This is a genomic window from Flammeovirga sp. SJP92, from assembly GCF_001583495.1.
Classification (GTDB): domain Bacteria; phylum Bacteroidota; class Bacteroidia; order Cytophagales; family Flammeovirgaceae; genus Flammeovirga.
This window is the reverse complement of the sequence record NZ_LQAQ01000093.1, coordinates 57,672-115,342: the sequence shown is the minus strand read 5'-3', so window position 1 is coordinate 115,342 and position 57,671 is coordinate 57,672. Positions and strand designations below refer to the sequence as shown.

Below are 57,671 nucleotides of genomic sequence, written 5' to 3'. Positions count from 1 at the left end.
GCCGCCTTCTTCCTGATCAATTCAAATAAAAACATAGCCGAAATCTGCTACGAATGCGGTTTCAATAACCTGTCAAATTTCAACCGTCAGTTCAAAAAATTCAAAGGCCTAACCCCTTCCGATTTTAGAAAGTCATTGGCAGATTTACAGACGGCGTAGTTGGCTTTTTTTAGAAATCAGGAGATTTCTGATGATTCATAGGACACGAATGACGCTGTCGCTTAACATTCGCGCCATTGAGGGAGTACATTCCCCTAGCGCAAATGTTAAGCGACAGCGTCATTTGTGCTTCAAAGATCACAAGAAGTCTCCGACTTCTAACGAAAAACATTCGTCATATTATATAGAATTCGTTTCGCAAAAACTGCAATAAGGCTATCTTTACACCCTTATTGCTTTTGAATAGCAGGATTGTGTAGAAAGACTTATAATTTTGATAAAATGCACCAACTGATCCATACCAGTGACCGATCATCATTTGCGTATTACACCGTAAAAAATAGAATAGCTTCTATTGTAGAAAAATTGATAGCACATTATCAGTTGACTTCAGATTCAAAATTATCCGTATTTAAGCAGACGATTCCTGATGCACCACTGCCATTAATTCAAGAATTGGAAACGGAAAATGTTCTCCAAAATCAATTTATCAAGGAAATCAACGAAGCGATTACCCAAGAGCAATATCGATGGGATAATGCCCCATTTATTGTAGTAGAAAGCTATTTCTATCACAAGTTATTAGAACTGACAAAACAGGACGGTATTGAAGAAGATTACTTCTCATTTATTAAAAATGACTTTAATGCCAAGACTTTTGAGAATCTGCAGAAATGTTATGCTGAATATCAAAAGTTGTCCACACATACTGTTGATAACTTTGGTGTATTGTTGAAATTGGATCTTTTAGGGAATAAAGCGGACTTAAGTCAAAGTTCAGATACTTATTCACAAACTTCAGTTAGTAGTATTTTGATTGATCATTCAGCTGAAGTATTTGAAAAAATAGAAAACAGTCGTCAGGTTGATATTATTTTGGATAATGCAGGAGAAGAACTTTTTGCAGATCTGATTTTATCGCATTACCTACTGACTAAAACGGATGTAAAAGAAGTAGTATTACATTTTAAAATAATGCCTTACTTCGTCTCAGATGCTTTGATTTCAGACTTCAATTATTTGATGCATTCCTTAAAACAACAAGAAGGTTTAAAAGACTTTGCAGAAGAAATTGAGGCACTCATTCAAAGCAATCAGCTTACCTTGAAAAGCCACGAATATTGGTCGAGTTCCAATGACTATAAAAACATTCCAGCCCAGTTAAACCAAACTTTAAGTCAATCCGATTTATTGATTTTCAAAGGGGATTTAAATTACAGAAAATTAGTAGGGGATTATGACTACGAATGTACCATTAAAACCAATACTTTAGTCAACTACCTTCCAACCGACTGCTTGATGCTTCGCGTATTAAAATCAGAAGTGATGGTAGGTTTGGAAGCCTCCCAAATTCCTTCAGAAAGTGATCATAGCTGGAAGTATAATGGGGAATATAGTTTGATGGAATTAGTGGAAAGTAATTAGAAATCAGGAGATTTCTGATGATCCTTAGGACACGAATGACGCTGTCGCTTAACATTCGCGCCATTGAGAGCAGTACGTTTCCCTAGCGCAAATGTTAAGCGATAGCGTCATTTGTGCTTTAAAAATCACAAGAAGTCTCCGACTTCTAAAAAAAGAGAATATATACTTTGCATTGATTTCATATTTTAGTATCATCGTAATACAGATTACAACGATTCATAAACTAACTAAAATATGAGCAGAAAATATAAGTTTAACGATCAGACGAAATGTTATTTTGTAACGCTTACTGTTACTGAATGGGTGGATGTCTTCACAAGAAAAGAATACATTGATATCATAATAGATAGCTTAACATTTTGTCAAAAAAATAAAGGGTTACAGATACATTCATATGTCATAATGACCAATCATCTTCACCTAATTATTTCCACCAAAGAGGGGGGCGAGAAATTAGAGTTTGTCCTAAGAGATTTTAAAAAGTATACATCACAAAATATTAGAAAAGCGATTGAGCAAAATCCAAAAGAAAGCAGGAAAAAATGGATGTTATGGCTATTTAAATCTTCAGCCAATCCTGCAAAGCAAAACTTCCAATTTTGGCAACACTATAATTTTCCAATTCAATTAAGCAGTCCAAAACTATTGGATCAGAAGATGAATTATATACACAATAATCCAGTTCGAAGTGGTGTAGTAAATGAACCAGAAGAATATATGTACAGCAGTGCCCGTCACTACAGTGGAAAGAAATACACTGTTCTCGAAATTGATTTTATATAAATATGGTTTTTAGAAATCAGGCGATTTCTGATGATCTACAGGACACGAATGACGCTGCCGCTTAACATTCGCGCCATTGTTCACTACCAAACATCTAGCTGAAAATCTGAAAGTGAATAAGGGTCAAAATTAATTTACATCAAAAAAGAGGCACTGTTTTCAAAACAGCACCTCTTCCTTTTTTATTGTTTCACAAACCTCACGAAGCTTGTTGAATTGTCTTTATAATATACTTTTAAGATATAAATACCTTTGTTGTATCTTGAAACATCAATTGCATCTAATGGCCCAAGGTTCTCTATGGTTTGCTGAACAATACCTGAAGAAGAAATAAGTTGTACTTTAACTACTTCTTCCACTTGAAGGTTCTTTATTCTAATTGTATGAGGGGCAGGGTTAGGATACACGCTGATTTCAGTAAGGGATTCTACTGGTTCCTCAAAATGCTGTGATGTTCTGCCGTTTGATCTGCCTAAACTGACTGTGATATATTGGGTGTATTCACTTGCTCCGAACCTGTTTCTACTTCTAATTCTCACATATTGAGTGCTTCTGTAAGGCATGTCTTCTACATAATAATAGTAGCTGTTTGTACTGCCATCTAATACCCAATTACGGCCATTCCACCTTTGGATGTCGTAGTATTCTGCATTGTCAACAGTTGACCAATAAATACCAAAATAAGTAGAATTTACATTGTAAGCTTTTAAGTTTCGTGGAACTGAAGGGATAGATCCAGACTGTTCTAATTTTACAGAAATATAATCACTGTAACTACTAGAACCTGTTTTGTTAGTGGCACGTACTCTTACGTACTGCGTACTTCCACTTACCAAATCATTGATGACAACAGAAGTATCGGCACTGCTTGAAATAAGTTGCCATGTGCTGTTTCTCCAAATTTGAAGATCATACATTGTAGCATTGTCTACAACATTCCAAACAATAGTCATGGAGTTGTTTGTTACCGTGGTCGCAGTTAGGTTTGAAGGTGTATTAGGGATTGAAACGACTTCATCTAAAAGCGGAACTACCAAAATACTCGACCATTCACTTGTACCATCATTGTTTACAGCACGCACTCTCACTTGTTGAACGCTTCCTGCTTTCATATTTGTGAGAAGGTAAGAATTGCTAGCGGTTGAACCTTGTAAAACCCAAGTGCTGTCTTTTAAAATTTGAATTTCATATTGGGCACTGTCCACCAATGACCAAGTGATATCAAATGAAGAGGAAGTAATATTGTTGGCTTTTAAATTTGTTGGAGTATCCGGCAAATTAATGACCGTCTCTTTTAATTGTACCACTAGAGGTGTTGACCAATCACTTTCGCCGTCATTATTGATGGACTTTACTCTAACGGATTGTGTACTTCCTGAATCTAAATTTGCTAGTAAATAAGTATTGGATGAACTATATCCTTCAAGGATCCAAAGACTATCCACAAATCGATCAATTTGGTAAGCGGTAGCTAGTTTTGCTTTCGTCCATTGAAGTTCAAAAGCAGTTTCAGTAATATTGACTGCCACTAAATCAGTTGGAGTATCTGGAAGTTGTACCGTTTGTTGTAAATCGACAGAAAGAGAATCCGACCAGTCACTTGACCCGAATTTATTCACCGCTTTTACTCTTACCGTTTGCTTGCTTCCAGGAACACGATTTTCCACTGTAAATTTATTAAAGGCAGTGCTATCAAGATCAAACCATACCCCAGAATCAAGAATTTGGATAGTATAGGATTCTGCATTTACGACTGCTTTCCATTCAAAAGTAAATGAAGTAGTGTCAACTTCAGTGGCTATTAAGTCTGTAGGAACAGCAGGAGGGAAATTTTCAACTTTTAGTAAATTGACAGCAAGAGAATCCGACCAGTCACTCGACCCGAATTTATTCACCGCTTTCACTCTTACCGTTTCCTTACCTCCTGGAATATAACTTACTATTTTGTAATTATTGTTGACCGTGCTATCAAGATCAATCCATATTCCTAAATCAAGAATTTGGATAATATAGGAGTCCGCATTTACGACTGCTTTCCATTGAAAAGTAAATGAAGTAGTATCAATTTCAGTAGCTATTAAGTCTGTAGGAACAGCAGGAGGGAAATTTTCAATTTTTAATAAATCCACAGAGAGAGAATCCGACCAGTCACTCGACCCGAAGTTATTCACTGCTTTTACTCTTACCGTTTGCTTGCTTCCAGGAGTGCGATTCTCCACTTTGTAATTATTGATGACACTACTATCAAGATCAACCCATATTCCAGAATCAAGAACTTGGATAGTATAAAAGTCTGCATTTACTATTGCATTCCATTTAAAAGTAAATGAAGTAGTGTCAACTTCAGTGGCTATTAAGTCTGTGGGAACAGCAGGTATGAAGTCTTTAATTTGAAGTAAGTCAACTGACAATGAAGAAGACCATTCACTTGTACCAAAACTATTTACGGCCTTTACTCTTACTTTTTGATTACTTCCTGCAAGTAGGTTTTCCACTTTATAACTATTATTGGCTGTACTACCTAAGTCTGTCCAAATACCGCTTTTTAAAATTTGGATAATATAGGATTCCGCATTTACGACTGATTTCCATTGAAAAGTAAATGAAGTAGTATCAATTCCAGAGGCCATTAAATTGGTAGGAATGTTAGGAATAGAGTCTTCAATTTGAAGTAAATCAACGAATAATGAATTGGACCAGTCGCTTGTGCCGTCTGCATTGACAGCTCTAACTCTAACTTCCTGAACACTGCCACTATCTAGGTTATTAAAAGAGAAAGTAGGTAGTACAGCAGTGCCGGCATCAATCCAGTTTGTACTTTCCATACGTTGAATTTCATAAGAATCGGCATCTTTACTATTGGCCCATGATAAATCAAATGCATCAAAAAAGATATTAGAAGCACTTAATGCGGTAGGTTTTTCTGGTAAAATTTTAGTGTCGTCTTGCACTGGATCTACTTCCGCTCCAAACCAAACCACGGCAAAGCTTTCGTAAATACCAATCCCTACAGAATTCCATTTTATATTTTTCCAAGACCCTTGGTTCACGATCACCGTGTTGTGTCCCGAACTTCCTTTCCAAGCTTGCAAAGCTCCTTCGGCAGTGGCTTTGTAATTACCACTTCCACCAAAAGAAATTTCATAGCCATAGCCAGGGTAAGGCGTCATTTCTGAAGGCTTGTCCCACATACACTGAGGTTCGATGTAACAACAGCCTGACCAATCTTCACCTTTGTCAGACCAGGAGTGCATATTACAGCTTCCTCCAAATTCAAAGTTGGTTTCCAGGTCCCAAACGTGCCTTTGGGCTACATAAGTGAGAGATTTGGACAATGGAATATCCGGCAAACCATTTTCGTTGCGGTATTCATTGATTAATTGATAAAGTTTTTGTTCTTCTGCCGTAAGTTGGACTTTTTTAATTTCGCTGACAGTTGCTCCTTTTAGCGTTGGACATAGCAAAAACAGATTGCACCACATGAGCAGTGTAACAATCTTAGATAGATTTTTCATTAGTTATGGTTTTGATGAAAGAAAGAAGTTTATTTAAGACTTACATTTAATTTTTGGGGAAGTTTATAGCTGTTTTAGATCCCCGGTTCATTTTAAATTGTTCTAGTGAATAAGAACTAAATTATTTAAAGTACATTGAAGACAGTGTTTAGCCTGCTCTAGATCATAGATTGGTATTTATTTTTCATTCATAAAATAAAGGTGACAGGAAGGTTGGCCAGCGTGATCTACCTGTCCAAAAAATGTTAGTACTTAGCTGGCATTGAATACGCTGTAAACTAAATTGTCGTCAACTTTCTATCGACATTTCTACAAGCTTTTTATGATCTACTTTCAAACTACCTTCTTCTTCATTTTTGTCTTAACACAAAAACGAAGCAAAAAAGTCAAGGCTTTGAATGCAAAAGCTAAATTCCATTCCTCTCGCCTAAATGATTTTAAACTCGCTAAAGCTCAAACAAGAAAATCATTTTTAACGGCTCAATCCATGAAATTCTTCACGCTTTTCCCTTCAAGGCTGGGGGAGCACTACCCAATGAATAGAGTAGAAAGCTTACTGGCGCGAATGTTAAGCGTTAGCGTCATTCGTGTCCTTCAGATCATCAGAAATCTCCTGATTTCTAAATAATGTAAATGATGAAAATATAGTTTACAATGCATTGAAGAGTTACAAAAGATCTTAATAGTGAAATAACCTGGCGGTGAAATTAATTGGGAGTGAGCGAATAGCATAGTTTTGTGAGGATTAGTGGAACGATTAATGAATTTACCCCCACAAAAGAATAAAAAAAATCTCATATTGGTTAAATTAAATGAATTTTTATTCACTTTTTTGTTATCGATGAGATGTGAATATTGGTTCTAGGTAAATTAAAAAACACCTGCCATCACGTAGATGACAGGTGTTGATATTAAAGGAATTTCCTGATGGAAAGAATCATTCCCAAATGTATTCCCTCATGGAAACTACAAAACACCAAAGCATCTTCAAGGTTAGAAATTGTAAATCCCGTTTTGGTTTGTCTTTCATTGTAATGCTCAAAAATTCCTTCCTCCAAGTCTTTTTCAAGTTGGTCCAAAGTACTAAAAAGTAAACCTTTGATTTCGTCTACCTCATCTTGTGTGGCATTGCCATCAGGGACAGTTCCATTCGTGTATTTATCGACCATGTCTTTCGTTACATGAATAGGCAGGTCAGAAGAACGGTAAATCAGCCCTTGTTGAGCCACGATAATGTGACCAATATTCCAGATGATATTGTTTCTGAACCCTTCCGGAATTTTGTTTAATTGTTCCAGAGAATATCCATCAATAAACTTAGAGAGGATGTGGTGGTTTGTTCTTAAGTTCTTTAAAATAGCTTGTTCCATAGTTCTTTCATTTAAAATGGTAATAGATGAGATAATTTAATACCTCATAGTTAGCAAATTGAAATTAAAAAAGAGAAAGATTTATTGAATAAGTTGATGCATTGTAAACTTACAATCGATCATTCTACATGATTTTTATGATCCACTGGCGCGAATGTTAAGCGTCAGCGTCATTCGTGCCTTACAGATCAACAGAAATCTCCTGATTTCTAAAACCACTATTCAATATCTCACCCATGAAAACCAAAATAATTTTCTCACTAAAAATGCACCCTAATTTCAAGGATAAATTTACTACTGAACCCATCGTAATTCATTGATATTTACCTATGAAGTGAATAAAAACAAACAACACCACAAGTATGAAAAAATATGGATTAATGCTATTGCTCTTCTTTAGTATTTCAATGCAACTATTGGCGCAAAACCCAATTATTACCAACATCTACACCGCTGACCCTACAGCAAGGGTGTACAACGGCAAACTGTATATTTATCCTTCGCATGATGTGCCTTGGAATCCGGAATGGGAGAAACTAGGAGCCGTCAAAGAAGGACATGGTCATGTGATGACGGACTACCACGCTTTTTCTACTACCGACTTGGTCAACTACACGGATCATGGGGTGATTGTCGCCCAAAAAGACGTGCCTTGGGGCAACAAAGTAGGGTACGGCATGTGGGCACCTTGTATTACAAGTAAAGAAGGAAAGTACTATTATTACTTCCCCAATACACCCGCAGATAAAAGTGGTTTCCGTCAGATTGGGCTTGCAACAGCCACACAACCGGAAGGTCCTTTTACCATTGAACCCAATTATATTGAAGGGTTGAAAGGTATCGATCCCAATCCGTTTATTGATGATGATGGACAAGCGTATATGTATTGGGGAGGAGGAAAAGGAAATTCTCTAAAAGTGGTGAAACTCACCGCTGATATGAAAGCCATAGAAGGAGAAACGATGTCGATTGAAAACCTTCCGCAAGAGTACAAAGAAGGTCCGTTTGTATTCAAAAGAAATGGACTGTATTACCTGACGTTCCCACACAATAAGGACACAAAAAACAGTACGGAAGAGATTGGTTATGCCATAGGAAAACACCCGTTAGGGCCTTTTGAATATAAAGGAACAATCATGGACCGTTTTGAGGATTGCTGGACGAACCATCATTCTATTGTAGAGTACAAAAAACAATGGTATATGTTTTACCACCACAACGACATCTCAAAAGTTGGAAACCTAAGATCGGTGGCTGTAGACAGTTTATTTTTTGAGGCAGACGGTTCCATCCGAAAAGTCATTCCTACATTGAGAGGGGTAGGGCTTACTTCCGCTTCGGACACCATACAAATAGATCGTTATTCTCATATCCATAATGCTGAAATTGGTTTTGTGCATCAAGCAGGAATTCCCGAATGGAAAATTACCAAAGCCAAAAAAGACAGCTGGGTACAATACAATTCGGTCCACTTTGACATCAAACCAAAGTTCGTAAAATTAAAGCTGAAACATACAGGTCAAAAAGGATGGATAGAGATCAGAGAAAACTCCAAAAATGGTCCCTTAATCGCCAAAGCATTTGTAGATACCACTACTGATAAATGGCAAACCGTCAAAGCCAAATTGGACCACAAACCTAAAGGCACCCTCAACCTTGTATGCGTTTTCGAATCAGATGCTGAGATGGAATTGGATTGGGTGTTGTTTTCTAAAAAGTAACCCCTAGTATAAGTGTTAAACGACAGTGTTATTTGTGCTTGAAAAGACATCAAAAGTCTCTGACTTCTATTGATATAGATTGTATTTTAAAGTACCCACATTCAAGAGGGATTGAGTGTGGGTTGTTTTTATAACTTTAATAAGTAATCAATTTTTTCAATCAGAAGTCCTTTGATTACATGAATATCTTTTTCATTAAAATTTTCAGGGAAATGAGTAATGCTTCTGAATACCTTATCAATATTATCTAGTATTTCATGTTTAAGGACATCATATAAGCTTATTTTGTTGATATTATTTTTATTGAAGTCATATAAACTAATGCTTAAACAACTATCTAGAAAAATTTCAAAACCACCCTCTTCATCAAAATTCCAATCTCCTTCTAATAATTGTTTACACTCTTTAAGCAAAGTATTTTTTAGTTTTATACCATCAAAATCTTTAAATAGCTTCCCAAAATACATTAGTAAGAAAATTCGACCATCAATATTATTAATAATTAAATCAGCTATTTCTTTTATTTCATCTAAAGAAGGAGAGCTCTTTTCTTCATTAACTCTGCTTGTATCCTTATTTTCCCATTGTTCTACTGAATTTATCCAACCTTCTAATAGTTGTTTCCATTGAGTCCAATTTTTACATTCAATGGTTTTTGGTATCAATTCTTCTTCCAAATCTTTAATGATTTCTCCTTCCGACCACCCCTTATTCATTAATGCCTTAACATAATTATTCAAAAGAATAGAAGCTCTTCTTTTGTCGAAATAGTTAAACCTATTTTCACCAATTCCTCTGATATAGGCAAGTTTTATTTCAACTTCTCCTCTATTTTTTAATACACAAATACCTCCTATTTTATTAAAGGCGTTTTGCACGCTTTCAGATGTGATTTCACCTTCGTCATTTTCTTGAATGTATTTGTTAATTGCAATGTCAATTGCTTCTATAATATCCTCAATAGTAAATTTTCTTGTTAATTTTTCAAGGCTTTTAAAAGCTATTTCATTGAGAGAATGAGGTTGAATAAAAGTATTGAAGTAATCAGTAAGCATTTGTACTTTTTCAGAATCGAATTCATTGAGAGATTTTTTCCATTCAAACATTAAAGTTAATTGTTCCCTCCTTTCTTCTAAAAGTACTAATTGCTTCCTTTGCTTTTGAACTATAGTGTCATCAGATAACAAACGAGCTTTTTTACCTTGATTACAATCAAAACAACTTGTTATTAAATTTATAATATCGTTAGTACCTCCTTTTGAAACAGGGTCAATATGGTCTACATTTAAAACTACATCAGGTGCAGATTTACCACAATATTGACATTGGAATTTATCTCTTTTAAAGACTTCAAATCTAGTTTTTTTTGTTAATGTAACTCTCTCCATATATTTCAATTAGTTAAAAGCTATTTTTATCATTAGTATTAATTAAATACAGTATACTAAATATTTTATGTGTGAAATTTCTACACAATCATATATAGTATTATTCTCTTTTTATAAAGAGAAGATATTATGTTTGCTCTTTTAAAAATTAGATTTTAATATGAATTTAATAATAACATTAAACAATGTTATTAATTTACATTAACTAATCCTTAGGGATTTAGATCAAACTAGAAAGTTATTTTAAAATTGTTTTTTGAAAATTTTTCATTTTATATATCGCAAGTGTTAAGCTGATAGGCGACACTTGTGATGATACATTGGCGAAGTCTCCCGACTTCGAAATGAATGAAAATGTGATGTTTTTCGAAGTCGGGAGACTTCGCCAATGAGCAGTTCCAAGTGACGCTATCGCTTAACACTTGAAACATGGGTGTTGCAATAGCCTTAAATCTTAATATGATGTTATTAAAACCTCCCCAAAACAACTCACCACAATCTCCCCTTCATTCACAATCCCAGGCATAGCCGTACTCGAATATGCAAACCTAACCCATTCCGGATTTTCGATAGGTGAGACCAGAATGATTTGATCATTTTCGATACGAACGGCTGTAGCAAATTGGGAAGTATTGGCGTTGCCGACTTCAAAATGTTGGATATCTGAAGAGGTGAAATGAAGGCCTTTGCCGTGTTTGAAAGTGATATGAATGTGCCCGTTGTAATCCGTGAAAATGCGGTCAACGGTGGGTGAGAATACTTCTTTGGTGATCAATCCGTAAGTGTCTTTTAGAGCGATATTGGCAAGACGTTGGCCGACGGGCTTTTTGTTGGTGGGGTGGATGTCGTCAAGGTTGGCAAGGTCGGAGATGACGAGCATTTTGGCATTGTCGATGATTTCTGAAGCTCTTCTTTGTTCGTTACGCAGTTGACCGGCGTTGATATGAGAGGCGTATTTGTAGGGTGCAATCTGTACAAAATACAATGGGAGGTGACGGTCAAATTGTTTCCTCCAGGTTTGGGCAAGGAGTTGTAATTTTTCGGCGTACAGTTCAGGATATTCTACATTGGCTTCGCCTTGGTACCAAAGCAGACCGCTGATGGTGAAATCTTTAAACGGAGCGACCATTCCATTGTATAAAAGTCCTTGTTGGACGGGGCCCCAAGGGTTGGGTTTGTGTTTTTGTGAGGAAGCCCAAAGGTCTTGCTCTTGTTGTAAGGCGCCTTTCGGAATCCATGTTTCTATGGGTGTCCCTCCCCAAGAAGTGGTGATAACGCCGACGGGTACCATTAAAGTATCTTTTAGTTTTGTGGCAAAGTAATAGGAAACCGTGCTGACGTAAGGCATGGTTTTAGGCGTCATCGTGAGCCATTCGCCTTTTACTTTTGTGTCTTTTTGGTCAGAGTCATTTCTTTCTGCTTTAAAAATGCGAACAAAAGGCTGATGGGCATTTTTGATTTCTGTACTGTCGTTTTTCAGTCCGGCAGAAGCAGTCCATTCCATATTGGATTGTCCTGAAGCCAACCAAACTTCACCAATTAAAATATCTTTGAGTGTGATCTTATTTTTTCCTTCTAGCGTAATTTGTTGGGGATCAAAACTGCCTTTTGGTGTGGGTAGTTTTAGGGTCCAAAATCCTTCTTTGTTGGATTTGGTTTGTACTTGTGCTCCCCAACTGCTGGTGAGTTGTATGTTGGTATTAGGCTTTTCCCATCCGAAGATATTGACAGAATCGGATTGTTGTAAGATCATTCCATCGGAAAAAAAGGAGGGGAGTTCTAGGGCGTAGGCGCCTTGTAATGTGAGTTGGAGGAGGATAAGGAGTAGGTACTTTTTCATTGGAGTAGTTTGATTTAATGTTTGTTGTTTTTTAGAAGTCGGAGACTTCTTATGATCCTTAAAGCACAAATGACGCTGTCGCTTAACATTTGCGCTAGGGGGGGAACCGCCTCAATGGCGCGAAAGTTAAACGATAGTGTCATTCGTGTTTCGTGCACCATAGTTAAAACTATGGGCAGGTGATACAGCAACCTCATCAAGATTAAAATCTTGAGGGTTGATTACGTAAATAACACTTCAGTGTTATTGGAGTCTGTATCACCTGCCCATGACTTTAGTCGTGGTGCACGAAATATTAGCATCCCTGATTGTGGTTCAGTTGATGTCCCATAGACCCATAATTTCAATTATGGGTGGATAAGGGAGAATATTATTTCACGATCATTCGCTTCGAAATCACTTTACGATCTACTTCCATAACATAAATATATACGCCGGCAGTAAGACCTTCTGCATTAAATATAATGGCATTTTTTCCACTTTTAAAGCGACGTCCAGCCAATTCTTTTACAAGCGTACCAGATTGATGATATACTTTGATAGAAACAAATGAGGCTTGCTTTAATGTGAAGCTAATGTTTGTGATGTCTACAACAGGGTTAGGGTAGTTTTGATCTAAAGAGAAGTGAGCTTGCTCTACGTCAACACTTGTAGGTATTTCTCCTTCGTTTCCGTCACCTTCGTTACCATCGCCTTCATTTCCGTCACCTTCGTTACCATCACCTTCATTACCATCGCCTTCGTTTCCGTCACCTTCGTTACCATCGCCTTCGTTTCCGTCACCTTCATTTCCGTCACCTTCGTTACCATCACCTTCATTTCCGTCACCTTCGTTACCATCACCTTCATTTCCGTCACCTTCATTTCCGTCACCTTCGTTACCATCGCCTTCGTTTCCGTCACCTTCATTTCCGTCACCTTCGTTACCATCGCCTTCATTCCCGTCTCCTTCGTTGCCATCACCTTCATTTCCGTCACCTTCGTTGCCATCACCTTCATTTCCGTCACCTTCGTTTCCGTCACCTTCGTTGCCATCACCTTCATTTCCGTCACCTTCGTTTCCATCACCTTCGTTTCCATCACCTTCATTTCCATCACCTTCGTTCCCATCACCTTCGTTTCCGTCACCTTCATTCCCGTCTCCTTCGTTGCCATCACCCTCATTTTCAAAAGTGATCAGTTCTAACATTTTTGTAGCATATCTTCTACCCAATGTTTCTGCTCCGGCTCTGTCGAAGTGTACATTATCTTCCGATACAGATACACCTTCAGAAGAAATGATATGAGCATTGTCGATGTAGTTTGGAAGTGTGGCGATGATTTGGTTCATCTCTGTATAAGTCACCGTTGATAGCTGTCCAGAAAGTAGAGGCACTTCTTCTGCATTCAACCCAATGTCTGTGATTAAGTCATTGTAGATTTTTGTGACATAGTTAGGCCATTCTGCATTGCCTGCGTTGGCTTCACCTTGATGCAATAAAATGCCTTCAATTGTACCGCTCTTCTGTGCTAGTTTCGCTAAGTTGACCAAATGTTGGTAAGGGTTGTTGCCATAGCCGGCTACTTTTTCCTTAAACCATTCTTCAGGGTTTGTGTTCAAAAAGTTTTGGTATTGGTCTTTGTCGAAAATACGGATGTCTGTGCCACCAATTGCCACATTGATGATACCCACTGTGTGTCCTTCTGGAAGTTCATCTAACATACCTGCACCAAAACCATCTACTACAGAATACTGCGTGTAACATTGGCAAGAAGGAGCGAAAAGGTCGTACCACATTTCCTTCTGACGGTTGAGGTTGTCGCAATCAATAGATTGGAAGACTTTCAAACGGCTGTCAGTTTGGTAATCTAAGCTTGGGTCAATAGGGGCCGAACCTTCCATGTTGGATTGTCCGAAGGCTAAGAAAATATGGAACTTTTCATCAAATTCGATGTCCGCTCCGGCAGGGTTTTCAAGGTTGATTACACCATTAGCGTAGGCTTGATGCTCTGGGTCTGGCAGGGATTGGATTCTAGGAATATAAACTGTATTGCCTTTTAGGGTTACACCGTCTTTACCATTTTCATATCTATAACTTGTGTTTTCTGCAGACAGTGTTGTGATGTAAATATTCTCCTTTGTACCTGCTTCTTCTAAAAATACGTTGGTGCCTTCAGTCGCTAAAGGATCGTTGGTCCAGTGAAGCGTAAATCCATCGGCAGTGATGTTCGTAAAGTAAAGGTTTTGGGGTGCTTTGACTACTTCAGGTTCTGGCTCCGGTTCAGGGAAAGGTACATTTTGTACATCACCATAAACCCCAAAGTTGTCGATCAGCCAAGTTTTGTCGCTTGTGAGGTCGTTAATATTAAAACTCATCACAATTTTGTTGTAAACTGCATCAGTCGGAACATTATTGACATTCAATGGGACCTTGATGGTTTGCCATCCTTCCTGTACTTGAATCTCTTGGTAGGTTTCCGGTTGAGTATCACCTGTGGTAGCATCGTCTTCTTTTTCCAATTTTAAGAACACATTGCCTGTTACAGGAGCATGGATCATAAATTCAATATGCTCAAGACCATCAATCACAATTTGATTTTCTACTTCAAGAATCAACATTCTATTCCACCACTCACCATCTGTAGGTGCATTGGTAATTGAAATAACTTTATCGGATCCATTTTGCTCATTTTTTAATGGATTATCTACAATAGAAGCTACAGCGCCAGAAGCGGAAACTTTTACATCTTCTCCTTCAAAATCTGTCACCTTATTACGCTCCACAATCACAGGGAAAGGTACGTTTTGAATATCACCATACACGGCAAAGTTGTCTACCAGCCAAGTGTTTTCAGCAGTAAGATCGTTGATATTAAAACTCATCACAATTTTACTATAGACAGCACCTTCAGGGACATTATTTAAGTCCAATGCGGTTTTAATCGTTTGCCATCCTTCTTGTACTTGAATCTCTTGGTAAGTTTCCGGTTGCTTATCTCCAGTTGTACCATCGTCTTCTTTTTCAAGTTTAATAAAAACAGATCCAGTGGCAGGAGCATTGACGTTGAATTCAATATGTTCAAACCCGTCAATTACAATTCTGTTTTCTACTTCAATGATTAGCATTCTATCCCACCAATTACCATCAGTTGCAGAGTTGGTAAAAGAGAGTACTTTCTCCGAGTTATTTTGCTCGTTTTTTAAAGGGTTATCAATGATGGATGCAGTGGCGCCGGAAGCATTAAATTTAAAGTCTTCTCCTTCAAAATCCGTCACCTTATTTCGCTCCACAATTACAGGGAAAGGTACGTTTTGAATATCACCATACACTGCAAAGTTGTCTACTAACCAAGTATTTTCAGCAGTAAGGTCATTGATATTAAAACTCATCACAATTTTACTGTAAACTGCCCCCTCAGGAACATTATTCAGGTCCAATGCGGTTTTAATCGTTTGCCATCCTTCTTGTACTTGAATCTCTTGGTAAGTTTCCGGTTGCTTATCTCCGGTAGTCCCATCATCTTCTTTTTCAAGTTTAATAAAAACAGATCCAGTGGCAGGAGCATTGACGTTGAATTCAATATGTTCAAAACCGTCAATTACAATTCTGTTTTCCACTTCAATGATCAGCATTCTATCCCACCAATTACCATCAGTAGCAGAGTTGGTAAAAGACAGTACTTTCTCTGAATTATTTTGCTCGTTTTTTAAAGGGTTATCGATGATAGAAGCAGTGGCACCTGAAGCTGTAAATTTAAAATCTTCCGTTTCAAAATTAGTGACTTCGCTACGAACAATAGGTTTGGGGAAAGGTACGTTTTGAATATCACCATACACCGCAAAGTTGTCTACCAACCAAGTATTTTCAGCAGTAAGATCGTTGATATTAAAACTCATCACAATTTTACTGTAGACTGCCCCTTCAGGAACATTATTCAGGTCCAATTCGGTTTTAATCGTTTGCCATCCTTCTTGTACTTGAATCTCTTGGTAAGTTTCTGGTTGCTTATCTCCGGTAGTCCCATCGTCTTCTTTCTCAAGTTTAATAAAAACAGATCCAGTGGCAGGAGCATTGACGTTGAATTCAATATGTTCAAACCCGTCAATTACAATTCTGTTTTCCACTTCAAGGATCAGCATTCTATCCCACCAATTACCATCAGTTGCAGAGTTAGTAAAAGATAGTACTTTCTCCGAGTTATTTTGATCGTTTTTTAAAGGGTTATCAATGATGGATGCAGTGGCGCCAGAAGCTGTAAATTTAAAATCTTCCGTTTCGAAATTAGTGACTTCATTACGAACGACAGGCTTGGGGAAAGGTACGTTTTGAATATCACCATACACTGCAAAGTTGTCTACCAACCAAGTATTTTCAGCGGTAAGGTCATTGATATTAAAACTCATCACAATTTTACTGTAGACTGCCCCTTCAGGAACATTATTTAAGTCCAATGCGGTTTTAATCGTTTGCCATCCTTCTTGTACTTGAATCTCTTGGTAAGTTTCCGGTTGCTTATCTCCAGTAGTACCATCGTCTTCTTTCTCAAGTTTAATAAAAACAGAGCCAGTGGCAGGTGCATTGACATTGAATTCAATATGTTCAAAACCGTCAATTACAATTCTGTTTTCTACTTCAATGATTAGCATTCTATCCCACCAATTACCATCAGTTGCAGAGTTGGTAAAAGACAGTACTTTCTCCGAGTTATTTTGCTCGTTTTTTAAAGGGTTGTCAATGATGGATGCAGAGGCGCCAGAAGCTGTAAATTTAAAATCTTCCGTTTCGAAATTGGTGACTTCGTTACGAACGACAGGTTTGGGGAAAGGAACATTTTCTACTGTGCCGTAAGTCGCTAAATTATCAATGTACCATACATCTCCACCGTTAAGGTCATTGATGTTGAAGAAGATGACAATTTTATTGTATTTGGCAGTAGAGGGTACGTCCGTTAAATCAAATGAGGCTTTGATCGTTTGCCAACCTTCTGAAACTTGAGCTTCTTGGTAGATACTCGGTTGAGGATCACCGTTGCTGTTTTCTAGCTTGATGGAAATGGTACCTTGAGCGGGTGCTTTCACCATAAACTCAAAATTTTCGAAACCATCGGCTACAATATGATTTTCCACTTCCAATACCAGTAAACGGCCCCACCATTCGGAAGCACTTTCATTGGTAAATTTGATGACATTGTCGGAATTGTTGATGTCGTCTTTGAGCGGGTTAGCGACTAGTTCGGCCGTTCCACCAGATTGAGAAAGCAAGTAATCCGTTGTTTCAAAGTCAGTAATTAAAACGCGGGGAGCCTCTTCTGCCATAGCAAAACTATTGAGCAGGAAAGTGCATAATAGGAGAAGAATAGAAGTATAATTGTTTTTCATTTCAAATTTGGTTGGATTGCATTGGCAATCGTTGTAACAATAGATTTGAGAGTGCGAGTAATGATGAAGAGAGAATAGAGCTTTACTAAAAGAAGTCAGAGACTTCTAAAGATCTTAAAAGCACAAGAGACGCTGACGCTTAACTCTTGCGCTAGTAAGTAAGGAGCCTGGCACGAATGTTAAGCGCTAGCGTCATTCGTGGCCTATGGATCAACAGAAATCTCCTGATTTCTAATGACCACAAAAACGAGCCCTTCTATATTTTTTCCTCATCCAATAAATGAAGCATTTTTTCAGCATAGCGTTGTCCCAATAACCGCACTCCTTCACTAGTAAAATGAGCGTTGTCGTCTTGCGCTTTGCACCCTTCAGAAGAGATAACATGAGCTTGTTTTAATTTGGAAGGCAAAGTTTGTATGACGACATTCATTGTTGCTTCCACACCACCTTGCTGTTCGTCTACTAATTCGCCGACTAATAGCGGGGTCTCCTTATTTAGCGCAAGGTCAGTGATTAAATCAAGGTAAATCTTCTGAACATATTCGGGCCATTTTTCGCGATCCGGAGTGCCATTGTTGGTCTCTCCCTGATGGAGAACTATTCCTTTAATCACCCCTTGTTTTTGTGCTTTCAAAGCAAAGTCCACAAGGTGTTGATAAGGATGGTTCTGATACGCTGAAATTTTGTTTCTAAACCAATGGTCAGGATCGTAAGTATCGAAATACTGTTGGTATTGATCCTTGTCAAAAAGACGAATGTCACAGCCCGCAACAGCCACATTGATAATGCCCACTTTAATACTGTCGGGGAGGGATTTCACTAAAGTATTGACGAAACTATTAGACGGTGATAACCCCACCTTTTCATTGTAATAGCAGTTGGCCAATGGAGGTACGGCTGTGTACCATTCTCCTTTTTTTCTTTTCAGGTTATCACAGTCCATCGTTTGGAAAACGAGGGCTCTGGGATTCACCTGTCGATCTTCTTCTTCAATAGGAGCAAAACCTTCCATATTAGACTGTCCAAAGCAGAGGTAGATATGGAAATTAGGGTCAGATGTCGTCGTGTGTTGTCCCTGTGTCGTGTTTCCCATCAACATGATTGTACAGTTTAATAAAAGAAAAATGCCCGTTTTAATGTCGAAGAAGTTCATTGTGTATTGACGATGATATTGTTTATTATTTAATATGTGGCACCGTATGCCGTAGGGGCGGTCCTATGTGACCGCCCGCAGAACCACCCACGGACCACCACAAAAACCAAAATTTCATGCTCTATAAAGCAACCTTTTTCAGTTTCTTATTAAAGCTCTTAATGATTTTCAAAGTCGCCTTATCTGTTTGGTATACCGAGTACCAACCCTGATACTCATGCGGAGGATCACCGATAAGGTCGTCACCCGTTTTCCAAATAGAATGAGGAGCAGAAGGGCGACCTTCACCACCCCAAGCCCAGAAATTACAACCCACAAAAGTGTTATCTCCTTTCTGAACCGCTGTCACTAATTCATTAAAAATGGTCGCGTAATATTGATTTCTGATGTCCACAGTACTGATATCGCTGTGATCATCTTTATCTCTAGAAATACCAAACTCTTCCAATACAATAGGCTTATTCAGTTTGTTGCCGATGGCGATATGTTGCTGAATGTATTGCTTTGCTTTTGCCACTGCATTATCATAAGTACCTTCCACATTATGAGGATCAAACCACCCCCAGTTTTGTACCCAGATATGGAACGTCATATAATCAATATCTTCCGATAAGTGATCCTTTTCGAAGTCCGTTCCAGAATTTGAGCTTGGCGTATACCCCTCAGAACCTGTTGTCACCATATGGTTTTGGTCCAAGGACTTAATAAACTTAGCCGTAGTATTGATCCAAGTGACCAATTGTGTTCCTTTTAAAATATTTTCAGGCTCATTGGCCAATTGCCAAGACATGATTGTAGGATCATTTTTGTAGGCTTTTTGAGTGATCGAATTGGTTCTGTTGACCACTTTTTTAATTGCATTTTGGAAGAGTTGCTGTGCTTCTGCGTTTTCATAAAAATGACTCGCATACTTTCCATACGTATGCCAATCGCCATTTTCAGCAGGAGGAGGGAATGGAATACTACCCCCTTTCGTCCATTTGATGTATTGAGAAAAACCACCCGACCAAGGCCAGAAGTTGTTCAAGCAAACCACAGCTTTCATCTCTCTTTTCTGCATTTCTACCAATAAGAAATCAAGCCCTTTCAGTAGTTCCTCATTAAACTCTCCGGGAGCAGACTGCACAGTAGGTTGCATGCACCAAGGCGTATCTTTATCACCTTCAGAAAGCGCCATCACACGCAGGTTCTTTACACCGATTTTTTCCAGTCGGTCCAATTCGCGTATCAAACGAGGCTTATCAAAAGCACCTAAGTTCATACCGTACCAAAAGTTGGTGCCGATGTAATGATAGGCTTTTTCATTGATCACAAATTGTCCATTTTTCACTTTTACAAAATCATCTTGAGCATGAATTTGCATCGCAAAAAAAGACAATAAAAGTGTTAGTATTTTCTTCATATAGTTTAGTAATTAAATGGATCGTGTTGTGTTTCGTGAAACGTAAAGCATTTCGTTTCTACAGTGAATCTTTCAATCAGAGTAATGCTTAAATTGAAAAGGTATTGCTCTGTAGAGCCACAATGCCTTGTGGCTCAATAACCACCATAAAAAACACTTTACATTTCACCATTTTAATATCCTTTAGTTCGAAGTCGGGAGACTTCGCCAATAGACAGTTCCAAGTGACGCTTTCGCTTAACACTTGAAACATGTTTTGATATCAGTATTTTTATAGACTACTCAATACAATCACCGCATGTGCAGGAAGCTGAACTAGACCACCCTCTTTCAAATCAAAGTTGATGTCTTCCAATACAGGTCTACCCATATCTTTATTCAGTTTGTATTGCTCGTCAGTGTATTTCAATTGCTTTAAAACAGTAGACTTTTTGACAGGAGCCTTTACAAATACCTCTTGAGGAGTAGCGGAGTTATTGACCATCATAATTGTATAATTATCTCTCAATTTACCCGTTGTCATACGTACCCCTTCAGGCAGGTTGCTGTTCATGTTTAAGATGTCCATTCCTTTCGGGAAGAACTTACATAACCACGACCAAGGGTAATACCAAGGACGGATATTTTCATCTTCAGGTCTGTCAATCAGCTCACTCCCAAGGATGTTCCAGCATCCCCAACGTTTCAGTTGATTGATCTTTCCAAGGTCATCTTTAGTATGCATAGCATCATCCAAATCCCAAGCGATCATACCTTGAGCACCGGCGTTCATCAGTTGAATGACAGCATCTGTCATATCAACACCGTACTGATAAGTATATACAGCCATTTGAGAATCATAAATAGAAGCATAGCCATCTTTCTTTGCCGCTTCCACATTTAACTCTTGCTGTTTTGTACCCCAATCATCCTTCACACCAATCTCACCCACAAAGAAACGCTTCCCTGTTTTCTTTACTTCAGGCATATCTTTAAGCATGTGCATAGATGCTGCCGCTGTACCATTTCTTGTGCTTTCAGTTCCTAAATAAGTATGGATTTCATAAGCACCTATAATAGTATCAATATCAGCGATCGTTTTTGTGACCCAATCTTCACCCGTATATTCAAATCCTTTCTTTGTGTATTGAGGCACAGTTCCCGGTCCCGTGATGGTTAAGTATTGGTCTAACCCTCTTTTCTCAAATTCTTTCTGTAAATCAATCACACCTTGTTTCCATTCTGAGTAATCTCCGTTTGTAGAAGCCCAGTCACCATTCGGTTCATTGATGTGATTATAATATTTGATGCAAGTATATCCTTTCTCTTTAATAAGGTGTTCTACGTACTTTCCAATCATCTCAATCCACTGCGGATCATACGCGTTTTCTAGTCTATTGATTTTAGCATTTTTGGTTTCTAAATCGTGCATATGGAAAGGTGTACCCCATTCGCCAAATACCACATCCACATTTCTAGATTGACAATAGTCGAGTACTTTATATAAAGTTTTCATTTCAGGATTATCCACATCAAAAATCGGATTTCCTTGTTTATCTCTTCCTTTATAGTATCTCCAATTGGCTTGGTCAAGTACCCTCATGGTTTGGGGTTGCATGTAATCCAGTCTTTGGTACAGCGTGTCCCATTTGGCAGGAGTGATGATATCGCCCCATTCAGCATCAGGACCATCTGCGTGAGGATAGGCGGCCCATTGGATTCCATTGCCTATGAAGTTTTGACTTATAAAATTGTCAGTTTCAATTTCAGCATAATATTGATGTTGTTCAGTAGGAGTACAACTCCAAAAAGTACTAGCGATCAGTCCAGAAAAAATAAGTTGTGATAATAGTTTCATTTAGAATATAAGTCGTTGCGATCAAAAAATTTCATTTCAAAAAGATTTACAATGTTATATCTATAGTGTTGTAAAACTTTCACCTGTGCAATATCTTTATCCTATCATAAAAGTTATAATTTACTTCAAAAAAGTATAATACATAAATAGAAATGTATTATATATAATTTATGATTAGTAAATTTGAAAATGGAAAATCTTAATGTGTTTACATGTGTTTGTAATTTTTTATATAATTAAGATATTTATAATGAGTGGTTTACGTGTATTTTTTTTACCTGTTTAGTATTTTTTGATTCTAAAGGACTTTTTTATTGTTAAATGAAATTCTGATACTTTATTATCTAATAGTTGTACTATTATGAATGTGATTTTTTGAAAAGTGTATCGTCGACTATTATTGCTATTGTATTGACGACGAAACGAGAATTTTTTTCAATCTCAGATGAGGGACTCATTCATCTGCTGATAAAACACAATTATTACTAATGAAATGAAAGGCATACTCTATTCAAGACAAAAACTACAAGTAGTTCTGTCTATCATTCTGACATTCTCCTCGCTGACACTTTTTGCACAGGAGAGGGTGATAAAAGGTAATGTGACTTCTGCACAGGAGCCACTGATTGGAGCCAATGTTTTAATCAAAGGAACATCAATAGGAACGTTGACAGATTTTGATGGAAACTTTACATTGACGGTTCCAAATAATGAAACAACTTTGATCTTCTCATATATAGGCTTTTTCACAGAAGAAGTTTACGTTGGCTCAAAATCAATCGTAAATGTTAGTTTAAATGAAGATGCAGAGCAATTAGAAGAAGTAGTGGTAGTGGGTTATGGTACCATGAAAAAGAGCGATATGACAGGTGCTGTGAATAAAGTTCAAATGGATGATATTCCGCAAAGGCCTGCTGCAAACGTAGAACAGTTACTTCAAGGTCAAGCGGCTGGTTTACAAATCACCAACTCATCAGGACAGCCAGGTAGTGATGTTTCTGTGAAGTTAAGAGGTGTAAGTTCTATCCAAGGTGACAGTAGTCCATTATTGGTAGTAGACGGCTTCCCTATGGGCAACGCAGGTAACTTAAAACAAATTAACCCAAGTGACATTAAATCAATTGAAGTATTAAAAGATGCTTCAGCGGCAGCAATTTACGGTTCAAGAGGTGCCAATGGTGTGATTATGATCACGACTAAAAAAGGTACTAGTGGACAAATGAAAATTGATTTTAGTTCAAGAGTTTCTCTGTCAACACCTCCTAACGAGTTTAACGCAATCAGCGATCCTGCACAATATGCTATTATTGAAAATGAAGGAAGAGTAAATGCAGGTTTACAACCTTTCTATGTTGGAGAAACATACCAAGGTACGTATTACCCATCTGTATCAGAAATTGCTAGTGGTGCTTGGGGTACTTCAACAGATTGGCCGGGTATGATTTATAGAAATGCTTTAGCACAAGACCACAATCTTTCGGCAAGTGGTGGTAGTGAAAATACAAAATACTACTTCTCATTAGGATATTTAAATCAAGAAGGTATCAGTCTTAGTGATGATTATACAAGATATAATATCAGGTTCTCTTTAGATCAGAAAATTTTTAGAAACTTGATGGGTGGCTTCAATGTGATTTATAATAACACAAAGAAGAATTCAAACTTTGTAGGTGGTATTAACAGATCTCCAGTATTCCCTGCTTATAACGAAAATGGTTCTTACTTCTTTATCAGTGGTCAAGATTTCTACCATCCTTTGGTATGGGCCAATGAGGTGTTGAATCATAATAAAGGACAGGACTTTATTTCCAATATGTACTTGAGTTTAAAAATTATGGAAGACTTAGAATTGAAGACGACCATGAATATTAAATCAGGAAATGGAATTACTGATTACTATGAGCCAATTGGAATGACTTGGAGCGGTGCAGAATTCAATGGGTTCGGAAATATTTCAAACTATAATGATCTTGATCTTCTGTCTGAAACTTATTTGAATTACTCAAGACGTTTTGGTGAAAAACACCGTATCAATGCAATGGCAGGCTGGAGTGCTCAACGTTATTCTGTAAGAACAAGTGTTTTGACAGGTAAAGGCTTTGTCAATGATAATTTAGAAAATCAGGACCTTAACTCAGCGGAGAATAGAGACATTACTAATTCTTATGAATCAAACCTATTACTATCAGGTATTGGACGTTTGAATTATGTATATGATGACCGTTTCTTAGTAACGGGTACAATCAGAGCGGATGGTTCTTCTAAATTCGGTAAGAATGAAAAATGGGGTTACTTCCCTTCTGTTGCCGTAGGTTGGAATGTACAAAATGAGGCTTTCCTTGAAAATTCAGATGTGGTTTCTCAGTTAAAGTTGAGAGCTTCATGGGGACAAGCAGGTAACCAAGGTTTACCAGCATACAGAATCAATGAAAGATACGGTACAGGCCGTTATCCAAATCCTGCTGCGGATGGTACTTTTGCTACTGGTTTTGGTCCTGCTGTATATTCTTATTCGGCAGATGGAATATACAAAGTTTGGGAAGGTATGGCCAACCAAGATTTAAAGTGGGAAACAACAACAACTTCCAATATTGGTATTGATTTAGGTTTATTCCAATCTAAAGTAATGATCACAGCTGAAGTTTATCATAAATACACTTCTGACCTTTTAAGAAGAGAGCAGATTGCTCCAAGTTCAGGGTATGATATGATGTGGGTGAATGACGGTGAAATCAAAAACACCGGTGTTGAATTGAGTTTAGATTTAGCTTTGATAGAAAGAACAAAGTGGGACTGGAGCGTTAGAGGGATGATCTCTCGCAACAGAAACGAAGTGATAGATATTGGAAACTCAGACAACTTTGTATGGTACGGTGGTACAGTGGAGAAATTTAGAACACCGATCACAGTATTGATGCCAGGACAGCCACTAGGTGTATTCTATGGTTATAAAACGGATGGTATCATTCAGACTTATGAAGAAGGTTTAGAAGCAGGTCTTTCTGGATCAAGAGCACGTCCGGGTGAAATCAAATATGTGGATGTAAATGGTGATGGTGTTGTGGATGCAAATGACAGAACTGTGATTGGAGATCCTAACCCAACATTTATTTACAGCTTCAACAGTAGACTAAGATATAAGAACCTGGACTTTTCAGTATTGTTGACAGGTGTTCACGGAAATCAGGTTTATAATAATACAAAGTTTGACGGTGCGGCAACATTACAACGTTGGACACCAGATAACCCAACCAATGATTATCCTAGCCTGAACAGTTCAAGAGCTTATGAAGCTTCAGATTTCTGGATTGAAGATGGTTCTTTCCTAAGAGTACAAAACATCAACGTAGGATATACTATCAACAGTGAAAATATCAAATGGATGGATAAATTGAGAGTGTATACTTCAATTGATAACCCTATCGTATTCTCCGATTTCCAATACGGTTTTGATCCAGAAGTAGGCGGAGATGGTATTCACTGGGGCAACTACCCTATGCCAACTACTTACTCATTAGGTTTAAACGTATCATTTAAATAGTAGAGTGAAATGAAATTAGCGATCAAAAAAATATTACTTTCGGCTGCAGCAGCATTAGCATTCTCAAGCTGCAGCCTTGAAGAGGACCCATACGGTTTCTTATCCAATGATAATTTTTACAAAACAGCAGCGGATGCCGAGTCTGCGCTAGTATATGCTTATTCTGTTAACTCTGATATTGAGTATTATTCAAGGCACTTTATCATTGCAACAGAAGTACCAACGGAAACATTAACGATCAAGCCTGACGCAGGTGCAGACCAACATGCATTAGACCGTTTGGAAGTGTTGAATAACAATAAGATTGTGGAGGATATGTGGCGTTATCCTTACTTAGCCATCAACAGAACTAATGCTGTAATCCAAAACGTGCCGAATACTCCAGAAATGGATGATACACGCAGAGAGGAAATTGTAGGTGAAGCGAAGTTCTTGAGAGCACTGCACTATTTCAATTTAGTACGCTTTTTTGGAGAGGTAATCATCAGAGAAGAGCAAGTGTCATCAGTAGATCAAGTGAATAAAGGAGTATCTTCTATTGAGGAAGTATATAACTTTATCCTCAAAGATTTGACAGAGGCTGAAGCGGTTCTTTCTACAGAAAGAGTATATGGCAGAGCAAACCAAGTGGCAGTATGGGCACTTTTATCAAAAGTTTATTTACACATGGCTTCTGCAAAAAATACAGGAGTGCAAGGTTATGAATGGGTGAGTAATGCAGATGAGAATTATACATCAGCGGCGAATTACGCAAAGAAAGTGCTCCAAGATCAATCTACATATACTTTTGAGAATGATTTAATGGAAACTTGGAATGTATCCAACAGAGCCACTGCAAGAGAACACATTTTTGTATCTGCTACAGATAGAGGCGGTTTGATTGAAGGGGAGTATACAAAGTTGCCAATGCTCTTTATGCCATGGGCAGAAGGTGCTCCACAAGTTGTATTGCCTAATGGAACAACAATTCCCGGTGGTGGATGGGAACACCTTTGGATTGAAGATGACTTTGCCGCCAATTATGAAGAAAGTGACCGAAGAGGTACGCTGGAAATGATTGTCAATAAGGTTACAATTCCTGAAGGTGGAAATGATGGCGCTGACTTAGAATTAGTTTATCCTGGAGGTGGACTTCAAGCTACTTTCCCAATGAAATATTTAGATCCTGATATGGTTGGGCAACAAGCTACTTGTGATACACCAATCTTAAGATATACAGATATTATGATGGTGTATTGTGAAGCCATAGGACCTAATTCAGAAACTTATGCGTTATTGGATCAAATCAGAGGAAGAGCAGGTTTATCGCCACTTGCTGGTGGTATGGGTATTCAGGAATTCAGAGATTATATCTTAGAAGAAAGAGGTAGAGAGTTGGCATTTGAAGGGAAGCGTTTGTTTGACCTTAGAAGAACCAACAGTATGGAAAAAGTATTGGGAGACCAGTACGGTAAGCCAATGACTTCAGGTATTTATTATTTTGATATTCCATTAATTGAAGTGGATACGAATCCTGAAATCAACTAAAATAACTGTTATTCAGGTGTCCTGCTGATCGTCAAAAATTAGTAGGACACTAATGACGCAATTGCTTAATGTTAGTGCCATTGGAATACTTCTCTCCTAGTTGAGTAGTTCTTTCCTCGGCATTGAAGGGAAAAGCGTTAAGAATTTCATGTATTGAGCCGTAAAGAATGATTTTCTTGTTTGAGCGTAGCGAGTTTAAAATCATTTAGGTGAAAGGAACGGAATTTAGCTTTTGACTTCTAAGCCTTGAATTTTTTGCTTCGTTTTTGTTTCAAGGCAAAAATGAAGAAGGAGGAAGTTTGGAAGTAGTCCCTTTAAAGTTGATAAAAGCGTCATTTAATAGTTTACGATTGACGAAACACATAATCTATTCGACAAAATTTCAAGCTTATGAAAAATATAAAAAACTTCTTTCTAATCGCTTGCTTAATGGGCATGTTGGGCTGTCAGCCTGATAATCCCAATGAGATTTTGACAAGTGAAAGAGCCATCATTTCTTATTTTATTGATGGCCTTCAAATCGGTCCTGCAGAAATAAATAGGACACCCAATGAAAGTGACTTTACCATATACGTGATAGACGGTATGGATCTTACTAGTGTTACTCCTGTGATAGAGGTTTCTTATGGTGCTACTATTTATCCTGCTTCAGGTGAAGCCGTAGATTTATCTTCTGGAACGTTTACGTATCAAGTGACTTCAGAAACAGGTGATGTAAGAGATTGGGTATTGACAGTAGAGTCATTTGATAATAAACTACAGGGTAAGTGGAAAGTAGGTAAGCCTATGGAATTCCATTACTTTATCGGCGAAGGTGAAAGCTGGGGCTGGGAAGGTGTAAAAGACGTAGAGTGGACATTACCTGGAGCTGGTGCGGCTACTGACAATGAACTAGAATTTATGACTGTTGGTGTGGATGAAGTGGGCAATCTTTATGGTACGGGTACTTATTCTGCTGGTGCAGATAGTCAGTTTGAAACATTTGTATTAGAAGGTGCTTGTTTAGGTGCTGACCTTGATTACGCTCCTTATTATGGAAGAATGCCTCAAGGTGAATTTGATTGGGTGTTGAATCTAACCAACAATACAATTGTATTAACCCAAGATGGAGTTACAGAAACCACACTTCCAATTGAATGGGAAGACACTGAAGATTTCTCCATTTTCCAATTGGCTTTTGAACCGCAAGCTTATGAATTAGGATGGCAGGATTGTAATTACAATGAGTTGGAATTAAACTACGGTAAAAAAGTTTGGTATACTATCATTCGTGAAGGTGCGGAACTTCCAGATGAAGAAGAGGAAGAGGATAAAGATCCTGTCATTCCAGAGTACTCGCCAATTTCATTAAATGGTGACTGGGGAATTGAGGACATTGGTTTCTGGCCAGGTGGAGATGCTGGTATCTGCGATGATTATGATAATATCTTACGTTTCAGCAATGAATCATTCGATACATCAACAGGTATTTTATCAGGTGATTTCCAATACTTGGCAGGGGCTGACGGTATCCTTACCAACGGAAACGGTACTGATTGGGTAGTTTTCCCTGAAAGCGGAACATTCGAATTAAAAATCTTACAAAACCCAGATAATACAGAAAGTAGAGAATTCTGGACAATGAAATTTATTGCTACTGACGGTACTGAACTTGAAGTACCAAACGCTGTAGAAGGTAGCGGAGCGGATAATTTCACATTAAAATTTAATGGTGGTTTTGCAGGAAGTGACCAAGAGGCTCACTGGTACAAATTTGTAAGAAACTTTGTAGGGACTAAACCATGTGACGGTGAAACTCCTGTTGACCCAACGCCAGATCCTGATGGTATTTTCCCTGAAGGAAGATGGACTGCCAGAGAAGGAGTGTTATTGAACACTTACTATTGGAACAGTGATGACGATCAAGGACATCAACGTTATAGTGATTCACAAGCAGCGGATAACGATGTAATTACGTTCTCAGAAGTTGAGCAAAATGATCAGGTATACACTGGTAAAATTACGGTTGACTACGGAGCGGATGGAACATTTGATGTAGGTGAGTATACTATCAAATCAGGTACATTTACTTACACTGTAACAGGTGAAGAGTGGGGTGCTCCAGTAGGAAATATGGTGATCAATACAGAAGATGGTGGAACTATCACTTATTCTAAAACAAACCTTTGGAACTCTAAAGGAGATTTTGATTTCCAAATCAAATTTAATGTTGATGGAATCGGAGAGGTTTACTATAGAATTACAGATAAGTAATTTCAATAAAAGGTGAACGAGAGATTAGAGAAGTAAGTCTAGTCTCTCTTAACTAAACATTTCATACTATCGGGCGCTATTCAATGTTTTGGGTAGTGCCTTATTTTTAAAAAACTATTCCAATGAAAAAAATATTTATTTCCTTCTTATTTAATTTGATATTCCATCAACTAATTGCTCAAAATTATCTTTCAACAGAAGTTTACCCTGATAAAAAAGTAGCTTTTCGAATTTATGCTCCTGATGCGAGTCACATTGAATTAAAATCGTATGATAAGTGGGATAAAGTAGATTTTATAAAAGATAGCACTGGCGTTTGGGAAGGCTTTTGGTATAATGTTGAAGATGGAATTTATACTTATTATTTTGAGGTGGATGGAATGAAAGTAGTTGATCCTCAATCACCATTGATGAGAGAAAGTACACCGACTTTTGAGGTGAAAACGAAAGAAAATTTCTACTCTTTAAAGGAAAATGTGAAACATGGGGCATTGTCAAAACGATACTATTATTCGAGTACTTTACAAGAAACAAGAAGACTGCATGTATGGACTCCTTTTGGGTATGAAAAATCAATAGAAGAATTACCTGTTTTATATTTGATTCATGGAGGAGGTGGAAATGACCTTTCTTGGTCTAACGCAGGGTGTACTGGTAACATTTTAGACAACCTACTTGCTGAAGGTAAAATTGAACCGATGGTGGTTGTAATGCCAAATGGAACAATAGAAACAGAACACATATTGGGCAGGGTTCCTATATTCAAAGACGAATTAATCAACGATATTATTCCATTTATTGAGTATACTTATAAAGTAAAAACAACATCTTCTCAACGAGCAATTATTGGACTGTCTATGGGCGGGTTGGAAACTTTAGAAGTGATTATGTATCATCCTGATCAATTTGATTATGTTGGGGTTTTAAGCTCTGGATGGTGGTTAAGTGATACTTGGAAAAAAGCGAGAGGAATTGTGGATGATAAAGCGTTAAGAGAGCGACAAGTTAAAGCAATTTCAAACAGTTTTAATAAGCATAATAAGTTGCTCTATTTTACACAAGGAGGACAAGAAGATCATGCTTATGATAATGGGATGGAGACGCTGGCTCTATTTGATAAAGCAGGTATTTCTTATCAATTTAAATCCACTTCTGGAGGACATACTTATAAAGTTTGGAGAGAAAATTTATTGATGATTGCTCCATTACTTTTCAAAGACCTTGATGATTAAAAATAAATATGGAGCATAATTTTCATCTTCAAAAAAGTATTGATTATCAATGAAATAGTATGTGATTAAAGCACTAAATTCTAAGATCTTGTGACTAGGAACATTGAACCGTATAAATGGTTCATCACTGAAATAAATTATTACTTAAGGATTTGGATGAATGCAGATAATGTAATTGGTACTTTTATGAAGAATGATATTGGTTATAAAAGTGGTCCGTGCAGTGGTTCGTGAGACGCAAAGCATTGCGTCTCTACAGGAGGATACTCCCACTTGATATGGATTGCTAAATTGAAAAGGTATCGTTATGTAGAGCCACAATGCCTTGTGGCTCACGAACCATCATAAAACCACTTTAGGAACTCAATTCTTAAATACCTTATTTACACTGTCAACTAATTTACTTATACTTTTTGTTGTAGAAATCAGGAGATTTCTGATGATCATTAGGACACGAATGACGCTTTCGCTTAACATTCGCGCCAGTGGGTGAAAGAAGCTTGGAAGTAGTACCTCGAAAGGTGACGATAGATTAGTTTACAGCAAATCCCTTCACCAATTCCTTCTTAAATCAACTAGCACATGAAATGTATTACTACTAAGGTTCAATTTTTATTGATGACCTCTCTTCTTCTTGCACTTTGCAATTTAGAAATCAACGCTCACCAAAGAGTATTCCTTTCCGATTGGGAACAAAGCACCTTAAACTTTCAAGCCAGTAACAATGCAAGTTACACCACCGTCAACAATCCCAGTCAAGATGCTGTCAACTCATCATCACAAGTAGGAAAGTTTGTATCTACAGCTTACCAATGGGATTTTCTTTCATTGAACCTTTCAGAAGAAATTGATTTTGAGAACTATCCTGTTTACAAACTCAAAGTCAGAACATCGGCGGTTGGAACCATAATGATGAAGTTTGAAGACGGTCCTTCAGGAAGTTATGTTGCGAGGTATGCCACCCCATCAAACACCAATCAATGGGAAGAGCTAACGTTTGACTTCTCAGGAATAGCCAATGGAAACTATGGAAAAATGATCATCACTTTTGATTATACTTCCACTACTGCTGGAGTTGAATGGTATTTAGATGACTTTGTAAAAGCAAAACAAAACGTTGATACCACTCGCCCAACACAACCACAAAGTTTATCTGTCACCAAAACCTCTTCCAAAAGTGTGTCCCTCCAATGGAACGCTTCCTCTGATAATGTAGGAGTGATAGGTTATGTGATATATAAGAACAATACAGAAGTAGGTCGTTCTAACACCACTTCCTTCGAGGTATCACAACTCAATGCGAATAGCAATTACACTTTTACCGTCAGTGCTTATGATTTGGTGGGGAACGAATCAGGGAAAAGCAACACTGTCAATGCTACAACCCAAAACATGGGTAACGGAAACTTTATCACTTCTGTCAGTTTGCAGAAAACAAGCATGAACCTCTATGATGATTTGGAAGTGGATATTCAATTGAATGCGCGATATTCAGATCCCTACAACCCCAACAACATCAAAACGGATATGGTCTTGATCACTCCTAGCGGAAAAGAGTTGGTAGTCCCTTGTTTTTATTACTCAGGTGTTTCTAGAAATTCCCTTTGGAAAGGAAGATTCACACCCCAGGAAACAGGACAATATCAGCTGGTGGTAGATGTGGAAAAAACGCAAAACTCACAACGTTCCGGTGTTTATACTTTTACAGTCAACAATTCTTACAACGATGGTTTTTTACATACCAATGAGGCCTCTTTTTATAATCTGAAGTTTGATTCAGATCGTAAGTTTAGAGGAATAGGAGAGAACTTCGCATGGGAAGCCCGTTTGGATTTAGGAGATGATCAAACTTTCACCTACGATTATTTCTTTCAGCAGATGAAAAGTAAAAATGCCAACTTCATTAGAACATGGATGTGCCCTTGGAACCTTCCATTGGAATGGAAAAAGACAGACTTTGGAAGATACACCGATGGAAATGAAACCTACAATCTATCTGCCATTGCTCGAATGGATTGGATGTTGGATCAGGCTTCTCAAAATGGAATTTACATCATGCTGACTTTGGATTATCACGGAGCACTATTAGAAGAACCCGACTATTGGGGAGGAAACAATTATTGGTGGGATCATAATTATTACTCAGGTAATGGAGGTCCAATCTCTGATCATAAAGCATTTTTCACGAATGAAAGTGCCAAACAGCTTTACAAAAACAGATTAAGATATATCATTGCAAGATGGGGTTATCATACAAATATTGGAGCCATTGAATTATTCAATGAGGTGGACAACCTGATTCGAGACGAGAACTTTAATGCCAATGACATCGAAGCATGGCACAATGAGATGAGTACTTATTTGAAATCCATTGACCCTTACAATCATATTGTAACCACAAGTATCACGGGGGCGGAGATCAATAATATGTTTCATCAACCCAACTTGGATTTGATCCAAAGTCACCCTTACGGCCCTGTTGAAGGAGTAATTTCAGCCATTCAAACGCTTACCGATCGATACAATAAACCTTATGTAGCAGGAGAATTTGCGGATGATTGGGTAGCTCCCACTTCACAAACGATGGCTGATTACCAAAAGTCATTTCACAGAGGATTATGGACTGCACTATTCCAGCCAACGCCCATTTTACCTATGACATGGTGGTGGGAAGATTTTACTTATGAAGGTTTTAATGATGAATTGACTTCTGTATCAGCTTACTCTGACATAATGCTCAATGCCATGAATGATCAAGAGCAGACATTGACCATCACAGGCAATGATAATATTGATAAAATGGGAGTAAAAGCAGGAGATAAATTGTTCGTTTATTTTTACAATAAATCAACCACAACACGATCTCCGAACATGACCATCAGTGGTGTAGACAATGAACTCTATTATGTAACTTCTTTCAATACCACCACAGGAATAATGCAAAATGAAGCTTCAGTATTGGGAAGTAACCGACAGCTTGTGATTGGCCTTCAAAACTTGCAAGCAGGAAAGGACATCGCTTACATTATTCAAAAAGGGAGCTATTATTTATCACAAAGCAATCAAAGAAAACAGTTTTTAGAGCAGGCTGATCAGCTCAAAATATACCCTAATCCAAGTACAGGGATTATCAACCTGGAAAAGCCAGAAGATTACCATCATTTGACCATTTACACGGCTTTAGGAAGAGAAGTTTTATCGGTTGATTTAGATAGTGCTCGTGAAAAAATATCACTCAGCGATCAAGAAAAAGGAGTGTATTTATTGAAGTTTTTTGATGTTAATGGCAATGCTACAGTGAAGAAAGTTCTTTTGAATAAATAGATCTGCATCAAAAAAAATAGTGGGCTAGTAAAAACGAATTTACTGGCCCGCTATTTCTATTCTTTTGGGAAACTAATTTGATAAACCTTCTTCTCTTTCTCGTTCTCCTATTTTAATTTCATTAAGTATAAGGTGGCTGTATGATGCTTTATCAGGAATGTTTGTTTCTGCAAAAAATTCACTTAAGTAATAGAATCCGTCAGCTTGTTTCTTATAAACTACTCTTTGATCACTAAAAGAAAGTTCTTTCAGCGGATATTTGGTATAAGGCCAGTAATGACTAAGTCTTTCAACATCATGCACCACTGAATATTTTGCTTCAAGAATGGCATAGCTTTCAGCATCAATATATAAAGTCCCGTAAAAAATTTTAGGTTCCAATATAACTGTTGAACGGAAACTTGTTTCCTCAGTAGAGAATTTTAGCACATAAATTTCTTTTCCATCTTTGACGATCACATCCGAGAATTCGAAATCATATTTAGAGGTTTTACTTCTGTTTAAAAAGTTATTATTTCGCACATTGACAATGTCAGAACCATAAAGCCAATTCCCAAAGGCAAACTTATTCATATTTTCAGCATCTAAAACAGTATAAGAGACGGTATCATTTTGTACAGCATCTAAAGGGCAGTAAGAGGCTCTGAGCACCTTTCTAAAACCTGTATATCGCATAGGAAACATCATTTCTGGCTTATATCCGTTTTTATCATATACTTCAAAATCCATTTTATAGAACCTCTGGTCCTTTGTTCCCAAAGGAGTATAAATAAATTCGTTGTAAAATACTTTTGTATGAGGCTCTTGATTGTAGTTATCAGGAATTGCTTTAATTACCTTTTTAAGAATTCCTTTCGCAGTGATAGGTTCAGAAGAAATAGTTAATGTAGTCATTTCATCTACTTTTTGCTCTAAGTAGATTTCTACAACATTGTTAGATGGAGCAATTTTGATTGTTTTATATCCAATAGATGAAATCACAATAGAGTCTTTTTTAGAAGGAATGGCAATAACAAATTGCCCTTTTTCGTTTGATGCGGTACCTCTTTTGGAATCAGTGGTGATAACACTGGCATAGGGGATAATAGCTTTGGTTGTATTGTCATATACAACGCCTTTTTGTTTTTTGAAACTAGCATTGTCCTTGAAAAAAAGACTTGGAATCTCTACTTTTTCTTCTTTTTGGAGCTCAAAAGAGTAGGTGGTCTGTAGTGTGTCATTTTGAATATTTATTTCAGTATTAAAGACACTTTCTCCACAGTTATACAATTTAGCCGTACCATCCCTCATAGCGTCAACAAAGAAGATCCCATCTACTACTTTAGACCAATCTGTAGCAACATCTTGAATATTCTCTTTGTCAACTGTACCGATCATGGAACTGTTGATCACCTCAGAAGTGGAAAGAGGCAAAAAACCAAAAGGACGAGAGGTGGCATAAAACTCATTTTCAATAGTAGGCAGTTCATCGTCACCTTTTACTTTTCCTGTAAAACCTAAAATATAAGCTTGATCTTTCAGCTTCTTTTTAACGTAGCTTCCCATTGGGGAAAATGCATCCAATCCCTCATTTGTTCCTCTTATACTATTCATCAAGTGGCCAGTAGCTCCCCATACAATCATTTTCTTATGAGGATACTTTTCCATAAGGTACAGGGTGTTTTCAGCCATTAAACGGTCTCTGATGTTACTGTCTTTGGCTTTAAACTCCTCCATTGATTTGAAATTTACTTTATTGTAATAATAGTCTTTAGCGGTTTCGGAAATAAAGTAAACTGTTTGAGCTAGATCTTTTTTTTGAGGAACTGAAGACGCAAGGATTCTTTGTTTAAGTTCCTTGTTTTTTTGGAGGAACCCTTCTAAATCTTCTTCCTCAGGGAAATGATATTCTGAAATAAATTCGATGTATTTATACCAATCCTGATACGCTGTAACAGAATTAAAAAAAGGAGAGAAGTCTTCTCTAAAAGCATTTTCAATATTAAATCCACTGATTTGATTGTCCATCCCCATTACTTTAATACTGTCATAGTTATTGACTACATAATCCATAAAAGGATGGAATTCAGCTTGAGTATGCCAAATTGGGAAAATGCAATTAGTGTAAGCCCATTTCTTATTTTCACCTTTCTCAATTGCTTCATGAGCTTTATTGAGGCCATAAAAACCGCTCTCAAAAATAATCATGTCAAATCCCATTGTTTCATGAAGCATTTTCATTACTTCAATTTTGGCAGTGAAAATATTTCCATGAAAATGATCGGGTTCAGCAAGCAAAACGATTTGAGCATCACCAATATCTTTTTTCAAAGCATCAAATTGATGATAATCTAATGTGTCATAAAAGAAAAATGGATGTTGGGTTTGAGCATTAGATACATTTGTAATGGCGATGAACAAAAAAATATAAAGTACAGTTGATTGAAGTTTTATAAATGAGAAAAACATTTAAATGAATTTAGTTTTATATTTTATTTAATTTGTATGACAATATACTAGATTAATCTTGAATTCTTAAAAAAGTATGAAATATAGTCTATACTTTGTTATAGTAGCTTTTAGACATAAAAAAGCCTCCAAGTTCTCACTTGAAGGCCTGATCTATCGTTCGTGTTAGTATAATTAATATGTGATAGCGATACCTTAGCGACGATTCAATTTCAATACTTTTTTCTGTAATTTAGAAACGTCTTCTCCAGCAAACATGCCTGCCAAGATCGCTTTGTTATATGTTTCGATGGCCATTTCGTTAGCACCATTTAATGCTAAGTAATCACCTTTTATCTCTAAGTTTTCAGCGTTCTCATTGATTGCGATTGATTTTTCAATCCACACATAAGCCTCGCTTAAGTTTGTTTTCAATTCAATACATCTGTCAGCAGCGTTAGCATAAGCAGCCCAGTCAGTAGCTGTTGCATTTTCAACAGCTGCACGCAATTTGTCAATCTCGTTATCTTCGTTATCAGTCGGATTAGCGAATGTAGGATTTACAGTGATGATTGCAAATAACGCTAGAACTAGAAGTTGTTTTAAAGATTTCATGACTATATATGTTTTGTGTTTTCTTGTATCATTGAATTATGCTTTACTATATACTAAAGGCTTGCCAAGATTGGTTAACTTGTTGCTAATTAGTTGTTTATGTCGTTGTTTTGTATTTTTAAGTGTATTTTATACATAATTTTTATTTCATATTTGAACAATATGTTCATAAACGGTCATTTTTAATGAATTTATCGAAATATAATTCTGTTCTAAGTTGTTTATTTACATTTGTTTGAAATTATATTTTGATTTATATGTAAAATACGTTGTTATTATTCTGTGAGTGGTTTTGGCTCTTCCTTCCTTTTTTACCACTTATTAAAAAGAAAAGATGATAATTATTAAATTTATAATTAATAGAGTGTTTTTTTAGTAAATGTGTAAATATTAATTTTTTATATCAATATTTTTTATCAAATCATTAATTGTTTATGATGTTCGTTTTTTATTAATGTAAAGTGTACGCTTTTGAAAAATGCATCAAATTTGACTATGAATTGACCATTTCATCCTTCAAAAAAGAGGAGATTAAAATGGATTGCAGTGCTCTGAAAAATGTCAGATTTCAAGCTTTTCTGACTTTTTTTAATTATATTTTTAAACAAGTCCTTACATGGAGTGTTTATATACACAAAGTAAAAGGTTTACCCTATACAACAACTAACTCGACACGTGAAATGAAAACTACTATCTACACCCTATTATCTCTGTTATTGGCTTCTTGTAGCCTGATTGATTTTAACGTAGCACCTGAAGATTTAGAGGTCCGTTACAACAGCGATGAAGCAGTGCTATTGAAACCTTATGTAGACAAATATCTAGAAGAGGCTTCCAAAAGAGGAATACTTTTACATCACAAATCCATTGATGTTTTTGTGGAAGAAAGCAATGATCCGGAAGTATTGGCCAAAGCTTGCTTTTATTGCCGTAAGCTGACCGTTTACAACAATTCAAAAGTATGGAGAGAAATGCAGCGTCGTTCTTTTGATATTGATTATGGAGTAGGATTAAAGTTACTGGCTCATGAATTGAATCATACGCTAATAGATGCAGACCATAGAGGAGTGAAAGGAGAAACTATGAGTGTCATTTTTGATGACCAAAGCGAAGTAGCAATCCTGAGCCTTATGACGCAAGGAGACAATGATATTCCAGATTTGAGAAATGAAACATTGTCTTTCCTATGGAATGAATACTACTGGGATGAGTTGTTTGAAATTATTCCAACCAATAAGCAGTTAATATTCGAATAATAATAGCGGTTATTGAGAACAAAAAAAGCCTTCAGTTTAAATTCCTGAAGGCTGTAATTTTATATTTTTATAATATTCTAACGGCGTGATAACTTTAAAACTTTCCATTGCAATTTTTCAATATCTTTTCCTTCAGACATTCCTTCCAAAATTGCTTTATTATAGGTTTCAATCGCCATATCTTTTAATCCATTTAAAGCGAGGTAATCTCCCTTCACTTCTAAAGTTGCACTATTTTCATCAATTTCAATAGATTTTTCAATCCACACATATGCCTCACTCAAATTACTCTGCATCTGAATACATCTTTCAGCTGCTTTTGAGTAGGCCGCCCAATCATTAGCAGAAGCATTCTCAACCGATTCACGCAATAATTTAATTTCAATATCTTCATTGTCTGCAGGACCTGCAAATAAAGAACCCACTGAAAATGTAGCAATTAATGCGATAACTAAAGTGTGTTTTAATGATTTCATGACTGTATAATTTTAGTGTTTTTATTTCGATTATATACACGGTCATGTTCATTTAAAAGTTGAAAATGTATATTTAATTTCTGTTAATCAGTTGGTTAAATAAGACTTGTTAAGGTTTAAGTGTGGTTTTTACTCTATATTTTATGAAATGTTAGTATTACTCTCTAAACTAAATCATTGTCAACTTTCAATCGACATTTTTACAAGCTTTTTATGTTCTACTTCCAAGCTTACTTCCTCTTCATTTTTCCATTGATGAAAAACGAAGCAAAAAATCTAGGCTTAGAAGTCAAAATCTAAATTCCACTCCTACCCACTGGCGCGAATGTTAAGCGTCATTCGTGCCCTTCAAATCATCAGAAATCTCCTGATTTCTAAATGTAATAAATAACGAAAATTTAGTTTACAGAGCATTTCATATTTAAAAAGAAAAAGTTCGATTGAAAAACATCCAATCGAACTTTTTTAAACTAGAGAAATATCAAAACCTTATTTTACAATAAATGGTTTTGAGATGATTCCTTTGTTGGTATTTATTCTTAAAAAATATATACCATTACTGTATCCTCTCACATCAATGATAGAAGCATTTATAGTATCTATTTTAGCTCCTTGGTTTGTAATCACTTCAATAGATGAAATAACAGTTCCAGAAGGTGCCATTATTTTTACAAAATCTGAAGCAGGGTTAGGGTAAGCAATAATTTGAGATTCTAAAACAACATCATCAATACTCAAAGCTTCCTCAATAGTGAAACTTGTATTCAACTCACGGGCAGTATAAGGAGTTCCATCAGAGGTGACCCCTGCAGGAGTAGATATCACTAAATCAACGACACCACTCTCTTTGTACTTTAATTCTAAACCATCGAACTCAACTGATTCAACAGAAGATGTGACACTCAAGCCAGGTGCAGTAGTGACAATATCCAATGTATAAGTAGGGTTTGTTAGATTAAATGGAATGGACTCTGGGATATTGAAAGTAATGACAGGAGAGTAGAAGTCTGATTTTCTTTCATAGAGTTCCCATTGTTGAGTGTCGTTGTTCCATTTTTTAGTAATGTTTGAGATTGTGTTTGAATTTGATCTGATACCAAGCCAATCTTCAAGCTCGTTATTCCATGTATATTTATACGATAGATCATATTTATGTGAAGGTAAATATTTATTTTCGGCTTTATCAAATTCAAAAAAGGCAATATAAAAGTTTTCAACCCGACCACTAAGAATTTCTATTATTTCAATTTCTTTCCATTCTTGCTCTATCCAATAGAAATATTCTGTTTCTGTAAGCCAGCCCTCTCTTTTTGGTGTATCTACAGACATATTTTTAATTTCTATTACTTTTGATTTATTTTTCCATTCACCATTAATGCCTTCAGCAGACTCAGTAACTATAAAACCATTTACATTTTTATAGCTAGTTATTTTGGCTGATTTATTCCATTTTTGATTAATCCACCTTAACGTTTCTATTACTTTTTTACCTGAAATTTCAGAGGTTGTAGTTTTATAGTTTGGTATCCATTCGTTTTTAAACCAAACATCATTTTCATAAATAGTTTGTTCCCCTTTCTGAGTTGTTGTTTCACTGTGGGTAAATAACCAACGTTTGTTATTAAAATCCCACTCAGCATATTCAATTCTATTTCCTTTATCAACTTTTTTATATTCTCCAATCCATTCATCACTTTTATAATTCCAAATGTATTGAGCGTATGAAGACCAATTCTCATTGGCTGACTGTTCATATTCTTTTTTCAAAGAACCTTTCCATTTTTCATGAGTACTATCCCAATGATATGTAGCTAGAAATATATACTGATTTTCGTTGTCTAGCTGATATTCGTTCTTAGTTTTATTTTCAAAGACGCCATTTTTGTATTCATATTTAAAAAAGGTGTATACTTCATCTTCCTCAGAGTAGGTTTGGTTATATTTTATGACGGCATCAAATGTAGATCCATTATAAATATATTGAGTAATTCCCGATTGGACTCCGTTGGAGTTTTCATATTCATACTTTTCGATAGGAACCCAATTAGGAGAATTATATGAACCATTATTTGAATAGTAAGTTCTAGAGGTAAGATTATTATTTACAGAGTCTTCTTTTATAAATAAAGAATGATCTTGAGTAACATAACCATCAAACTCCTCTTTTAGATTATAAGTGCTCCTGAATGTTTCAAATTGATTACAGATTTCGTGAATATTAGTTGAACTATTTAAAAGAGTTTTATAGTATTCTTTCAGTCTTGATCTTTTTTTGGGGGAAGCGAAGTAGGTTATTCTTTCAGTTGTTTTTGTTGATATTTCAGTTTCTCCTGCATAAGTAATATTATGGTAAGTCTCTTTTTCAATAAATAACTCTTCATCGTACTTATACTCCCACAGACTATTTTTTAACCAATAATCCTCTTTATAAGAATAATCTGTAATGTTAAATATATTTTTATCTATATATTCATATTCTTTCTTATTCGAGTTTGACCAACTTCCATTATTATATTTTTGTGTAGTAGTTTTAATATAATCATTATCTTCATTATATACATTCGTAGTTCTATAACCTTGAGTGTATTCTTTTTTATCATCATCCCAGTTTGAAAAAGATAATTCTAATATTTTATTGTTGTTTTCATTATATTCATACTCTCTTTCTGAAACATTGATCCATTTTTTATTTTCGAATTCTTGAGATAGACTATGTACAGTATTTCCGGAGGTATCGTATTTATAGAAATATTGATTTCCAGTCATATTTTGTTCATCGTCAAAATTATATAGTGTTTTACTAAATATAAAATTATCTAAATCGTTGTAAGCATATTCATGTCTATAATTACCTTTCCATTCTTTTCCGTCCCATTTATAATTATTGATATACTCATATAGCATATAAGAATTATAATATTTTTGTTCTATTTTGTTGCCTGAGGTGTAGTTGTTGGGAAGACCGTATAAGTGAATTTTAACGGTTTCATAATCCTTAAAAGGTGCATATTCATATTCAAATTTATAGCTGATATCTGGATTCGATGGAATAATTCTTTCCTCTAAAAGGATTCTACCTTTATAATCAAATTGAAAAATATCTGTAGAATAAGCTTCATTGGACCAATCATTATCCATTAGTTTAAATTCCTGTTTTTTTGTTACACTACCATATTCATCATATTCATAAGTTGTATATCCATTTTTCTCCCAGTTATCTATAGCTCCGGTATATGTTTTTTTAGAGGTTTCATTTCCATCATTATCATAAGTTAAATCAATTCTACGATTAAATTCCCATTGCTCCTTTTCATTATTCCAGTCACTCATCATCCATGTTGAAGCATTATCTTTAACTATTGTAGTATAATAATATTGTTGTTGATTAACCCATTTCTCTAGATCTTGATCCCATTCTTGAATAATTTCTTTGGTCATATTGTCATCAGTATAATCATAACTGATATTGAATTGATATCCTTCGTCTTCACGGAAATCAATTTTAGAAATTAAACGTCCTTTTTCATCATAAGTAGAAGTATCGGTGCTTACTAGTTTCCATTCATTATTATTGTTACCAACATAATATTCTATTTTAGTGTTATACCCATTTTCATCAAAAGCATAGATATATTTGTAATTTTTATTCCAGCTCTCATCTATTTGATCATAAACCTCATTTTCAACTAAAGTTTGCTTTTCATTAGTGTAATTATAAGTATTCTTATTAGTTGGTATAAATTTCTTCTTTTCAGATGACCAAGAGAAATATATTCTTGATAAAACTTGGTTTTGATCATTGTAAACAGATGTTGATTTTTGTAAACCTATCCAATCTTGTTGAGACTCATTCCATTTATATCGTCCATATAAGATTTGATTTCCATTATTATCATAGTTGACGACCTCTTTATTTCTTTTTTTTAAATTAGTAATTAGTGCATTACTATAACTTTCAATTGTTGAAATTAGTCGGCCATTATTATCTATTTCATACTCAATAAAATCAGAAAGAACCCAATCCGTAGTTTGTTTACTCCAATAATAATGTTTTCTAGAGATTAAGTTGTTATTATCATCATAAGTATATTCATCTTTAAGGGATCCTAAATATTCTTGTAAATTTGCATCAAAATCATAAAAGCTATTGTATTCATAATCAATATTTATTTCGATTGGATTAGAAAGACTATGATACTTGAATTCTCTCCTATATTTTTTTTCTATTTGTTGAGTAAAATCGTCATATTCATACCTTTCTTCAATACCTTCTAATTCACTTTTCCATGTGAATTTTGATATAGAAACTGTAACAAGCTTTCCTTCTCTAATAGCCTTATTATTACTATTAATTAATTGTCCATCGTCATTATACTCAAATGCAGCTTCGTCATTGATATACCAATTATCTTCTTCATCGAGTACATAATTTTGATAAGAGATTTGATCATTGTTACTATTGAATGTTCTATACATCTTCTGAGTTGGGATTGAATCTGTTGAAGAAATAATCTTGTACCAGATCGTCGAGTCAAATAGAAGTACGATATCATCTTCTATGAGTAATCTTGAGCCACTTTTTCCAATCACTTCATTTTTATTAATATCTATATTTTCTTCAGATAAGATATTAAAAACTTTCTGCTCATCTTCTAATAGTTGGCTGTTGTACGTAAGGTGCGTTCTAATCCAGTTTTGTCTATCTTTTAAAAGTTTTTCTTTCCCCAATTTTACATGTTCAATAAATGAATTAGTAAGTTGATTAGGGAGTTTGGTTTCAGAGAAAGTCAGTTTAGTTGGGTTAGTACCTCTTTCTCTACTTGAAATATCAATCGTATCTATTCCATACTTCAATTGAAAATGATTCAACTGTTCTTTTCGTAAAAAATCATTATAATACGAAGATATTATCTGATCATGTTTTTCATTTGCAGTAAACGATTTAATTTTTTGTGCTTTTGAATCGATTTCTGCTGAGTCTTTTTGAATCTGTTTTTGGAAGTTATTTTCTTCCAGCCTTCCATCTTCGGTTGTAAGATTGTTTGTTGAAGTATTGTGCTCATCATTTAGTTTAGTGATTTCTTGAGCATAGTTGAAATGAAACACTATGAAGCATCCCAAAAATAAAAAGTATTTTAATTTCATGATTTGATAAAATAATAGTTCGCAACATCTCTTGTCAAAAAGTTTTGAAAAGAGTCATCTTACTTTAAGTGTTTTAAAAAGTATAAATTTAATTATGAATCAATGTTTTACAAATGAAAAACAATGTAACAAATAAAACATCATTGATGTGAACCTTTATTTATAGTTGATCTGATTTATCATCACACTATAGACAAACAAAAAAATGCTGTCGGAAAGCTCCAACAGCATTTAATACTAGCTCAATTCAATTAATTATTTTATATCTTTTTGCTAACTACTTATCTTGTTAGCTTCAACAATTTCTTTTGAACATTTTGGATGTCAAAAGTATCGTCGTTTAATCCTTTCAAAATGGCTTGTCTGTAAGCTTCTACAGCCATGTCTTTAGCACCATTTAGTTTTAGATAATCTCCTTTCAACTCGTAGTTTCTAGCGTTAGGAGCCATCTGAATTGCTGTTTCTAACCATACGTAAGCTTCGCTAAGGTTAGTCTTTAACTCAATACATCTTTCTGCTGCATCAGCATACGTAGACCAATTGTCAGCGTTTTCTACTGAAGCTCTTAGTTTCGTAATCTCGTCTTCGTTGTCTGTGTTAGTTGCAAATGTTGTATTTAAAGAAACAAGTGCTACGAAGATGAATGCGAAGAAATATTTTAAAGTTTTCATAACAGCTATATATTTTAAAGTGCAATTATTTTTTTGTCTGATGCTTAGAATAATACTAATCATGTGCCAAAAGAAGTTAACTTGCTGTTATAGAGTTTGTTTGCTGCTGGTTTGGGTGTTTTAAGTGTAAAATACATACTTAAAACAGTGCTTTTAATGAACAATGTGTTCATAAACGTACGAATTACTCTTTTTATTACAGAATAATATTCTGAATGTTGACCTAGGTCAATAAAAAATCAGAATAAATGATCATGATCACCATTGTTTTTTGTGTAATTATTTCGATAATGGAATGGGAGTGCATATTGATTGGTGTTGTTTGTTAGCAGAACTGTAAGAAATGATCTAATTTTTGAAATATGTATATTTTTTAAGTTGAATAATTATTTATATTGCAATGTTAGGCTATTTAATGGTAGTTTAATTATGGATTTCATAAAAGTGTCCGCTTTTGGATACAGCTTTTCAGAGTAGTGTTCATAAATGAAAAAAAAGGTGTCTTCATTATAGAAAACACCTCTTTTTAGAATTTGAAAACTTGGAATAATACTACTTCAGCTATTGAACAATTAAAATCGTGAGTATTGGATTTTCTTTTTTAGCCTACTCTGCGTTAGAATATCATCACGTAGCTTCGGCTATGCTCTTCAATTCTGCCTTGATTAGACTTAAAAATAATAATCCAACTTATCCCAATTTTAAATGCTCAACAGCTTAAACTTCTTGGTTTAGATCCCAGCCTTCTAATATATCTGCAACTTTTCTTACCATCATACCTCCAAGAGCACCATCTACTACACGGTGATCATAAGAGTGAGAGAAGTAAGCAAATTGACGAATACCGATTGTATCACCTTGTGGCGTCTCAATAACAGCAGGTTTCTTTCTGATTGTGCCTACAGCCATAATCGCCACTTGTGGTTGAAGAATGATAGGCGTACCGATTGTGTTACCAAATGAACCAATGTTAGATACTGTGTAAGTACCACCTTGTAATTCGTCTGGCTTCAATCTGTTTTCTCTAGCACGGATTGATAAGTCCTGAATCTTAATGGCCAATCCGCTTAAACTATAGCGGTCCGCATTTTTGATGACAGGAACAATAAGGTTACCGTTTGGCATTGCTACAGCCATACCAATATTGATATCCTTTTTCACTACGATATTGCTACCATCCACTTGTACGTTGATCATTGGATATTCTTTGATCGCTTTGGCAATCGCAGAGATAATGATCGGCATAAAAGTAAGGTTGGCACCTTCTTTCTTCTTAAAGCTTTCCTTGTGTTTGTTTCTCCAAAGCACAACATTTGTCAAGTCAGCTTCCACACAAGAAGTCACGTGAGGAGCAGTGTGCTTAGAGCTTACCATTCTATCGGCAATCATCTTACGCACTCGGTCCATTTCGATCACTTCATCTCCATTGTCTAAAGCAACAGCTGGAGGAGGCGTAACAGCCTTTGGAGCTGGTGCCGGAGCAGAAGTTTGAGCTACAGGAGCTGGAGCTGCTGTTTTTGCAGAAGCAGATTGAGGTGCTCCATCTTTAATGAATGACAAGATGTCATCTTTAGTCACTCTGCCATCTTTTCCAGTACCTGGAATTGAATCTAAAACTTCTTGTGAAATACCTTCAGTCTTCGCAATATTTCTTACTAATGGAGAATAGAATCTATTTCCACTTTTTGCACTAATTTCAGTTGGAAAAGAAGCTGCTTGATTGATATCAGACATAATTGTCTGTGCCACTTCCTCAACATCTTTTAGGGGTTCTTCAGCAGGAGCATCGTCTCCGCCCTCCGTTTCAACAATAGCTATTGGAGAACCAATCTGAACGACATCGTCTTTCTGAACTAAGATTGATTTGATTACACCTTCCACTGTTGCTGGAACTTCCGTATCTACTTTATCAGTAGCTACTTCCACTACAGACTCATCCAATGTAATTGTGTCTCCTTCTTGTTTTAGCCATTCTAAAACTGTGGCTTCCATAACGCCTTCTCCCATTGCAGGAAGAACCATTTCTACTTGTGCCATATATATTTAGTTGATCTTGTGTCTTTCTTGAAAACAATGATTTTGTGCAAAGGTAATAAAAGTGTAGTTAAAAAATTAGTGTTCAAATAACACTAAAAGAAATTAAATTAGGTCATTTTAAAATTCTATTGTTAAAAATTCTTAGAAAACCCTCAAAATTGTCGTTAAACCAAACATTCTGAAATTCATTTCATAGATTAAAATCATCAAATTATTTAAGATATTTAATCGTAAAGTAGAACAAAACTGCATAATTAATGCTTTATTGAAAGTCTACACCTTAATATATAGCAATGAATAAAGAACAGATCAAACATATATTCTTCGATTTAGATCACACCCTTTGGGACTTTGAAAAGAACTCGGAAGAGACCTTAATCGCATTATTTGAAAAATATGAAATCGGAAAACTGGGTACTTCTGTAGAAGAGTATTTAGTAGCCTATAAAACGACGAATCACGAATTATGGGCCCTTTATAATTTTGATAAAGTCACCAAAGAGGATATCCGATTAAGAAGATTCCCTATGGTATTTGAAAAATTAGGTATCGATGTAAAACACTGCCCACCCAATATCGGTGATGAATATTTAGAAATCTGCCCTACAAAACCCCATCTGATGGAAGGGACGATACCTTTATTAGAAGCATTAAAAGAGAAATATGCATTACATATTATCACCAATGGCTTTGATAAAACACAAGCCATCAAATTATCCTCTACAGGTTTGGGTAAGTACTTTGAGGTAGTCGTGACTTCAGAGTCATGCGGAGCCAAAAAGCCATTCCCTGCAATTTTCCAATATGCCTTAGACCAAGCAGGTGCCTCAAAAGAAGAATCAGTGATGATAGGGGATAATCCAGTGACGGATATAAAAGGTGCGAAAGATTTCGGTCTAAAAACGATTTATTTTGGAAACGGTGAATCAGAAGCAGACGTTGAGGTCAGGAAATTAGATGAAATATTGAATCACCTGTAGGGGCAGACCTGCGTGTCTGCCCGCTGAACCACCAGAAAACATATTATATACATTTATATATAAAACGTAAACCCACAGTGGGCAGACACATAGGTCTGCCCCTACATGTCTGCCCGCCGAACCACGAGAAAACATATTATATACACTATATATAAAACTAAACCTACAGCGGGCAGACACATAGGTCTGCCCCTACGTGCCCCGCTGAACCACCAAAAAACACCTGGTTATTTACGAATAATGCACATCAATCGCTTCCAAAATCGTATCACACGCCTTATGAATTTCTTCATCGGTGATGGTCAATGGAGGAGCAATTCTAAAAGCATAAGGGGTAGAAAGGAACCAATACGTGATCACTCCTTTTTCAATACAAGTGGTCACTACATTATTGACTAACTCAAAACTTTCCATATCGATGGCAAACATCAAACCCTTACGACGAATTTCTTTTACCGCTGGATGTGATTTCAATCGATCTTCAATGATTTGTCCTTTACGATCAACGTCTTCAATGATCTTTTCTTCCTTTAGAATATTAATCACCGCATTAGATGCCGCACAACAAACCGGATGACCACCGAAAGTAGTAATGTGACCTAAAATAGGATCATGTGATAGGACTTTCATTTTTTCAGCAGAAGAAACAAAACAACCCATGGCCATTCCACCAGCCATTCCTTTCGCGATAGTCAAAATATCTGGAACAACGCCAAAGTGTTCGAAGGCAAAGAACTTACCCGTTCTGCCGAAACCTGTTTGGATCTCATCAAAAATCAATTGAGCACCTACTTCAGTACATCGATCACGAAGAGCCTGCATGTATTCAATATCAGGAATACGAACACCAGCATCCCCTTGGATAGGTTCAACGATGACACCTGCCGTTTTCTCTGTAATATATTGTAGGTCTTCTTTTACATTAAAATTAATAAAGCGAACATCTGGCAAAAGTGGACGGAACGCATTCTTCTTCACCTCATTTCCAGAAACACTCAATGAACCGTGCGTATTGCCATGGTAAGATCTATTGAAACTCAATAATTCCGTTCTTCCCGTATATCTTTTAGCTAATTTTAATGCTGCTTCATTGGCCTCCGTTCCCGAATTGACAAAGTAGGTACTGTTGAGTTGATCTGGTAAAACAGACAAAAGGCTTTTAGTCAGCTCAATCTGAGGTTTCTGTACCATCTCGCCATATACCATTACAAATAAGTATTTGTCTACTTGTTCCTTGATCGCTTTAATCAATTTTGGATGACCATGCCCCAAGTTGTTGACTGCAATCCCCGAAATCAAGTCCATATACGACTTCCCTTCTTTATCATATAAATAAACACCTTTGGCATAATCCACCTCAATCCCTAATGGATAAGGAGAAGTCTGTGCCTGATGTTCAAAGAATATATCTTTATTCGATTTATTTGAAATATCCATGTAGTTCTATTTTTCACAAAGATACACAACAGTGTAAATGCTTGAAACTAAATAGTTCTAAACAGTAAAGGTTTTGAAAATGGACTGAGAAATGAGATAAAAACAGGTTTGGTCTTTTTGGGATACTTTTTGACCTTTTTTGGGAAATCGAAGCGGTGAGAAAGGCGTTTTTATATACTGTAACAACTCTTACAAGTGATTTAAAAAGAGAGAGTTACTACAAATTATTATTGTCTACATTAAAACAAATATACTATTATGAAAAAGTTTATTATACCTGCAGTTTTAGCGATGTTTATGTTCTCATGTTCTGAAAGTAACGATATTGAACCAATTGATCCTAAACCAGAACACCCAGTTTATGAGGAAGTAGACCCAGGTTTTGGTGTTCCGCTTCCAGAAAATCCAATTGAAGAAGATAACAATTAATCTGTCATTCAGATATCAAATATATAGCTTAGAAGGGCAATGATAAAGAAATTTATTGTTGCTCTTTTTTTGTGTGAAATTGTTGTTGTACCTTATTTTCATTAAAAGTAAGATATGGAACAGTTACTAAATCAATTACAAACTTATACTTCTCTCACTTCATCAGAGCAGAAAACATTAGAACAGGCAATTTTCAAAAGAACTTATGCTAAAGGGGAAATGATTTTTACAGAAGGAAAAATTTCTGATGAAATCTATTTTGTGACCAAAGGTTGTGTAAGGCTGTTTTATAATGTTGATGGAAATGACAAAACAGCTTTCTTTTATACAGAAGGACAGTTTATTTGTGCAGGAGAAAGCTATACTTATAATGTTCCTGCTATAGAAAATTATCAGGTTTTAGAAGATTCTGAAATTTATATTTTTACGAAAACGAATATTGAAAAACTAATTGACGTCTTTCCAAAACTAGAAATTATAGCCAGGGTGGCAACAGAAAATGAGTTGATCACTTATCAAAAAGTATTGGCTTCTTTTATCACAAAATCCGCAGAAGAGCGCTATCAAGACTTGTTGAAAACCAAAGGCGACTTAGTTCAAAGAGTCCCGCAACAATATATCGCTTCCTTTTTAGGTGTATCACCAGAAACATTGAGCAGAATAAAAGCAAGAATTTACAGGAAGGAGCATTCTTGACGATCGTCAAGAGCATTCATAAAGTGAGGTATTACCTTTGGAATATCAAAAAAAAACAACTTAAATCATGAATGTTTTAGTCGCAGGAGCCACTGGGTATTTAGGTCAATACTTAGTGAAAGAGCTCCAAAAAAGAGATCACAAGGTTAGAGTTTTAATCCGAAAAGAGCATCAAAAAGAGCTGTTTAATGGAATCGATGACTTTTTTATAGGTGAAGTTACTCAACCTAAATCTCTACAAGGTATTACAGATAATATCGATTGGGTATTTTCTACTATTGGTATCACTCGTCAGAAAGATGGAATGACGTATATGGATGTAGATTTTCAGGGAAATATGAATTTGCTAAATGAAGCGAAACAAACTCATGTGAAATCCTTTTTGTATGTTTCAGCGATTGGCGGAGATCAACTTCGTTTCTTGAAAATTTTTGAAGCCAAAGAGAAATTTGTAGATGCTTTGAAAAGCTCTGGTTTAGATTACACTATCATGCGTCCCAACGGTTTTTTCTCAGATATGACTGATTTCTTAGAAATGGCCAAAGGAGGAACGGTTTATCTGTTTGGGAATGGAAATTTCAAACTCAATCCTATTCATGGTCAAGATTTGGCCAAAGTATGTGTGGATAAAATGGATACCAATGAAAAGGAAGTAGTAGTTGGTGGTCCTGATATTTTTACTCAAAATGAATTGTCAGCTTTGGCTTTAAAAGCTTGGAACAAAAAAGTGAAAATTGTCCATCTTCCAGATTGGATTCGAAGAATGATCATTGTTGTTATAAGAACTTTTACTTCTTCTAAAGTATATGGTCCCATTGAATTTTTCCTCACATTGATGGCGTTTGATATTATAGCGGACCAATATGGAGAACAACATTTAGAAGATTTTTTTAATCAAAAAGTAAGCGATTTTTAGCTACACCCACAACTATCACTTCCACCATCACAACAGCTTTTTGCAGATCTGCAACCTACTTTCATTATACCCATAACAATACTCAGAAATGCACCTATTACTATCCCAACAATGTCTTTATCCATTATTGATGGTATAAGAATCGCCACACCTAGCACTAACCATAATATCCTCGTAATTGGCCAATTATGTTTTAAAGATTTAATATTCATTTTTTCTTTTTAAATAAATCAATGATCAAAATACCCATTACGCTTCCGTATAGCGTACTGTTGATCGGTTTAGAAGTGATAGCACAAGTGCCACTCAAACAGCCGATTTGACTGTAATAAAGGTAGCCTAACAATGCACCAACAAGTAAGCCGATCAAGTGAAATTTGTAAGTCTGTAATAACTTCATTGGAATTTCTTTTCTGTAAAAATACGCTTTTGAAATGGTATATTGTGTAACAAAAGTTACAATGTAGGAAAAAGAATTTGAAGAAATATACTATAAAAGAACACGAGACCACTGAATTGTACCAGTATTTTGCAGATGAATTTGGAGGTCATTGGGATGGTGAACATTTGAGAGTAGAGCATGAAGATGTTAACATCACAACCACTTTTTATCATGATATTTTTGGAGTGTCTTTAGGAATCAATGAAGTTGCCTTCAAAGAAGATACTATCATTTCAGTTGAACAGAATACAGCACCTCTTCTGATGGTACGTTTTATCATCAATTCTGAATTCAATTTACCAAAAAGAAATAACCTGAGCGTTGGTCCAAATCATCAAAATGGCGTATTGTTGTCCAATACAGAAACGCCAATTGAAATCAAACTGTTGAAAGGAGAAGTGGTGCGATGGATAGCCATTCGGGTGCGGATCGAAGATTGGCAAAAAATTGCCAATGGGCGTTTTTCTCAATTGGATCAGCTTTTTAAAAGTAAAGAACCGTGGGTGATTGCTAAGCCAATCACTTCTTTGATGGAGAAAAACCTTCATGAAATTCTTGTTTTAAGAGACAAAGATTATGGCCACAAGGTATTGTCAATAGCGAAAGCGATAGAATTATTGGCTTTGCTGTTTACTCAGCTTATCAAAGAAAATGAAGATGGGGAAGAAGTGGGGTTGCTGCATGATGATTATGAAGTGATTTTGGAGATTAAAAAATTGCTGGAAAAAGAATTTGTTAATCCTCCGAAGATTGAAGAGTTGTCAAAAATGTTTGCACAAAGTGTAACGAAATTGAGGCAAAACTTTAAAAAGGTAACAGGGCTCCCAATACATCAATTTGTGATGAAAGAAAGATACGCAGAAGCTTATAATCGGATAGTGAATTCAAAAGATGCGATCACTGAAATTGCATTGGATTTAGGTTTTAGTAATTCGGCACATTTTTCAGACGGTTTTAAAAAACAGTTCTCTATTTCTCCGTCAAAACTAAGGTCGGAAATGCCTGAATAAATGCTAATAATTATTATCTGTTAGTTTTTAATCACTTTTTGATATAGCGTTGTGGTCAATGTTACTACCTTTGTATCACAATCAAGATAGTAGTAGTAAAATAAAGTCTTTAGTGAATCAGACAGTCACTACGTAATTTATTTCTATTCAAGATGGAATTAGATTACACGCAGTTAAAAATGGGAAAAACAGCTTACTTTTTGTAGGCTGTTTTTTTGTTTTTAAGTACTCACCATAAATGGGAATTAATATTAAATACTTTTGTCTTAGTTCTTCAACAGTAAAAAGTGTGTTGTTTTTCGAAATGAAGATGATAAATTTTAAAATCGCTTCTCCATTATTATGCAGACATTTGTGGAGTCAATAGAAGATAGTATATCAATAAAAATATTTAGCAATTAAAAATGAGGAAATGCAGTCTACAGTTTGTAGACTGTTTTTTTATGTAATATAAATTTATTGATACTAGTAATAGGTGATTTTTTGAAACTTATATCATGGATACCCAGAATAATACTGATTATTAAATGAGAATGTTGTTTTTCGAAAACGATCTGTTGTTTTTTGGAATTCAAATTAAAAAGTAATGTACATCTTTGTGCTATCAATGTAGAATAAAAGATGGACATAAGTTCATTGAAAAAATATTTAGCAATTAAAAATGAGGAAATACAGCCTGCAATTTGTGGGCTGTTTTTTTTATGCTTTGTAAATAATAAAATGTAGTAACAGTAGTGATTTTTTTTGTATTCAAATTGATAGGAAAAGTATCATTATCAATGAAATAAATATACCTTTACAGAAACATTTAAAAACTTAACTAAACTCTTTTGAAAAAGATGAAAAACCTACTATTACTCACGTTTGCTTTCGCATTTCTATTGTTTTCATGTAATGAAAAGAACGAGTTGTATACCGTTAATTTTGATCAGGAAGCTTATAGTCAAAATCTTGAAATGTGGACAAAAAGTAACTTTAAAGATTATTCATTTTCACAACAAATTTTCTCTTCCTCTTTTGGCGGTCAACCAAAACTAACAATCAATGTGAAAAATGGTGTGTATGATTCTTTTACTATGGAAGGTGAGAGGGAAATAAACAGCTTGACATATTATGAAACAGTACCAGAGCTTTATGCTTTTATTGAGCGTATAGTAGAAGAAAGTAAGTTGAAAATTAATGATGCCGAAGATCCTATGAAGGGAGTAACGATAGAGGTCAAATACCATGATACTTATTTCTATCCGGTATCAATATATTGTTCTGGTTTTTACACAGGTGATTATGTGGGCGGTTTGGATATTACAATTAATGTTAGTGATTTTGAATTAACACAGTAAAAATAAAGGGAAAAGCAACGGATAGGATTGTTGCTTTTCCCTTTATTCTTTTTAAGTATGGATAATTACCAAACCTTTGCTCTTTCTTCAGGTGCTACATACATAGAATCGCCTTCTACGATATTGAAAGCTGTATAGAAAGGATCAAAATCTGATAAAGGACCTACTGCTCTGTATTGACCAGGAGAGTGAGGGTCAGTTTGAATCTGAGTTCTTAATGCCTCTTCTCTTGATTTAGTTCTCCAGATAGTGGCCCATGAAAGGAAGAAACGTTGCTCAGGAGTAAAACCGTCAATATTTCCAGGCTTTTCAGGTTGTAATGATAAATAACGTTGTAAACCATCATAAGCTACAGCAACACCGCCAAGATCGGCAATGTTTTCACCTAATGTAAGTTCACCATTGATATGTAAACCTTCAATTGGCTCATAGCCGTTGTATTGTTTTACTACCATTTCAGCTTTTCCTTTGAAAGCAGTATCATCACCTTCTGTCCACCAGTCTTTCATTTCACCGTGAGCATCAAAACGACGTCCCGAATCATCAAAACCGTGAGAGATCTCATGACCAATTACAGCACCAATACCACCATAGTTTACAGCTTCATCAGCTTGGTAGTTGTAGAATGGAGGTTGTAAGATAGCGGCAGGGAATACAATTTCGTTGTATAATGGGTGGTAATAAGCGTTTACAGTCTGAGGAGTCATACCCCATTTCGACTTGTCAACTGGCTTACCATATTCTTTCATGTTTTTCACAAACTCAATCTTGCTGCTGTTGACAATGTTTTGGAAGTAAGTGTCTTTTGAAACTTCTAATTTCTCATAAGTTTCCCATTTGTCTGGGTAACCAATTTTTACATTGAACGCTTCTAATTTCACAAGTGCTTTTTCTTTTGTCTCAGGAGTCATCCAGTCCAAGCCTTTGATACGAGCAGCAAACGCTTCTTTGATATTTGCTACCATTTTTTCTGCTTTCTGCTTTGCTTCTTCAGGGAATACTTCTTGTACATAAAGTTTACCTACAGCAAAACCAACAAGACCATTCGTAGTACCTAATACACGTTTCCAACGAGGACGGTTTTCTTCTAAACCTCTCATTTTTTTACCATAGAAATCAAAACTTTCGTCAACGAAATTGCTGCTTAAATAAGGAGCTGCTTCGTGTACTAAATGCCACTTTAAGTACAATTGGATTGTTTCTAATGAAGTATTAGCAATCATATTGTCCAATTCCTCAAAGTAAGGAGGATGTGTTACAATTACAGTTTCAGCAGGAACATTGATATCTTTAAGGTATTTTGCCCAGTCAATTGTTTTACAGATCTTTTGAAGGTCCGCTACAGTGTATGGATTATACATTCTTGTAGGATCTCTTTCTTCTACTGGAGTAAGGTTGAATCCCGCTAAAGTATTTTCAAAGTCAAAAACTTGCTTTGCCGCTTTTTCTGCATTTGGTATCGCTAATAAGTTGAACATATTAGTGATATGCTGAACATACTGTTCTCTTGTTGCTTCAGATGCAGAATCCTGTTTTGTATAATAGTCTTTGTTTGGAAGACCTAGTCCGCTGTACCCAATGTAGAACGATTGGATTTCGCTGTTTTTTAAATCTTGGAATACGCTTGGACCAAAAATCACACCTGTCTGTGATTTATGTAATTCAGTTAATACTGTTTGTAAGTCTTCTTTGGATTTCAATCCGTCCACCAAAGTCATGTAAGGAGTAAGTGGTTGAGCACCTAACTTTTCAATAGTTGCAGAGTCCATACCACTTTTGTACACGTAGACAGCCTTCATCTCGTCGCTGCCTTCTTTTAGTTTGCCAGATGCAATAGCATTGTTAAGGACATCCAATGTAGCTTTTTCATTACGCTCGCGCAATTCATCAAAACTACCCCATCTACCTCTATCAGCTGGAATTGTTGCTTTGTTCATCCAGCCACCGTTGGCATAAGTGTAGAAGTTTTGGCCTGGTGTTACAGAAGTGTCCATGTTAGACAGATCAAGTGCTTTTTCAGTTGCTACTTCATCTTTTGCAGTTTGATTACCGCATGAAGTATACATCAAAGCACTGACACCTAGAGTGACACTAAGAGCTTTTGTTAATAGAGTTTTCATTCTAATGATTTATATTTCAATGTTTGTTTAACAAATGTATAAGAAATTTTTATACGAAAAAGGTTAAAAACTAATATGTATATACTATTTGTTTAAACAAGAGCGTGTAGAAGTCGTATTTTTTGTTAATATTGTTATACAACACATATGTTTCCTCAACCGACAAGCATTTGTAAATAAATTAATTCTGTAGCAGGAGAGAGATTGATCGGTTGTTTTATATTTAACTTTTGAACCTGATCATAGGAGTTTTTAAAAACTGAACTATTTAAAAAGAACCAAACAGAAAGGTAGGTACGAAATTTTAAGATGAAATAGCTAAATATTATCCTGTTACTCTAGGTAGGTAGAACAAAATACACGCTAAAAACACCGGATATCTTTGATCTGCCATGTTTCTCACTTCTATATACTAACATTATGAATCAACAGTCAAATTTTTTTTCGAATTTAAGGTATGACCTTCCCGCAAGTATAGTGGTGTTTTTGGTCGCGATGCCCTTATGTTTGGGTATTGCCTTGGCTTCAGGAGCTCCTCTTTTTTCTGGAATTATAGCGGGTATTGTAGGTGGCATTATTGTTTCTTTGGTGAGTGGTTCCTCCTTAGGAGTAAGTGGACCAGCGGCAGGATTGGCAGTCATCGTTTTAAACGCCATTCATGATTTAGGAGCCTTTGAAACGTTCTTGCTGGCAGTAGTATTTGCAGGCGTATTCCAAATCATATTGGGTTTGCTCAAAGCAGGGGTTATTGGCTATTATTTTCCTTCATCAGTAATCAAAGGAATGCTGAGTGGAATCGGTTTGATTATTTTTCTGAAACAAATTCCCCATGCTGTAGGGTATGATGAAGATCCTGAAGGCGATTTCTCCTTTTTCCAAGTGGATGGACACAATACCTTCAGTGAGTTATTTTATATGTTTGATGCCATCACTCCAGGAGCGGTGATCATTTCTATCGTTTCCCTTACTATTTTAATTCTTTGGGAAAGACCGATTATTAAAAAAACGTTATTGGCTAGAGTGCCTGGTCCACTCATTGCAGTAGGGCTTGGTGTTATTTTGAATGTTGTCTTTGATGATATCCCAGTATTAGATATTGAAAAAGAGCATTTGGTTGCTTTGCCAGTGGCAGATAGTTTCTCAGATTTCTTTGCTCAGTTTACTACTCCAGACTTTTCACAGCTAGCCAATAGTCAAGTGTATATCGTAGCATTAACCCTCGCCATTGTTGGCAGTTTGGAAACATTACTGTCCGTAGAAGCAACGGATAAACTAGATCCTCAAAAGAGAATAACGCCAACCAACAGAGAATTAATTGCGCAAGGTACAGGTAATATTGTATCGGGTTTAATTGGTGGTTTGCCCATTACGCAAGTAATTGTTCGTAGTTCTGCCAATATTCAAACAGGTGGTAGAACTAAAGCTTCGGCCTTTTTACATGGTATTTTCCTGTTGATCTGTGTGATGGGGATTCCAAAAGTTCTAAATCTGATTCCATTAGCTTGTTTAGCCTCAATACTTTTAGTGATTGGGTACAAATTGACAAATCCTAAGCAGTTTATAGAGCTTTATAAAAAGGATTTTTCATTATTCTTGCCTTTTGTGGTCACTGTAGTTGGTATTGTATTTACAGACTTGCTCAAAGGTATTGGGCTGGGAATGGTTGTTGGTATCATTAATATTTTATGGAATAACTTTAAAATTCCTTATCACCTTAATCCTGATTATCTGAACAGCAATGAACCCATCCATATACAATTGGCAGAAGATGTGAGTTTCCTAAATAAAGCTAGTATTTTGAGAACGCTGAAGAATATGCCTAATGACAGTGAAGTGATTATTGAT

Annotated in this window: 35 protein-coding genes (2 of these 35 cut by a window edge); 18 read left to right on the top strand and 17 right to left on the bottom strand. The window is 35.9% G+C overall.

Features of this window, described 5'->3' with window-relative positions; all coding sequences use genetic code 11:
* The 3 genes from AVL50_RS21210 to AVL50_RS21200 form a co-directional block, all read left to right on the top strand.
* On the top strand, positions 1-159 hold the final stretch of the coding sequence (locus AVL50_RS21210; RefSeq protein WP_062618489.1) for an AraC family transcriptional regulator. The gene continues 705 nt to the left of window position 1, outside the view; the window shows 159 of its 864 coding nt (coding positions 706-864); its start codon lies beyond the left edge, outside the window; it ends in the stop codon at positions 157-159.
* Between the two features lie 282 nt (positions 160-441).
* Positions 442-1,584: a damage-control phosphatase ARMT1 family protein gene (locus AVL50_RS21205; RefSeq protein ID WP_062618488.1), complete on the top strand. Its 1,143-nt coding sequence runs from the start codon at positions 442-444 to the stop codon at positions 1,582-1,584.
* A gap of 234 nt (positions 1,585-1,818) precedes the next feature.
* Positions 1,819-2,367, top strand: coding sequence for a transposase (locus AVL50_RS21200; RefSeq protein WP_062618487.1), 549 nt, complete (start codon positions 1,819-1,821; stop codon positions 2,365-2,367).
* A 182-nt stretch (positions 2,368-2,549) separates the two neighbouring features.
* Here the strand turns inward: AVL50_RS21200 and AVL50_RS21195 are convergent, their stop codons facing one another.
* The gene (locus AVL50_RS21195) at positions 2,550-5,882 is read right to left on the bottom strand and encodes a fibronectin type III domain-containing protein (protein ID WP_082795951.1); all 3,333 of its coding nucleotides are present in this window, start codon (positions 5,880-5,882) and stop codon (positions 2,550-2,552) included.
* A 322-nt stretch (positions 5,883-6,204) separates the two neighbouring features.
* On the opposite strand from AVL50_RS21195, the gene AVL50_RS21190 reads away from it, so the two are divergent.
* A complete protein-coding gene (locus tag AVL50_RS21190) occupies positions 6,205-6,510 on the top strand; it encodes a hypothetical protein (RefSeq protein WP_062618485.1) in 306 nt (101 codons plus the stop codon).
* A gap of 283 nt (positions 6,511-6,793) precedes the next feature.
* Here AVL50_RS21190 and AVL50_RS21185 read toward each other — a convergent pair whose 3' ends face one another.
* The gene (locus AVL50_RS21185; RefSeq protein WP_062618484.1) at positions 6,794-7,252 is read right to left on the bottom strand and encodes a DinB family protein; all 459 of its coding nucleotides are present in this window, start codon (positions 7,250-7,252) and stop codon (positions 6,794-6,796) included.
* 362 nt (positions 7,253-7,614) lie between these two features.
* Between AVL50_RS21185 and AVL50_RS21180 the strand changes: the two genes are divergently transcribed.
* Positions 7,615-8,973, top strand: coding sequence for a family 43 glycosylhydrolase (locus AVL50_RS21180; protein WP_063850830.1), 1,359 nt, complete (start codon positions 7,615-7,617; stop codon positions 8,971-8,973).
* 128 nt (positions 8,974-9,101) lie between these two features.
* Here the strand turns inward: AVL50_RS21180 and AVL50_RS32630 are convergent, their stop codons facing one another.
* The 6 genes from AVL50_RS32630 to AVL50_RS21150 form a co-directional block, all read right to left on the bottom strand.
* A complete protein-coding gene (locus AVL50_RS32630) occupies positions 9,102-10,361 on the bottom strand; it encodes an HNH endonuclease (RefSeq protein WP_063850829.1) in 1,260 nt (419 codons plus the stop codon).
* 454 nt (positions 10,362-10,815) lie between these two features.
* A complete protein-coding gene (locus AVL50_RS21170; protein ID WP_082795950.1) occupies positions 10,816-12,201 on the bottom strand; it encodes a sialate O-acetylesterase in 1,386 nt (461 codons plus the stop codon).
* Positions 12,202-12,571: 370 nt separating this feature from the next.
* Positions 12,572-17,560: a sialate O-acetylesterase gene (locus tag AVL50_RS21165; protein WP_082795949.1), complete on the bottom strand. Its 4,989-nt coding sequence runs from the start codon at positions 17,558-17,560 to the stop codon at positions 12,572-12,574.
* Between the two features lie 256 nt (positions 17,561-17,816).
* Positions 17,817-18,713 carry a sialate O-acetylesterase gene (locus tag AVL50_RS21160; protein ID WP_082795948.1) on the bottom strand — a complete coding sequence of 299 codons (897 nt, stop codon included), beginning with the start codon at positions 18,711-18,713 and terminating at the stop codon, positions 17,817-17,819.
* 121 nt (positions 18,714-18,834) lie between these two features.
* Positions 18,835-20,115, bottom strand: coding sequence for a glycoside hydrolase family 2 TIM barrel-domain containing protein (locus AVL50_RS21155; protein WP_063850828.1), 1,281 nt, complete (start codon positions 20,113-20,115; stop codon positions 18,835-18,837).
* Positions 20,116-20,386: 271 nt separating this feature from the next.
* Positions 20,387-21,952: a hypothetical protein gene (locus tag AVL50_RS21150; protein ID WP_062618478.1), complete on the bottom strand. Its 1,566-nt coding sequence runs from the start codon at positions 21,950-21,952 to the stop codon at positions 20,387-20,389.
* 493 nt (positions 21,953-22,445) lie between these two features.
* On the opposite strand from AVL50_RS21150, the gene AVL50_RS21145 reads away from it, so the two are divergent.
* The 5 genes from AVL50_RS21145 (at position 22,446) to AVL50_RS21125 (ending at position 33,829) form a co-directional block, all read left to right on the top strand.
* Entirely contained in the window at positions 22,446-25,493 is a 3,048-nt protein-coding gene (locus AVL50_RS21145; RefSeq protein WP_063850827.1) for a TonB-dependent receptor, read from the top strand.
* A gap of 9 nt (positions 25,494-25,502) precedes the next feature.
* On the top strand, positions 25,503-27,020 hold the full coding sequence (locus tag AVL50_RS21140; protein WP_062618476.1) for a RagB/SusD family nutrient uptake outer membrane protein: 1,518 nt from the start codon (positions 25,503-25,505) through the stop codon (positions 27,018-27,020).
* 390 nt (positions 27,021-27,410) lie between these two features.
* Positions 27,411-29,273 (top strand): hypothetical protein, encoded by a 1,863-nt coding sequence (locus AVL50_RS21135; protein WP_157491478.1) that lies wholly within the window; start codon positions 27,411-27,413, stop codon positions 29,271-29,273.
* Between the two features lie 122 nt (positions 29,274-29,395).
* Positions 29,396-30,505 (top strand): alpha/beta hydrolase-fold protein, encoded by a 1,110-nt coding sequence (locus tag AVL50_RS21130; protein ID WP_062618474.1) that lies wholly within the window; start codon positions 29,396-29,398, stop codon positions 30,503-30,505.
* A gap of 582 nt (positions 30,506-31,087) precedes the next feature.
* A complete protein-coding gene (locus tag AVL50_RS21125) occupies positions 31,088-33,829 on the top strand; it encodes a T9SS type A sorting domain-containing protein (RefSeq protein WP_082795947.1) in 2,742 nt (913 codons plus the stop codon).
* Positions 33,830-33,901: 72 nt separating this feature from the next.
* Here AVL50_RS21125 and AVL50_RS21120 read toward each other — a convergent pair whose 3' ends face one another.
* Positions 33,902-36,277, bottom strand: a complete 2,376-nt coding sequence (locus AVL50_RS21120; protein ID WP_062618472.1) for an erythromycin esterase family protein — start codon at positions 36,275-36,277, stop codon at positions 33,902-33,904.
* A 195-nt stretch (positions 36,278-36,472) separates the two neighbouring features.
* Positions 36,473-36,871 (bottom strand): hypothetical protein, encoded by a 399-nt coding sequence (locus AVL50_RS21115; RefSeq protein WP_062618471.1) that lies wholly within the window; start codon positions 36,869-36,871, stop codon positions 36,473-36,475.
* 680 nt (positions 36,872-37,551) lie between these two features.
* Between AVL50_RS21115 and AVL50_RS21110 the strand changes: the two genes are divergently transcribed.
* A complete protein-coding gene (locus AVL50_RS21110) occupies positions 37,552-38,127 on the top strand; it encodes a hypothetical protein (protein WP_157491477.1) in 576 nt (191 codons plus the stop codon).
* A gap of 77 nt (positions 38,128-38,204) precedes the next feature.
* Here AVL50_RS21110 and AVL50_RS21105 read toward each other — a convergent pair whose 3' ends face one another.
* From AVL50_RS21105 to AVL50_RS21090, 4 genes are all read right to left on the bottom strand, one after another.
* On the bottom strand, positions 38,205-38,603 hold the full coding sequence (locus AVL50_RS21105; RefSeq protein WP_157491476.1) for a hypothetical protein: 399 nt from the start codon (positions 38,601-38,603) through the stop codon (positions 38,205-38,207).
* 489 nt (positions 38,604-39,092) lie between these two features.
* On the bottom strand, positions 39,093-43,748 hold the full coding sequence (locus tag AVL50_RS21100; protein WP_082795946.1) for a T9SS type A sorting domain-containing protein: 4,656 nt from the start codon (positions 43,746-43,748) through the stop codon (positions 39,093-39,095).
* A gap of 281 nt (positions 43,749-44,029) precedes the next feature.
* On the bottom strand, positions 44,030-44,419 hold the full coding sequence (locus AVL50_RS21095; RefSeq protein WP_062618467.1) for a hypothetical protein: 390 nt from the start codon (positions 44,417-44,419) through the stop codon (positions 44,030-44,032).
* 717 nt (positions 44,420-45,136) lie between these two features.
* Positions 45,137-46,456, bottom strand: coding sequence for a dihydrolipoamide acetyltransferase family protein (locus tag AVL50_RS21090; RefSeq protein ID WP_062618466.1), 1,320 nt, complete (start codon positions 46,454-46,456; stop codon positions 45,137-45,139).
* Positions 46,457-46,749: 293 nt separating this feature from the next.
* Here AVL50_RS21090 and AVL50_RS21085 point away from each other — a divergent pair, with 293 nt between their 5' ends.
* Positions 46,750-47,436 (top strand): YjjG family noncanonical pyrimidine nucleotidase, encoded by a 687-nt coding sequence (locus AVL50_RS21085; protein WP_062618465.1) that lies wholly within the window; start codon positions 46,750-46,752, stop codon positions 47,434-47,436.
* Positions 47,437-47,667: 231 nt separating this feature from the next.
* Here the strand turns inward: AVL50_RS21085 and AVL50_RS21080 are convergent, their stop codons facing one another.
* Positions 47,668-48,873, bottom strand: coding sequence for an aspartate aminotransferase family protein (locus AVL50_RS21080; protein ID WP_062618464.1), 1,206 nt, complete (start codon positions 48,871-48,873; stop codon positions 47,668-47,670).
* A gap of 258 nt (positions 48,874-49,131) precedes the next feature.
* On the opposite strand from AVL50_RS21080, the gene AVL50_RS33090 reads away from it, so the two are divergent.
* From AVL50_RS33090 to AVL50_RS21070, 3 genes are all read left to right on the top strand, one after another.
* On the top strand, positions 49,132-49,302 hold the full coding sequence (locus AVL50_RS33090) for a hypothetical protein (RefSeq protein WP_157491475.1): 171 nt from the start codon (positions 49,132-49,134) through the stop codon (positions 49,300-49,302).
* A 114-nt stretch (positions 49,303-49,416) separates the two neighbouring features.
* Positions 49,417-49,998, top strand: a complete 582-nt coding sequence (locus AVL50_RS21075) for a Crp/Fnr family transcriptional regulator (protein ID WP_062618463.1) — start codon at positions 49,417-49,419, stop codon at positions 49,996-49,998.
* A gap of 67 nt (positions 49,999-50,065) precedes the next feature.
* Complete coding sequence (locus AVL50_RS21070) at positions 50,066-50,914, top strand: SDR family oxidoreductase (RefSeq protein WP_157491474.1); 849 nt, start codon at positions 50,066-50,068, stop codon at positions 50,912-50,914.
* A gap of 208 nt (positions 50,915-51,122) precedes the next feature.
* Here AVL50_RS21070 and AVL50_RS21060 read toward each other — a convergent pair whose 3' ends face one another.
* Complete coding sequence (locus AVL50_RS21060; protein WP_062618460.1) at positions 51,123-51,314, bottom strand: DUF6132 family protein; 192 nt, start codon at positions 51,312-51,314, stop codon at positions 51,123-51,125.
* A 77-nt stretch (positions 51,315-51,391) separates the two neighbouring features.
* Between AVL50_RS21060 and AVL50_RS21055 the strand changes: the two genes are divergently transcribed.
* Together AVL50_RS21055 and AVL50_RS21050 are read left to right on the top strand one after the other, a co-directional pair.
* Positions 51,392-52,366: a helix-turn-helix transcriptional regulator gene (locus AVL50_RS21055; protein ID WP_062618459.1), complete on the top strand. Its 975-nt coding sequence runs from the start codon at positions 51,392-51,394 to the stop codon at positions 52,364-52,366.
* Positions 52,367-53,205: 839 nt separating this feature from the next.
* A complete protein-coding gene (locus AVL50_RS21050) occupies positions 53,206-53,706 on the top strand; it encodes a DUF6174 domain-containing protein (protein ID WP_062618458.1) in 501 nt (166 codons plus the stop codon).
* A 65-nt stretch (positions 53,707-53,771) separates the two neighbouring features.
* Here AVL50_RS21050 and AVL50_RS21045 read toward each other — a convergent pair whose 3' ends face one another.
* Positions 53,772-55,826, bottom strand: coding sequence for a M13 family metallopeptidase (locus tag AVL50_RS21045; RefSeq protein WP_062618457.1), 2,055 nt, complete (start codon positions 55,824-55,826; stop codon positions 53,772-53,774).
* A gap of 420 nt (positions 55,827-56,246) precedes the next feature.
* Here AVL50_RS21045 and AVL50_RS21040 point away from each other — a divergent pair, with 420 nt between their 5' ends.
* On the top strand, positions 56,247-57,671 hold the 5' portion of the coding sequence (locus tag AVL50_RS21040; RefSeq protein ID WP_062618456.1) for a SulP family inorganic anion transporter. It continues 147 nt past the right edge of the window; the window shows 1,425 of its 1,572 coding nt (coding positions 1-1,425); it begins with the start codon at positions 56,247-56,249; its stop codon lies beyond the right edge, outside the window.

Coding starts and splice junctions, on each gene's coding strand:
- AVL50_RS21115 (WP_062618471.1), bottom strand. CDS start 36,871: ATGAAATCTTTAAAACAACTTCTAGTTCTAGCGTTATTTGCAATCATC.
- AVL50_RS21090 (WP_062618466.1), bottom strand. CDS start 46,456: ATGGCACAAGTAGAAATGGTTCTTCCTGCAATGGGAGAAGGCGTTATG.
- AVL50_RS21150 (WP_062618478.1), bottom strand. CDS start 21,952: ATGAAACTATTATCACAACTTATTTTTTCTGGACTGATCGCTAGTACT.
- AVL50_RS33090 (WP_157491475.1), top strand. CDS start 49,132: ATGAAAAAGTTTATTATACCTGCAGTTTTAGCGATGTTTATGTTCTCA.
- AVL50_RS21105 (WP_157491476.1), bottom strand. CDS start 38,603: ATGAAATCATTAAAACACACTTTAGTTATCGCATTAATTGCTACATTT.
- AVL50_RS21145 (WP_063850827.1), top strand. CDS start 22,446: ATGAAAGGCATACTCTATTCAAGACAAAAACTACAAGTAGTTCTGTCT.
- AVL50_RS21200 (WP_062618487.1), top strand. CDS start 1,819: ATGAGCAGAAAATATAAGTTTAACGATCAGACGAAATGTTATTTTGTA.
- AVL50_RS21085 (WP_062618465.1), top strand. CDS start 46,750: ATGAATAAAGAACAGATCAAACATATATTCTTCGATTTAGATCACACC.
- AVL50_RS21100 (WP_082795946.1), bottom strand. CDS start 43,748: ATGAAATTAAAATACTTTTTATTTTTGGGATGCTTCATAGTGTTTCAT.
- AVL50_RS21095 (WP_062618467.1), bottom strand. CDS start 44,419: ATGAAAACTTTAAAATATTTCTTCGCATTCATCTTCGTAGCACTTGTT.
- AVL50_RS21050 (WP_062618458.1), top strand. CDS start 53,206: ATGAAAAACCTACTATTACTCACGTTTGCTTTCGCATTTCTATTGTTT.
- AVL50_RS21205 (WP_062618488.1), top strand. CDS start 442: ATGCACCAACTGATCCATACCAGTGACCGATCATCATTTGCGTATTAC.
- AVL50_RS21130 (WP_062618474.1), top strand. CDS start 29,396: ATGAAAAAAATATTTATTTCCTTCTTATTTAATTTGATATTCCATCAA.
- AVL50_RS21070 (WP_157491474.1), top strand. CDS start 50,066: ATGAATGTTTTAGTCGCAGGAGCCACTGGGTATTTAGGTCAATACTTA.
- AVL50_RS21080 (WP_062618464.1), bottom strand. CDS start 48,873: ATGGATATTTCAAATAAATCGAATAAAGATATATTCTTTGAACATCAG.
- AVL50_RS21155 (WP_063850828.1), bottom strand. CDS start 20,115: ATGAAGAAAATACTAACACTTTTATTGTCTTTTTTTGCGATGCAAATT.
- AVL50_RS21135 (WP_157491478.1), top strand. CDS start 27,411: ATGAAAAATATAAAAAACTTCTTTCTAATCGCTTGCTTAATGGGCATG.
- AVL50_RS21125 (WP_082795947.1), top strand. CDS start 31,088: ATGAAATGTATTACTACTAAGGTTCAATTTTTATTGATGACCTCTCTT.
- AVL50_RS21060 (WP_062618460.1), bottom strand. CDS start 51,314: ATGAAGTTATTACAGACTTACAAATTTCACTTGATCGGCTTACTTGTT.
- AVL50_RS21120 (WP_062618472.1), bottom strand. CDS start 36,277: ATGTTTTTCTCATTTATAAAACTTCAATCAACTGTACTTTATATTTTT.
- AVL50_RS32630 (WP_063850829.1), bottom strand. CDS start 10,361: ATGGAGAGAGTTACATTAACAAAAAAAACTAGATTTGAAGTCTTTAAA.
- AVL50_RS21075 (WP_062618463.1), top strand. CDS start 49,417: ATGGAACAGTTACTAAATCAATTACAAACTTATACTTCTCTCACTTCA.
- AVL50_RS21190 (WP_062618485.1), top strand. CDS start 6,205: ATGATCTACTTTCAAACTACCTTCTTCTTCATTTTTGTCTTAACACAA.
- AVL50_RS21110 (WP_157491477.1), top strand. CDS start 37,552: ATGAAAACTACTATCTACACCCTATTATCTCTGTTATTGGCTTCTTGT.
- AVL50_RS21140 (WP_062618476.1), top strand. CDS start 25,503: ATGAAATTAGCGATCAAAAAAATATTACTTTCGGCTGCAGCAGCATTA.
- AVL50_RS21185 (WP_062618484.1), bottom strand. CDS start 7,252: ATGGAACAAGCTATTTTAAAGAACTTAAGAACAAACCACCACATCCTC.
- AVL50_RS21180 (WP_063850830.1), top strand. CDS start 7,615: ATGAAAAAATATGGATTAATGCTATTGCTCTTCTTTAGTATTTCAATG.
- AVL50_RS21160 (WP_082795948.1), bottom strand. CDS start 18,713: ATGAACTTCTTCGACATTAAAACGGGCATTTTTCTTTTATTAAACTGT.
- AVL50_RS21045 (WP_062618457.1), bottom strand. CDS start 55,826: ATGAAAACTCTATTAACAAAAGCTCTTAGTGTCACTCTAGGTGTCAGT.
- AVL50_RS21165 (WP_082795949.1), bottom strand. CDS start 17,560: ATGAAAAACAATTATACTTCTATTCTTCTCCTATTATGCACTTTCCTG.
- AVL50_RS21195 (WP_082795951.1), bottom strand. CDS start 5,882: ATGAAAAATCTATCTAAGATTGTTACACTGCTCATGTGGTGCAATCTG.
- AVL50_RS21170 (WP_082795950.1), bottom strand. CDS start 12,201: ATGAAAAAGTACCTACTCCTTATCCTCCTCCAACTCACATTACAAGGC.